Annotated in this window: 46 protein-coding genes (1 of these 46 running past the window's edge); 30 read left to right on the top strand and 16 right to left on the bottom strand. The window is 39.6% G+C overall.

What is annotated here, in order from left to right; all coding sequences use genetic code 11:
• The 5 genes from ADS77_RS03475 to ADS77_RS03455 form a co-directional block, all read left to right on the top strand.
• Positions 1–1,620: the 3' portion of a beta-ketoacyl synthase gene (locus tag ADS77_RS03475; protein WP_054453010.1), read on the top strand. It extends 279 nt beyond the left edge of the window; only the last 1,620 of its 1,899 coding nucleotides appear in the window; the start codon falls outside the window, past its left edge; the stop codon is at positions 1,618–1,620.
• A gap of 184 nt (positions 1,621–1,804) precedes the next feature.
• Positions 1,805–3,610 (top strand): M14 family metallopeptidase, encoded by a 1,806-nt coding sequence (locus ADS77_RS03470; RefSeq protein ID WP_054453009.1) that lies wholly within the window; start codon positions 1,805–1,807, stop codon positions 3,608–3,610.
• A gap of 3 nt (positions 3,611–3,613) precedes the next feature.
• Complete coding sequence (locus tag ADS77_RS03465; RefSeq protein WP_054453007.1) at positions 3,614–4,255, top strand: MBL fold metallo-hydrolase; 642 nt, start codon at positions 3,614–3,616, stop codon at positions 4,253–4,255.
• An 88-nt stretch (positions 4,256–4,343) separates the two neighbouring features.
• Positions 4,344–4,802: an Lrp/AsnC family transcriptional regulator gene (locus ADS77_RS03460; protein WP_016707271.1), complete on the top strand. Its 459-nt coding sequence runs from the start codon at positions 4,344–4,346 to the stop codon at positions 4,800–4,802.
• Positions 4,803–5,107: 305 nt separating this feature from the next.
• Positions 5,108–6,664, top strand: a complete 1,557-nt coding sequence (locus ADS77_RS03455) for a SulP family inorganic anion transporter (RefSeq protein ID WP_054453005.1) — start codon at positions 5,108–5,110, stop codon at positions 6,662–6,664.
• Positions 6,665–6,736: 72 nt separating this feature from the next.
• Here ADS77_RS03455 and ADS77_RS03450 read toward each other — a convergent pair whose 3' ends face one another.
• The gene (locus tag ADS77_RS03450; protein WP_054453002.1) at positions 6,737–7,666 is read right to left on the bottom strand and encodes a substrate-binding domain-containing protein; all 930 of its coding nucleotides are present in this window, start codon (positions 7,664–7,666) and stop codon (positions 6,737–6,739) included.
• Positions 7,667–7,781: 115 nt separating this feature from the next.
• A complete protein-coding gene (gene asnS / locus ADS77_RS03445) occupies positions 7,782–9,179 on the bottom strand; it encodes an asparagine--tRNA ligase (protein ID WP_054453000.1) in 1,398 nt (465 codons plus the stop codon).
• A 288-nt stretch (positions 9,180–9,467) separates the two neighbouring features.
• On the opposite strand from asnS, the gene ADS77_RS03440 reads away from it, so the two are divergent.
• Complete coding sequence (locus ADS77_RS03440; protein ID WP_054204622.1) at positions 9,468–9,902, top strand: AAA family ATPase; 435 nt, start codon at positions 9,468–9,470, stop codon at positions 9,900–9,902.
• Between the two features lie 76 nt (positions 9,903–9,978).
• Here the strand turns inward: ADS77_RS03440 and bioA are convergent, their stop codons facing one another.
• A complete protein-coding gene (bioA, locus tag ADS77_RS03435) occupies positions 9,979–11,268 on the bottom strand; it encodes an adenosylmethionine--8-amino-7-oxononanoate transaminase (RefSeq protein WP_054452997.1) in 1,290 nt (429 codons plus the stop codon).
• Positions 11,269–11,363: 95 nt separating this feature from the next.
• On the opposite strand from bioA, the gene bioB reads away from it, so the two are divergent.
• The 5 genes from bioB to htpX all read left to right on the top strand — a co-directional run bounded on the left by bioB (position 11,364) and on the right by htpX (position 16,335).
• Positions 11,364–12,404 carry a biotin synthase BioB gene (bioB, locus tag ADS77_RS03430; protein ID WP_054204620.1) on the top strand — a complete coding sequence of 347 codons (1,041 nt, stop codon included), beginning with the start codon at positions 11,364–11,366 and terminating at the stop codon, positions 12,402–12,404.
• Complete coding sequence (locus ADS77_RS03425) at positions 12,404–13,546, top strand: 8-amino-7-oxononanoate synthase (protein WP_054452995.1); 1,143 nt, start codon at positions 12,404–12,406, stop codon at positions 13,544–13,546. The genes bioB and ADS77_RS03425 overlap by 1 nt, the downstream gene beginning before the upstream one ends.
• Positions 13,543–14,346 carry a methyltransferase domain-containing protein gene (locus ADS77_RS03420; RefSeq protein WP_235575699.1) on the top strand — a complete coding sequence of 268 codons (804 nt, stop codon included), beginning with the start codon at positions 13,543–13,545 and terminating at the stop codon, positions 14,344–14,346. Before ADS77_RS03425 ends, ADS77_RS03420 begins: the two co-directional genes overlap by 4 nt.
• Positions 14,343–15,026 carry a dethiobiotin synthase gene (bioD, locus tag ADS77_RS03415; protein ID WP_054452993.1) on the top strand — a complete coding sequence of 228 codons (684 nt, stop codon included), beginning with the start codon at positions 14,343–14,345 and terminating at the stop codon, positions 15,024–15,026. Before ADS77_RS03420 ends, bioD begins: the two co-directional genes overlap by 4 nt.
• Before the next feature lie 445 nt (positions 15,027–15,471).
• A complete protein-coding gene (htpX, locus tag ADS77_RS03410; protein WP_054204617.1) occupies positions 15,472–16,335 on the top strand; it encodes a protease HtpX in 864 nt (287 codons plus the stop codon).
• A gap of 84 nt (positions 16,336–16,419) precedes the next feature.
• Here htpX and ADS77_RS03405 read toward each other — a convergent pair whose 3' ends face one another.
• Together ADS77_RS03405 and ADS77_RS03400 are read right to left on the bottom strand one after the other, a co-directional pair.
• Entirely contained in the window at positions 16,420–17,937 is a 1,518-nt protein-coding gene (locus tag ADS77_RS03405; protein ID WP_054204616.1) for a hemolysin, read from the bottom strand.
• Positions 17,938–18,233: 296 nt separating this feature from the next.
• Positions 18,234–18,428: a hypothetical protein gene (locus ADS77_RS03400; protein WP_054204615.1), complete on the bottom strand. Its 195-nt coding sequence runs from the start codon at positions 18,426–18,428 to the stop codon at positions 18,234–18,236.
• A 117-nt stretch (positions 18,429–18,545) separates the two neighbouring features.
• On the opposite strand from ADS77_RS03400, the gene ADS77_RS03395 reads away from it, so the two are divergent.
• Complete coding sequence (locus ADS77_RS03395) at positions 18,546–19,013, top strand: GNAT family N-acetyltransferase (protein WP_161803871.1); 468 nt, start codon at positions 18,546–18,548, stop codon at positions 19,011–19,013.
• A gap of 1,235 nt (positions 19,014–20,248) precedes the next feature.
• Complete coding sequence (locus tag ADS77_RS03385) at positions 20,249–21,613, top strand: S41 family peptidase (protein WP_054452989.1); 1,365 nt, start codon at positions 20,249–20,251, stop codon at positions 21,611–21,613.
• A 167-nt stretch (positions 21,614–21,780) separates the two neighbouring features.
• On the opposite strand, the gene ADS77_RS03380 is transcribed toward ADS77_RS03385, so the two are convergent.
• Positions 21,781–22,302: a TetR/AcrR family transcriptional regulator gene (locus ADS77_RS03380; RefSeq protein WP_054452988.1), complete on the bottom strand. Its 522-nt coding sequence runs from the start codon at positions 22,300–22,302 to the stop codon at positions 21,781–21,783.
• Between the two features lie 106 nt (positions 22,303–22,408).
• Between ADS77_RS03380 and ADS77_RS03375 the strand changes: the two genes are divergently transcribed.
• A complete protein-coding gene (locus ADS77_RS03375; protein WP_054452986.1) occupies positions 22,409–22,591 on the top strand; it encodes a hypothetical protein in 183 nt (60 codons plus the stop codon).
• A 128-nt stretch (positions 22,592–22,719) separates the two neighbouring features.
• Positions 22,720–23,577, top strand: coding sequence for an alpha/beta hydrolase (locus ADS77_RS03370; RefSeq protein WP_054452984.1), 858 nt, complete (start codon positions 22,720–22,722; stop codon positions 23,575–23,577).
• 257 nt (positions 23,578–23,834) lie between these two features.
• Here ADS77_RS03370 and ADS77_RS03360 read toward each other — a convergent pair whose 3' ends face one another.
• Positions 23,835–25,043: a porin gene (locus tag ADS77_RS03360; RefSeq protein WP_054452980.1), complete on the bottom strand. Its 1,209-nt coding sequence runs from the start codon at positions 25,041–25,043 to the stop codon at positions 23,835–23,837.
• A gap of 311 nt (positions 25,044–25,354) precedes the next feature.
• Here ADS77_RS03360 and ADS77_RS03355 point away from each other — a divergent pair, with 311 nt between their 5' ends.
• The 7 genes from ADS77_RS03355 to ADS77_RS03325 all read left to right on the top strand — a co-directional run bounded on the left by ADS77_RS03355 (position 25,355) and on the right by ADS77_RS03325 (position 33,953).
• On the top strand, positions 25,355–26,941 hold the full coding sequence (locus tag ADS77_RS03355) for an ABC-F family ATPase (protein WP_082355598.1): 1,587 nt from the start codon (positions 25,355–25,357) through the stop codon (positions 26,939–26,941).
• A 396-nt stretch (positions 26,942–27,337) separates the two neighbouring features.
• Positions 27,338–27,823 carry a 5-(carboxyamino)imidazole ribonucleotide mutase gene (gene purE, locus ADS77_RS03350; protein ID WP_054204607.1) on the top strand — a complete coding sequence of 162 codons (486 nt, stop codon included), beginning with the start codon at positions 27,338–27,340 and terminating at the stop codon, positions 27,821–27,823.
• 1 nt (position 27,824) lies between these two features.
• Entirely contained in the window at positions 27,825–28,973 is a 1,149-nt protein-coding gene (locus ADS77_RS03345) for a 5-(carboxyamino)imidazole ribonucleotide synthase (protein ID WP_054452978.1), read from the top strand.
• 56 nt (positions 28,974–29,029) lie between these two features.
• Positions 29,030–29,254 (top strand): DUF2798 domain-containing protein, encoded by a 225-nt coding sequence (locus ADS77_RS03340; RefSeq protein WP_054452976.1) that lies wholly within the window; start codon positions 29,030–29,032, stop codon positions 29,252–29,254.
• Between the two features lie 7 nt (positions 29,255–29,261).
• Positions 29,262–30,194, top strand: coding sequence for a YeiH family protein (locus ADS77_RS03335; RefSeq protein WP_099458965.1), 933 nt, complete (start codon positions 29,262–29,264; stop codon positions 30,192–30,194).
• Positions 30,194–31,366 (top strand): endonuclease/exonuclease/phosphatase family protein, encoded by a 1,173-nt coding sequence (locus ADS77_RS03330; RefSeq protein ID WP_054452974.1) that lies wholly within the window; start codon positions 30,194–30,196, stop codon positions 31,364–31,366. Before ADS77_RS03335 ends, ADS77_RS03330 begins: the two co-directional genes overlap by 1 nt.
• A gap of 97 nt (positions 31,367–31,463) precedes the next feature.
• Positions 31,464–33,953, top strand: a complete 2,490-nt coding sequence (locus tag ADS77_RS03325; RefSeq protein ID WP_054452972.1) for a S9 family peptidase — start codon at positions 31,464–31,466, stop codon at positions 33,951–33,953.
• Between the two features lie 32 nt (positions 33,954–33,985).
• Here the strand turns inward: ADS77_RS03325 and rrtA are convergent, their stop codons facing one another.
• A complete protein-coding gene (rrtA, locus tag ADS77_RS03320; RefSeq protein WP_054204603.1) occupies positions 33,986–34,573 on the bottom strand; it encodes a rhombosortase in 588 nt (195 codons plus the stop codon).
• A gap of 87 nt (positions 34,574–34,660) precedes the next feature.
• On the opposite strand from rrtA, the gene ggt reads away from it, so the two are divergent.
• The 3 genes from ggt (at position 34,661) to ADS77_RS03305 (ending at position 39,126) form a co-directional block, all read left to right on the top strand.
• On the top strand, positions 34,661–36,451 hold the full coding sequence (gene ggt / locus ADS77_RS03315; RefSeq protein WP_235575696.1) for a gamma-glutamyltransferase: 1,791 nt from the start codon (positions 34,661–34,663) through the stop codon (positions 36,449–36,451).
• A gap of 160 nt (positions 36,452–36,611) precedes the next feature.
• Complete coding sequence (locus ADS77_RS03310; RefSeq protein ID WP_054204602.1) at positions 36,612–38,306, top strand: NAD-dependent malic enzyme; 1,695 nt, start codon at positions 36,612–36,614, stop codon at positions 38,304–38,306.
• A gap of 106 nt (positions 38,307–38,412) precedes the next feature.
• Positions 38,413–39,126, top strand: coding sequence for an SIMPL domain-containing protein (locus ADS77_RS03305; RefSeq protein WP_054452968.1), 714 nt, complete (start codon positions 38,413–38,415; stop codon positions 39,124–39,126).
• A 10-nt stretch (positions 39,127–39,136) separates the two neighbouring features.
• Here ADS77_RS03305 and ADS77_RS03300 read toward each other — a convergent pair whose 3' ends face one another.
• Complete coding sequence (locus ADS77_RS03300; RefSeq protein WP_054452965.1) at positions 39,137–40,489, bottom strand: DUF2254 domain-containing protein; 1,353 nt, start codon at positions 40,487–40,489, stop codon at positions 39,137–39,139.
• A 115-nt stretch (positions 40,490–40,604) separates the two neighbouring features.
• Between ADS77_RS03300 and ADS77_RS03295 the strand changes: the two genes are divergently transcribed.
• The 5 genes from ADS77_RS03295 to ADS77_RS03275 all read left to right on the top strand — a co-directional run bounded on the left by ADS77_RS03295 (position 40,605) and on the right by ADS77_RS03275 (position 44,022).
• Entirely contained in the window at positions 40,605–40,979 is a 375-nt protein-coding gene (locus ADS77_RS03295) for an MAPEG family protein (protein WP_054204599.1), read from the top strand.
• Positions 40,980–40,981: 2 nt separating this feature from the next.
• On the top strand, positions 40,982–41,872 hold the full coding sequence (locus ADS77_RS03290; protein WP_054452963.1) for a hypothetical protein: 891 nt from the start codon (positions 40,982–40,984) through the stop codon (positions 41,870–41,872).
• Positions 41,873–41,875: 3 nt separating this feature from the next.
• Positions 41,876–42,520: a sulfotransferase gene (locus ADS77_RS03285; protein ID WP_054452961.1), complete on the top strand. Its 645-nt coding sequence runs from the start codon at positions 41,876–41,878 to the stop codon at positions 42,518–42,520.
• 101 nt (positions 42,521–42,621) lie between these two features.
• The gene (locus tag ADS77_RS03280) at positions 42,622–43,194 is read left to right on the top strand and encodes a tRNA-(ms[2]io[6]A)-hydroxylase (RefSeq protein WP_054204596.1); all 573 of its coding nucleotides are present in this window, start codon (positions 42,622–42,624) and stop codon (positions 43,192–43,194) included.
• Positions 43,195–43,713: 519 nt separating this feature from the next.
• Positions 43,714–44,022, top strand: coding sequence for a hypothetical protein (locus ADS77_RS03275; RefSeq protein ID WP_054452960.1), 309 nt, complete (start codon positions 43,714–43,716; stop codon positions 44,020–44,022).
• Positions 44,023–44,599: 577 nt separating this feature from the next.
• Here ADS77_RS03275 and ADS77_RS03270 read toward each other — a convergent pair.
• The 7 genes from ADS77_RS03270 to ADS77_RS22325 all read right to left on the bottom strand — a co-directional run.
• Positions 44,600–45,235, bottom strand: a complete 636-nt coding sequence (locus tag ADS77_RS03270) for a hypothetical protein (RefSeq protein WP_054452958.1) — start codon at positions 45,233–45,235, stop codon at positions 44,600–44,602.
• Positions 45,225–48,164: a hypothetical protein gene (locus ADS77_RS03265; RefSeq protein WP_054452956.1), complete on the bottom strand. Its 2,940-nt coding sequence runs from the start codon at positions 48,162–48,164 to the stop codon at positions 45,225–45,227. Before ADS77_RS03265 ends, ADS77_RS03270 begins: the two co-directional genes overlap by 11 nt.
• Before the next feature lie 3 nt (positions 48,165–48,167).
• Positions 48,168–55,712 (bottom strand): phage tail protein, encoded by a 7,545-nt coding sequence (locus tag ADS77_RS03260; RefSeq protein ID WP_054452954.1) that lies wholly within the window; start codon positions 55,710–55,712, stop codon positions 48,168–48,170.
• Entirely contained in the window at positions 55,705–56,115 is a 411-nt protein-coding gene (locus ADS77_RS03255) for a DUF6950 family protein (RefSeq protein ID WP_054452952.1), read from the bottom strand. Before ADS77_RS03255 ends, ADS77_RS03260 begins: the two co-directional genes overlap by 8 nt.
• Positions 56,099–56,689: a hypothetical protein gene (locus ADS77_RS03250; protein WP_054452950.1), complete on the bottom strand. Its 591-nt coding sequence runs from the start codon at positions 56,687–56,689 to the stop codon at positions 56,099–56,101. Before ADS77_RS03250 ends, ADS77_RS03255 begins: the two co-directional genes overlap by 17 nt.
• Positions 56,689–57,294, bottom strand: coding sequence for a hypothetical protein (locus ADS77_RS03245; RefSeq protein ID WP_054452948.1), 606 nt, complete (start codon positions 57,292–57,294; stop codon positions 56,689–56,691). The genes ADS77_RS03250 and ADS77_RS03245 overlap by 1 nt, the downstream gene beginning before the upstream one ends.
• An 83-nt stretch (positions 57,295–57,377) precedes the next feature.
• Positions 57,378–57,671, bottom strand: a 294-nt coding sequence (locus ADS77_RS22325; protein WP_161803870.1) for a hypothetical protein, incomplete at its 5' end; no start/stop codon positions are given.

The following is a 57,671-nucleotide window of genomic DNA, read 5'->3' as shown; positions in this document are numbered from 1 at the left end:
TTTGATGTTGATGCCACACCGTGGCAGCAAAAAATGACCTTCACAGCCAGTGATGAACAAAACATTGTATTTGAAACGCGCCGTCGCGATTTACCGCAGCCTATACCTGCTAGCTGGCTTATTGAAGATTTAGAAGATAAAAAAGTAAAAATAACGATCAGTGCAGAAGTTGCGATTAAACATGACAGCACCCGTGATAATCCAATAAAAGCAGCGGGTCAGTTACCTACCGGTTTTGATCCATCTACTATGTACAATAGTCGTTACCAACCGCGCGGGCTGCAAGCGACAATTTTTGCTGCAACCGATGCAATTAAGTCAACGGGTTTAGATTGGCAATCTATTATGAACAGTGTTGAACCCGATCAAATCGGCACATATTCAGCGTCAATTGCTGGGCAAGTTAATGATGAAGGTTTTGGTGGTTTAATTCGTTCTCGCCAGCAGGGCGAGAGAGTAAGCACTAAGCAGCTTGCACTTGGTTTAAATACTATGTCTACGGACTTTATTAATGCTTATGTAACTGGAAATGTAGGCACTACATTTACTACATCAGGTGCATGCGCTACATTTTTGTACAATTTACGTGCGGCAGTAAATGATATTCAAGCGGGGCGTACTCGTGTTGCAGTCGTTGCCAGCGTTGAGTGTGCAATTACACCTGAGATGATCGAAGGCTTTGGTAATATGGGGGCGCTCGCTAACGAAGAGGGCTTAAAACGTTTAGATGGAACTGATACGGTGGATCATCGTCGTACAAGTCGGCCTTTTGGCGAAAACTGTGGTTTTACAATTGGTGAAGGCGCGCAAGTTGTTATATTGATGGATGATGCACTTGCATTAGAGCTTGGCGCTCAGATCATGGGATCTGTTGCCGATGTATTTGTTAATGCGGATGGTGTTAAAAAATCAATTACAGCCCCAGGTCCAGGTAATTATATTACGATGGCTAAATCGGTTGCATTGGCTGCTAATATTTTAGGTATTGACGCTGTTCAACAGCGAAGCTTTATTTTAGCGCATGGCTCAAGTACACCTCAAAACCGCGTAACAGAGTCACTTATTTATCACCGAGTGGCACAAACATTTGCAATAGATAATTGGAAAGTGTCAGCGCCTAAAGCGTTCGTTGGTCATACATTAGCCCCCGCGAGTGGCGATCAGTTAGCAATGGCGCTAGGTGTATTTACACACAATATTATGCCGGGTATTACCACGATAGATAAAGTAGCTGATGACGTCCATAGCCAACACTTAGATATCCGTACAGCGCATTATCAATGTGATGATATGGATATTGCCTTTATTAACTCAAAAGGTTTTGGCGGAAATAATGCAACTGCCACGGTACTTTCACCTAAAGTAACAATAAATATGCTTGCTAAGCGCCATGGCAGTGCAGTTATGAATAAATACGCACAAAGTAATAAAGCAGTTAAAGCAGCTCAAGCTGATTACCAGCAACAAGCTGATTTAGGTCAGTATGCGCTTATTTATCGCTTTGGAGATGGCATGATTGAAGAAAATGACATTGTCATTTCTGATACGCAAATGAATATTCCAGGCTTTGAAAAAGCCATTAAATTTAGTAAGACGAATCCTTATCAAGATATGTTTTAAGCACATAACTCTTGAATGGCAAGGCGCTTTTATAGCGCCTTTTTTATTGTTTAAAATAGGAGCGTGTTAAAAGCTGTAATTGTCATTGGCTGTATTTTTTTGTTGAACTACCGCAGTTTACGCGACCTGCTCTGTATCCTTGTTATAATTTCAAGCACTTAAAAGGCTAAAGTTAGAGAGACCTATGATTGCCAGTTTATTATTATTAAGTGCCAGTATTACATTAGATAGCCATTTGCCACCGTTACTACCATGGCAAGGGCAAAGTTTGGCACTACTGCAACAAAAAGGTCCTTTAACAACCGACTTTGAGCTGAGCGAAGGTTTAGAATCACCAAATTATCAGTTAACGATGAAATTTGTAGATCGTCTTGTCGCAGCTAATCCAACTCAGTTTAAAGTGCAAACCATTGCTCACAGTGCAAGTGGCCGCGCTATCAAAATGATCATAGCAAGTGAAACCGGCGAGTTTTCTGCCTCGCAATTATCGCATACCAATAAACCGACCATCTTTATTCAAGCTGGTATTCATGCGGGTGAAATTGACGGTAAAGACGCAACATTTATGTTATTACGCGATATAGCGACTGGTAAACGTCGTGATATTTTAAGCCAAGTGAATATACTCTTTATTCCGATTTTAAATGTGGATGGCCACGAGCGCAGTAGCCAGTTTAATCGTATTAATCAACGTGGGCCTGTAAAAATGGGCTTTAGAACCAATGCAAACAACCTTAATTTAAATCGAGATTATACAAAACTAGATACCCCGGAAGTAAGAGGGGTTTTGAATATGATTAATCAATTTTCTCCTGACTTATACATTGACGTTCATGTCACTGATGGGGCGGATTACCAGTACGATGTAACCTACGGTTACAATCCTGTTTTTGCAAGTGAGTCCCCGAGCGTTTCAGATGCACTTAACCAATACTTCAAGCCTGTAATTGATACTAAATTACAAGAGTCGGGTCATATACCGGGCCCACTTGTATTTGTAATGGATAAACGCGAGTTTAAAAAAGGGTTAGCAGGATGGGTAGCAACACCACGCTATTCAAATGGGTGGGGAGATTTAAGATCGTTACCGACGATACTTGTTGAAAATCATTCGCTGAAACCTTACAAACAACGCGTACTTGGTACATATGTGTTTTTAGATGGTGCAATATCTGCGTTAGCACAGCATCATCAGCAATTAGCAGCTGCTGTGCAAAAAGAGCACGAATTTGTTCCTAGTCAGCTTATAGTGCAACGCGGGTATGCAAAAAAAGCCAATTCGATTGAATTCAAAGGCATAAAATACGCTCGCAGCAAAAGTACCCTCAGTGGTCAAATGGAAGTTAAATATTTAGGTGAAAAGCAAGCATACACAGATTTACCTATCTATTGGCAAAAAGAAGTTACTAAGACAATTACAGTGCCTGCTGCATTTTATATACCTGCGGCATACCCAAATATAATTGAAAAATTGAAATTGCAGGGTGTTTTAGTTGAAAAAATAACGACAGCTTCACAAGGTGTAGATGACTTAAAGGTTGCAGTAGTCACTGAACATGAATTTGATAAAGCACCATTTGAAGGACGCTTTAGAGTCAATGCGAAGTTTGACATTCAAACAGCTGCTCCCCAAAACTTAACGGGTTGGTTTAAGGTTGTTACAGCGCAACCCCTCGGTGAATTAGTTGCACATTTGCTTCACCCAGCAGCACCAGACTCATTTTTAGCATGGGGGGAGTTTAATACGATTTTTCAACGTACTGAATACATGGAAAATTACGCATTAGCCCCCTATGCACGCCAAATGTTAAAAGACAAACCTGCGTTGGCACTTGAATTCGATAAAAAAATTAGGGAAGATTCAAATTTTGCAAACAATGCTCAAGCTCGATTGAATTGGTTATATGAAAAAACCCCATTTTATGATCAAGCATATTTGAAATACCCAATCTTAATGGCATTTAATGCTCAACCAGAAGTAAAGAATTAAGTCATGGAAATTATTACGTTACCAGTAACAGCGTTTGCACAAAATTGCCGTATTGTTATTTGCAAAAAAACACGTAAAGCAACGGTTGTAGACCCTGGTGGAGATGCAGATAAAATCATTACTGAGCTTGCTAAATATGATTTAACCCCAGATTGTATTTTGTTAACTCATGGTCATCTTGATCATGTTGGCGCAGCAAAAATACTGGCCGATCATTTTAGTATTGATATTGTAGGGCCGCACAAGGATGAGTTATTTTGGTTTGACGCATTACCAATGCAAGCTCAGATGTTTGGCTTTAAACCGGTAACACCATTTACGCCAACACATTGGTTATCAGGTGGTGATATATTTTCTGTCGGTGAGCTGCGTTTTGAAATACGCCACTGCCCAGGTCATACTCCTGGACATATAGTGTTTTACGAACCGACGCATGGCGTTGTATTTGTGGGGGATGTTATTTTTAAAGGCTCAGTAGGGCGCACTGACTTTCCTAAAGGGGATGCGCAGCAACTACTCGAGTCGATTAAAAAACATATTTTAACCTTGCCAGAGGAAACACGTATTTTATCTGGGCATGGACCGGACACTAAAGTAGTGACGGAGCGCATATCAAATCCATTTATAAGCGGTAAATTTGGTTAATAACGCATAAAAAATGCATAAAAATACAAGACGGATTAAATAAAGCAATGTATAATTTAACCAATTAGTAATATAAAAAAGAATTATTATGTCTTTAAATCATGTTGATCGCCAAATTTTGGCACTATTACAGCAAGATGCTAGTCTTTCTACAGCTGACATTGCTGATAAAGTAGGTTTGTCTCAATCGCCTTGTTGGCGCCGTATTGCTAAACTTGAGCAAGATGGTTATATCAAAGGAAAAGTTGCCTTACTCGACGAGAAAAAACTTGGCTTTGACATGCTAGTTTACGCTCATGTACGCTTATCAAATCATGGCCGTACAAATTTAGCTGAATTTGAAAGATTAATTTTGAGCTATGATGAAGTAACTGAGTGTTACAGTATGGCAGGTACAATGGACTTTATGTTGCGCATTATTTCAAAAGGAATTGAAGGGTATGAGCAGTTTGTACGTGATAATTTATTAAATCTAGAATTTGTTCAAGAAGTTCACTCTAATGTGACTATGACATGCGTTAAACGCAGCACGTCACTGCCTCTTTAATACCATGTTTAACAGGTTAAATAGATTATCATTACTCTTTTTTAACCTGTTTCTACAATTTATACTACTATACTAAAGCAGCGTAACGATTCAAACTTTAGCTGTATCATCGTTGTTTATTATCTTTAAATTACTTTGCATTAATGCTATTCCCTTTTAAAAAAGGAACAATGTGCAGTGTAAGCCTCTATTAAACCCATAACAGAAACGCGCACCGGATGTTGTTTGGGTATACATTGTTAACCTGTACTTAATTTGTTAGAATTCAGCGCTTTTTTTGATCCCACACACCCAAGAGGAATTCAATGTTTAACTTACTCAGCAAGGCGCCAAGCTCTGCTAAAAACGACATACTGTCAGGTATCACGGTTGCGCTTGCACTCGTCCCTGAAGCTGTTGCGTTTGCTTTTGTTGCAAATGTAGAACCTTTAGTTGGTTTGTACGCAGCATTTATAGTTGGTTTGATAACTGCTATTTTTGGTGGACGTCCGGGAATGATCTCAGGTGCAACCGGTGCACTTGCCGTAGTAATGGTAAGTTTAGTGATGGATCATGGTGTTGAATATCTCTTTGCCACTGTTCTGCTCATGGGGATACTGCAAATATTAGCCGGGGTCTTTAAGCTTGGTAAGTTTATTCGCATGGTACCGCACCCTGTTATGCTCGGCTTTGTGAACGGACTTGCAATTGTAATTTTCCTCGCTCAACTTGGTCAGTTTAAAGTGCCAGATGGTCAAGGTGGTATGCAATGGATGACAGGCTCGCCGATGATGATCATGTTAGGGTTAGTTGCTTTAACAATGGCTATTATTCACTTTCTACCAAAATTAACGACGGCGGTACCGTCTACGCTTGTGGCAATTGTGACGGTAACAGTATTGGTAATGGGCTTAGATTTAGAAGCACGCACTGTACTTGATTTCCTCAAAGATATGACGGGTGATAGCGCAGCAACAATTGCTGGTGGCTTACCTGAGTTTCATATTCCAATGGTTCCATTTACGTTTGAAACCCTTAAAATCATTTTACCTTATGCATTAATTTTAGCTGCAATTGGTTTGATTGAATCATTACTAACGCTTAGCCTAATTGATGAAATTACAGAAACGCGCGGGCACAGTAATAAAGAGTGTATTGGTCAAGGCGCTGCAAATGTAACGTGTGGTTTCTTTGGTGCAATGGGCGGGTGTGCAATGATTGGCCAATCAATGATCAATATTAATTCAGGTGGCCGTTCGCGTTTATCAGGTATTACCGCTGCATTAATGTTGCTAGGTTTCATTATTTTTGCTGCAGGCTTAATTGAGATGGTCCCACTCGCTGCTCTTGTGGGTGTAATGTTTATGGTTGTATTAGGCACGTTTGAATGGGCGAGTTTCAAAATGATGAAACGCGTACCAAAGTCAGATGCCTTTGTGATTGTTTTAGTATCGGGTGTGACAGTTATTACAGATTTAGCGATTGCAGTATGCGTAGGTGTGATTGTATCGGCCTTAGTATTTGCATGGCAACATGCTAAACATATCTTTACTACAAACTATATAGATGAAGAGGGTGCTAAAGTATATGAATTACACGGACCTTTATTCTTCGGATCAGTGAAACAGTTTTCTGAATTATTCGATATTAAAAACGATCCTAAAGACGTTATTATAGAGTTTAAGTACAGCCGTGTTGCTGATCATAGTGCGATAGAAGCAATAGATGCTTTAGCTGATAAATACACTAAAGCAGGTAAGCAACTTCACTTACGTCATTTAAGCCCTGACTGTACACAGTTGCTTCATAAGGCACGTGATTTAGTTGAGGTTAATGTGATAGAAGATCCAACTTACAAAGTTGTGTCGGATAAACTTGCATAAGCACGTTTCTCATATGGATTAAAAAAGCGAAAGCATAAATGCTTTCGCTTTTTACTATCCGCATAAATAATATCAATCAACCATTATATAATGATGGCTAGTTAGTAATTCTCTGATATCTTTTGTCTTTAAAAAGTCAGATATTAATTTACCTTTTTTAACTGACTCAGCAGACTGCGTATTTACAATTAAAACTAATGGTCTTACAAAGTTATAATGGCTAGTTTTAACGGTCTCTTGCGTTGGGCTGACATCATTAATACTTAGTATTCTAATCTTATCGATTAGCTTTGAGTTTTTAAGTTGTGATACTGCACCAAAGGAATCAAACGCGATTGCATTTGGTATGCGTTGTACAATTCCTAACGCCTGATTAAATTCATTGTATAAAGCCACGTCTTGTTTGGAAAAGAGCCCTCTATTTCCTGCTGATTTAAATTTAATGGCGTCCGGTTGTGCTGATTTCATGTAATCAAGGTTTAAAAATTCCAAAAACACATCAAATGTACCGTGTTGAATACCTTTGCTGAATAAGTGTATTTGGTTATCTTGCTCTGACTTTGCAGTGTTTTTACCACTCACCTGGCTCCAAAGGGTATATTTACCGCGATAAATATCACTGAGTTGTTCAGTGGATAGGTTTTTTATTGGATTTTCAATATTGGTAAAAAAAACTAAAGCGTCTTGGGCCAAAACAGTTTGTTTTAAATTAGGCCAACGTTCTTGCTCTGCTTTGGTCATATAGCGAGAAGATGCGCCTATATCTACTAAGTTCTCACCAATGGCTTGTATACCTTTATCACTGCCCATCCCTCGTAACTGCATTACACTCTGTTCAGTATTGTTAAAGTCAGCTTGAACAAGCTCTAACATTTGTACTACAGAGGTTGAACCTGCAACTAAAATTGTTTGAGGCTGTTGGGTATCAAGGTTTGAAAGTTGTGTTGATGAGGCGGCAACACAAAAGAATAAATTAGTGACAAGCAATAGGTGTTTAATCATATATATATCAGGTTATTGTTTTTTATAACTATAGTTGAAATTTAAAAAAAGTATTTTAAATTTACAAAAAAACCAACACAAAGGTTGGTTTTTATTAGTTACTTAGTTACTTAGTTTAGTAAGTTGCGCTGCCTTTTGTACGAGGGAAGGCGATTACATCACGTACGTTGCCCATACCTGTTACATAAGCCACTAAACGTTCGAAACCCAGACCAAAACCAGAGTGTGGCACTGAACCATATTTACGTAGGTCACGATACCAGCTGTAGTCTTCTTTGTTTAAGCCCATTTCTTCTAAGCGCGCATCGAGTACATCAAGGCGTTCTTCACGTTGTGAGCCACCAATGATTTCGCCAATACCTGGTGCAACTACGTCCATAGCTGCTACTGTTTTGCCGTCTTCATTTTGACGCATGTAGAACGCTTTAATATCACGTGGGTAGTTTTTGATTACCACTGGCGCTTTAAAGTGCTCTTCAGCTAAGTAACGCTCATGCTCAGATTGTAAATCTACACCCCATTCAACAGCGTATTCAAATTTCTTGCCACAGTTTTTAAGAATTTCGACTGCGTCGGTGTAATCAACTTGGGCAAAATCTTTTTCTACAAACTCTTCTAAACGAGATATAGCTGTTTTCTCAACACGTTGAGCAAAAAACTCCATGTCATCACGACGTTCATCAAGTACCGCTTTAAATACATATTTAAGCATGTTCTCAGCAAGTTTTGCGATATCTTCAAGATCAGCAAAGGCAACTTCAGGCTCTACCATCCAAAACTCAGCTAGGTGGCGTGAAGTATTTGAGTTCTCCGCACGGAACGTTGGGCCAAAAGTATAGATTTTTGACATAGCCGATGCGTAAGTCTCACCATTTAACTGACCTGATACAGTAAGAAATGCTTCTTTACCGAAGAAGTCTTCACTGTAATCAACATCGCCTTTATCAGTACGCGGTAAGTTTTGCATATCAAGCGTTGATACACGGAACATTTCGCCAGCGCCTTCACAGTCACTTGCTGTTATAATAGGAGTACTGATCCAATAAAAGCCTTGTTCATGGTAGAAGCGGTGAATAGCTTGTGCTAAACAGTTACGAACACGTGTTACTGCACCAATCATGTTAGTTCGTGGGCGAAGGTGAGCGTGCTCACGTAAGTATTCAATACTGTGGCGTTTTGCTGACATTGGGTATGAATCTGGGTTTTCTACCCAACCTAATACTTGTACGCTATTTGCTTGAATTTCAAATGATTGACCTTGGCCAGCCGATTGTACTAAAACACCTGTAACTGATACAGAGCAACCTGCTGTTAGGTTGGTAACTTCATCATAATTATTAAGTGAATTAGGTACTACCGCCTGAATAGGATCAAAACATGAACCGTCATGAACGGCTAAAAATGAAATTCCTGCTTTTGAATCGCGGCGTGTACGGATCCAGCCTTTAATTGTTACTTGGCTGTCTACCGCAACCTTGCCTTTTAATAGCTCTGAAATCGCTAAGTGGCTCATCTTCACTCCAATGATATAAGTTGCCTACATTATATGTGCTGCATCGCACTTGAACGGTGTATCTTACCTTTGAATGTAAAATAAAAAAACATGTGTGAGCAACTCTTTGCTTATTCTTTTCATTTTTTTATCGTTTTTTTATGCTTTATAGCCAAATGTGTGATTTTTAGTCATAAAAAGCAAACGTAATAGCAATAAAAAACAGAATTACACTGCGATCAATACGTCTTTTATGGCATTATATCCACTCAAGGTGTTTAAATTAACTTGCCAAATATTATAGGTATTATGAAACAAGTCTTTATTTTACGTGGATTACCAGGGTGTGGTAAGTCTTATTATGCTCAAAACCTCGCGGACGAATTAGTTGCTGGTGACCAAAGTCAGTACTTAATTTGTTCAACAGATGATTACTTTTATAATGAGCGAGGAGAGTACCAATTTGATAAATTCAAACAGTCGCAATTTCATAATTTAAATTTAGCGCGATTTATTAATGCATTAGCTCAGTCAATTCCGCTTGTGATCGTGGATAACACAAATATTAAGAAGTGGGAATTTATTGCATATAATCAAGCTGCAATCGCGTTAGGGTATCAAGTAAAAGAAGTGATTGTTGGTGAAGTGAAAGATAAGTCATTGCAGCATCTATATGCAAAACGTAATGGCCATAATGTACCTTTAAAAATGATCAGTAAAATGGCATATATGTTTGAATGGTAGGAACAGTCGGTCCTAATGTAAAGGAAGCTGACGTAATGTGAGCTTCCTTTACATGTAATTTCGCGTTTATGTTAGTTTAGTAATGGCCGTCGTTAATCGCGTTGTAAATGGCAGTTATTAATGTGCTAATATCATCATCGCTTGTTATATATGGCGGCATTAGGTAGATAAGCTTACCAAATGGTCTTATCCAAACACCTTGTTTAATAAAATACGCTTGTATTTTTGCTACATCAACACTTCTGTCTAACTCCACAACACCGATAGCGCCTAACGTTCTAACATTAACGACACCTTCAAGAGTAAGGCAGCACTTTAGTTGGTTCAGCGCGTTGTTTAATTGTGTTATGCGTTTTTTCCAATCTTGATTCATTAGCAGATCAATGCTGGCACATGCGACAGAACACGCAAGTGGGTTACCCATGAATGTAGGGCCGTGCATTAGTACGCCAGCTTCACCATTGCTAATGCCAATGGCAATTTTATCTGTAGTTAACGTTGCCGAGAGAGTCATCATCCCGCCTGTTAGCGCTTTGCCAATACACATAATATCGGGTTCAATATCCGCATGTTCTGCAGCAAAGAGTTTGCCCGTACGGCCAAATCCAGTGGCTATTTCATCGCAAATCAGCAATACATCGTATTGATTACATAGCTGGCGCACCGTTTTTAAATAGTGTGGATGATAGAAATTCATGCCGCCGGCATTTTGTACAATAGGTTCAATAATAAAAGCGGCTACTTGGTGATGATGATTTTTAAAATACTCAGTAAGTAGTGTGGCTTCAGATTCATCAAAAGGCTGGTCAAATTTACTTTGCGGAGCAGGCACAAATATATGCTCAGGTAAAAAGCCGCTGTATAGGGAATGCATTGAGTTCACCGGGTCACACACGCTCATTGCTGCAAAAGTATCTCCATGGTAACCCTTATAAGGCGTCATGAGTTTTTGCTTTGTTGTAATGCCTTGACTTAACCAGTACTGCAGCGCCATTTTTATTGCTACTTCAACACACACAGATCCGCTGTCTGCTAAAAATACTTTTTGTAAATTAGAAGGGGTGATGGCAACGAGTTTTTTACATAACTCAACGGCTGGCTGGTGTGTAATACCGCCAAACATGACATGACTCATAGTGTTCACTTGATTTACGACTGCCTTGGTGAGGTTGGGATGCCCATAACCATGGATAGCACTCCACCATGAAGCCATCCCATCAATAAGAGCTTCACCTGTCTGTAGGTGAATTTTATTCCCGAGTGTATGACTAACAGGGTAGACGGGGAGTGGGTTAACCATGGACGTATAAGGATGCCATATATGCTGGCGATCAAAATCTAGATCGATCGGTTGTTTATTGCTCATTTGTAAACTTCTACTTGCTGGGGTTCGTTGACAATGTTACGTCAAGAAGTAGACTAAGCCAATATCACCGTCATTAAAAATAAAAAGAGAGAGTTATGGAGCTTGCACCAGTTCGCCACGATTGGACACATAAAGAAGTAAAAGCCTTATTCGAAATGCCGTTTAATGATTTATTATTTAAAGCCGCATCAGTTCATCGTGCAAACTTTAATCCAAATGAAGTGCAAATTTCGACTTTGTTATCTATTAAAACGGGTGCGTGTCCAGAAGATTGTAAGTACTGTCCTCAATCAGGTCATTATAAAACTGACTTAGAACGAGAACGCCTTATTGAAGTTGAAAAGGTAGTAGAGCAAGCTCGCTTAGCAAAAGAAAAAGGCGCAACGCGCTTTTGCATGGGGGCTGCATGGTCAGATCCAAAAGACAGAGACATGCCATATATCTCTCAAATGGTAAAAGAAGTAAAAGAGTTGGGTCTTGAGACCTGTATGACATTAGGTATGCTTGATAATGATAAAGCCCATGCGTTGCGTGACGCAGGACTTGATTATTATAACCATAACTTAGACACCTCTCCTGAATATTATGAGCAAATCATTACTACACGTACATTCCAAGACCGCCTAGATACCATAGGTAATGTGCGAGATGCGGGTATGAAAGTATGTTCTGGTGGTATCGTTGGTATGGGTGAGCAAGCTGCTGATCGATTTGGTTTACTTATGCAACTAGCTAATCTACCGCAACAACCAGAAAGTGTCCCTATTAATATGCTTGTTAAAGTAAAAGGCACACCGCTTGAAAATGTAGACGATTTAGATCATTTCGAATTTATTCGTACTATCGCAACGGCGCGTATCATGATGCCACTGAGTTATGTACGTTTATCTGCTGGGCGAAACGCAATGAATGAGCAAATGCAATCAATGTGTTTCTTTGCTGGCGCAAATTCAATTTTTTATGGCGATAAATTACTTACCACAGAAAACCCTGAGGCGGATGCCGATATGAACTTAATTAGAAAATTAGGTATGAATCCTGAAAAGCGCCATGACTATTCAGATGAAGCGTATGAAGCATCGTTGTCATCGGCTGTTGCTGATAAAGCAACCTCTGAGATGTTTTACGAAGCCTAATGCCTTTTTCATACATAAAAACGCATCTTCAGCAACGCGCTGACAATGCGCTATTACGCCAGCGCCAATTAATAAGCCATTCCACAGGCAGAGAAATCACTGTTAATACACAGCAATACTTAAACTTTGCCAGTAATGACTACCTAGGGTTTGCCGCTGATGTTATCCAGCATGACACAGGTATTGCCTTAGGGAGTAATAGTTCTCCGCTTGTTACAGGTTACGGTATTGAGCAGCACCAACTTGAAACGTATTTGTGTGAGCTAATGGGTTTTGAAGCGGCTATGTTATTCAATAGTGGCTTTAGCGCAAACAATAGTGTGTTAAAAGCGTTATTTCACGATAAGAAAACAGCACAAGAAAGTGCGACCTTCCACGATAAACTCAATCATGCCAGTTTAATTGATGGCGGATTACATAGCCAAGCGGCGATGATCCGTTTTAATCATAATGACATGCAGCACCTGCAATCGCGATTAGAAAAATCATCAGCTAAGCATAAGCTCATTATTAGTGAAGGTGTGTTCTCTATGGATGGCGATCAGGCGCCATTAGCTAAATTAAAGGAATTAGCTAAGCAACATAATGCATGGCTTATGATTGATGATGCGCATGGTTTTGGTGTATTTGGTAATCAAGGATTAGGGACCTGTGAAACAATAAAACCTGATTTGCTCGTTATTACATTTGGCAAAGCACTGGCCAGCAGCGGGGCGTGTGTTTTAGCAAGTAAAGAGCTTGTTGATTATATGCAGCAGTTTAATCGCGATTACATTTACTCTACGGGACTATCGCCATTAATTACTAATTTAACACGCCAACGTATTAAGCAGATTGTAGGTGACGTTGGTGCTCTAAGACGCAATCGACTAGCTGATAATATAGACCATTTTAAGAAACAAGCATTGGCACATAAAATAGCCGTTATGCCATCAATGTCTGCGATTCAACCGATAGTGCTAGGGTGTGCAGAGCAAACCTTAGAAGCTGCCAATAAATTAAAAGAAAAGGGCATTTGGCTGACTGCAATTCGCCCACCAACCGTTCCTTTTAACACTGCGCGTTTGCGAATAACTTTAAGTGCTGCACATACTCATGATGATATTAACCGATTAGTGAGTGAACTTAAGGCTATTTTATGATGGCTGTAGAGCAACTATGTAACACAGAGACTGATAATGATGTTAGCGCTCGGCATATAAAGCAGATAACTGCGACTAAATTCTCCCGTGCTGTTGCAGGTTATGCTGAGCACGCCAATGTGCAAAAACGCAGCGCAGATGATTTATTTGCTAAGGTTAAATCACACGCTACAGGGATATGTTTAGACTTAGGTGCAGGACCCGGTGTGAATACTGCGCGTTTACAGGTTCTATTTGGCACTACAATCGCGTTTGATTTAAGCTTTGATATGTTAAAACATAGTCAGGCTAGGACGGCTATTTGTGCCGATATGGATGCACTTCCTTTATTAGATAAAAGTGTTGACTGTATATTTAGTAATTTTGCCGTGCAATGGTCGCAAAATTTACCACATTTATTAAAAGAGTTGTATCGGGTTTTAAAGCCAGGTGGGGTAATATACCTAAGTTGTGTTGTCGATGGGTCACTGGCTGAGATCAAAACAGCTTTTAATAAAGTTGACTCGCAAAGTCATGTAAATAAATTTCATACACTTGTTCAATTACAGCAGTATATTAGCGCTGCTAAGCTTGATATCAGCAGTTTAAACCAAACCTGCTACCAAGATAGTTATGAATCTCCCATGGCAGCACTGCGCTCTTTAAAAGCTATTGGGGCAACTAACCAACTTAGCCAACAAAAACGTAAAGGTTTGATGACTAAGCACCGCTTACAGCAAGTGTGTGCCGCTTTCCCATTAGTAAATGAGCGCGCAATTGTTAGTTATCAAGTAGCGATTATGGAACTTAAAAAAATATGAAACAATTTTTTATCACAGGTACCGATACAGATGCCGGTAAAACGCATGTTAGTTGTTTATTATTAAAGTTATTAGCTCAACATAAAAAGCGTGCATTGGGTTTTAAGCCGCTCGCAGCTGGTGCTGAAATAGCCTTTGATGAATTGGTTAATGATGACGCGCTTGCCTTAATGGAAAGTGCCACTGTCAGTGCCAAGTATGATCTAATAAACCCTTTTACTTTTGCACCGCCCATAGCGCCACATATTGCCGCTGCTAAAGTGGATGCAACTATTACTGTTGAGGGTATTAGCCAAGCTTACGCAAAGTTAAGTGAGTTAGAATGTGATTATATTCTAACCGAAGGCGCTGGTGGCTGGGCATTACCAATAAATGATACTGATTATTTATATGATTGGGTTTGCAAAGAGCAGTTGCCGGTGATTCTTGTTGTGGGGATGAAATTAGGTTGCTTAAATCATGCATTATTAACAGCGGCACATTTTAAAATGTTGGGTATAAATTGTGTTGGTTGGATAGCTAATCAGATTGATCCTGCTATGAATGAATACCAAGCTAATATAGATTCGTTGAAACTGCGTTTGCCATTTCCACTACTTGCTATAAGCCCTTATGCTGACAACCCGCCTAAATTACAAATTTATAAATCTCTCCTTGAAGTTTTATCAATTAAACCATAGGTATACCAAGTCACATCAAACTGTGGCTTTCAGCTGGAGTTAACAGCTATTTAGGCAAGGGATTGATTACAGACAATAGTTATTCCCTTATTAAAATCAGTCTTTTATAAAAGTAACTTAGTTTAAATCGCTTTCTAACCAACCAGCAGGGCGTTTCACAGGCACTTACTCTATACGTTATTATTCCTAAAAGGGACTGCCATTATCGCGAAGTATAGCCTTGATCTTAAGCTCCTATGAAACGTTGAATCCTGTACCTTGATATGACTTGAGTAAATCACTTGCTTTTATGACATAGTTTGTCACACAATAGCGACCATATCCTATAGTGTCCTTACGATAGTCTGTTCAGTGATATGTAATTTTATTAAGTAGCGGTTTCAAATTTATCTCTAAAAGAGATACAACCGTTACTTAATACAATTGTTGTTACACTGAGGATATTATGAAACGTGTTTTTTTGTTTTTACTAACTAATTTAGCAATCATGCTGGTTTTAGGCATTGTATTGTCTATTTTAATGAGTGTGTTTGGCATTAGTAACCGAAGTTTAGGCGGTATACTAATGATTGCTGCTGTGTTTGGTTTTGGTGGATCGTTTATTTCATTGCTTATGTCCAAATGGATGGCGAAAAGATCGACCGGCGCGTATGTTATTGAACAACCGCGTAATGAAACTGAGCATTGGCTAATGCAAACAGTTGCTGAACAAGCACACAAAGCAGGTATTAAAATGCCTGAGGTAGCGATCTACGACAGTCCTGAAATGAATGCATTTGCAACGGGCCCGAGTAAAAATAATTCATTGGTTGCTGTGAGTTCTGGTTTATTGCAGCACATGAGCCAAGATCAAGCTGAAGCTGTACTAGCCCATGAGGTATCACACATAGCAAATGGTGATATGGTTACGTTGACGCTGATACAAGGCGTGGTAAATACCTTTGTCATTTTTATTGCTAAAGTACTCGCAGGTATTGTTGATAACTTTATAAATAGCGATAAAGAAGAGAGCGGCAGTAGCTGGACTTACTTCTTATTCGACATAATTTTCCAAATGATATTTGGTGTGCTGGCGAGTATTGTTGTGGCTTATTACAGTCGTAGGCGTGAGTTTGCTGCAGACACGGGAGCTGCTAAGTTAGTCGGTGCCGATAAAATGCGCTCTGCGCTTGAGCGTTTAAAACAGAATCACCCATCACAATTAGAAGGATCAATGATGGCATTCGGTATTGCCAGTGGTAAAGGTGTTGCAGAATTATTCTCATCACATCCACCATTGGATGAGCGAATAGATGCTTTACGTAAATAACTAAATGTTATTAAAAACAAATAAGCCAGCAATGCTGGCTTTTTTGTGGGGTAATTTATTACTTTAAGCGAAGGCTTTAAGTGTTTAATTACACCCTTTTTGAATTGGCTGTGTAGTAACGTTGACGACAAAGTCGTTAAAGTCATTATCGTTTTGGTCTTCCCAGTACTGCTTAGTGCCATGCGTTTTATAAGCTGTTTTTAGTTTACTTGCATTACCATTGACTGCAAGTACATACGTAATTGAGGCGCTTGCTGCAACATCGTAGTAACCAGCTGCACCACGTTCGTCAAGTAGTTTTATGTACTGATTATTAACTTTTACACCCCAATCATTATCGTATCCTGCACTTTCAGACACAAAACTATAATTGATGCGAGTAAAGTTTTCAGGAACACATTGTTCATCATTATTCAATATTGAAGCTGTTACTGAGCTAGAGCCGGTCGCATTTTGTTCTGCTACGGCATTAACGGTAAATGTTTTTGTCTCACTAAAATCATCGTTCTCAGATGTAGGAATACTGATAGTGACACGCGTTTCACCAGCTGGAACCGTAATTAATTGATCAGGATAATTATAATCTGATGATGTCGCTGTATCAGGCGTGGTAGAGATATAAATTTCTATATCTTCTTCATAACTGTTACTTAGCTCTAATTGATAAGATAACGTGTTACCTTCATCAACAGTGTCTGCTATTGCGACTAATGTAAAAGTTGGAATATCTGAAACAGTACAAATAGGCGCTTCATAACACGCAACCGACTCATTAAGGTTCGTTGCTAAATCATTAATACGAACAGGGAAATCTGCAACATGGCAAGTGTTACCAGTATTCTCATTAACTTTATATATTTGTGATTTATTAGAGTGGCCTAAGTCCGTTAACAACGTACGGCTTAAAAGGATATCACCTTGCTGATTTAAACTAGCACCGGTTACAGTTGTTAGCTTGTGATCTGACAATTTAGTTGCTGAAAGTGACTCAACATCAACTTTATATAGGCTACTACTAGTAACTAGAATTAACTCGCCATTTTTGTAAACCATATCACCACGCCAAATGCCTTTCGCATTTTCAAGGCCTGAGATTTCACCTAGCTCAGTGGTCTCGGCTGTATCAGGAGAGATCGCATAAAGTTTATTTTTATATGAACCAATTAGTCGGTTATTTTGTTGATCATACGTTAAGCGATACATGTTGTTAGTTTTACCCACTTCAACATGTTCATTGGTATTTAAATCAACATAAGCAAGTTTTACATATTTAAACTTGCTACCACTGATAGGTAAAGACTTTAATTCTGTTGAGTTAAAGTCAAGATGGTCTACTTCAACTTTATAGCCTGTAGGGCGAGGTGCTGAAATATAGTACAAACGATTAGAATCTGTGACATGTGCTAAAGCTGAAGAGCTATACTTTGCACGAGAGTGGGCTTGAGCTTGCTGTGTAAACTCATCTAGTTTAAATACAATTGCCGTGTCACCACGACCTGCATTAATCCCATAAAGTTGACCTGAACATTGATTTGCATGCGCAACTTGCAAAGAAGATAAAATAGCAATTGATAAAGAAGCAATTTTTAACGATGATTTCATAATAATAGACCTTAAACTTTATTCCATAAACACAGCTACAGTAAATTTGAGGTAATTACAATTTGGTTTATAGCTGTCTTTCCCTAATACCAAATGTGTATTGCTTGTTTCCTATAAGCCTAGCGCATCCATTATTAACCTCAAAAACTAACTTTAGTATCCTAGTCAATGACTACTAAATCAACAAAAATGAGCTTTTAGAAATAATTTATACACAAAATGCTGGTAAGTAGGGATAAATAAATTAGAATAAAGTATTGTTTTTGGTTCTATTAATGGTCCTTGGTTGGTAATTGTTAAGATTCTCTAGCTTGTTGGTTAGGTAACAAACTCTCAATTATTTCACGGGCGGGGAGTGTGTGTCTAACACCATTAAACATCACAGATGTGAATTCTTCAATACTCGTGATCCCCGTTAACGTCCAGCCTTCGCCTCTCGTTGGGCAGTAAACGGTAGTAGTTGGTTGGATCACTTCAAAATCTTTACTCATAATACGTTATACCTTTAAACTTGTTAGCTAAGTATCTTAAGGTAATAATAGGCAGCTATAAAGCCATAAGTAACACTTTTAATTATGTTTAGTACATTACAACTGCCTAGAGTTTCATTGAGATTACTAAATCACAAAGATGGTCATTCGCTTTGGTCAATATTATCAGATAGACGGGTTGGAGAATTCAACGACTATGATTTGCGATTAAGCCGAAGTGACGTAAAACAAATGATCCAAGATGACATCAGCGGCTTTTACGAACAAAAAGTAGTAAGGCTTGCCATTATTGAAAGTACAACAAATGCATTTATAGGCAGTGTGGGTATTTATGATATTAATGGTGACTCTGCGTGGCTGGGTTTTGAATTAGCCCCGCACTATTGGCAGTGTGGCTATATGTTTGAAATACTTGAACTGCTGATTACTAAAAGAATGTTGGAAACGGGCTTCCCAGATTTTACTCATCAAATACAGACCTTTCAAGCTAATGTATCACCGCACAATATAGCGTGTATAAAACTACTCTCAAAGCTTGGTTTTGAACTTAAAGAAAATACCGTGTGGATGCGCACCATTATTTAATGCTCCATTTGATTAACAGTACCGTTGAATCAGTTAATATACACGGCACTGTTTTTATATACAGTGTTCGTTTTTATTGTAAGCGGATAGCTTGGTTAGCTTGAGAACACATCATACTGCTGGTGGCTCAATAAAAATGCTTGCTGTCAGAATAGGGCACTTTAGTTGGGCATGCTGACATGGCTATAATTTTGTGACGCATTTATCTAACTTATTAAATTATAAATATAAAAAATTAAAACTGAGCTTCTCAAGAGTAATAAGGTGCGCTTTGTATAAAGTTTTCTAATATATAAAGTAAATAGGCCTTCAAAACTTTGGTTAAGTATTAAACATGCTTGTCTTTACGATTTATTTGATTATGCATAACCAACTTTAAGCTGTATGTAAAGGCACTGAATTAAAACGACTTCGACAGCATGTAGAGGAGATGATTTTTCGAATAATGTTGGCAATTGTGCATGATGAAGCTGAATGCGCCCATTGTGGTAGTCACGAATTCACAAAATACGGAACAACAGCGCGAGGTCTAAAGCGATACAAATACAAAGCCTGCACTCGGACGTTTAATTCACTTTCAGGTACGCCACTATTTAGCATGAAGAACAAGATAAAAGGCATTTGGTTTACGGTCAAGAATGGCATCAATATTCAGTCAAAGAAGCTGCAAGTGAACTAGGGCGATTGACTCTTTGTTGCTCGGTTTTTACTTAGCCCGCTAGGTTACAAACCTCGCGCCGCGATTAAATCGCCCCTAGATTGAACAAATTTCAATCCACAAAGGTCAACACGCCCTAGGTATTAATGTAAAAACTGCTTGGCGTTGGCGGCATCAGTTATTATCTAAACCAAGGCAAGCCTTCAGAGTTTCATGGGATTATTGAAGCCGATGAAACCTTTATAAATGAGTCGGTCAAGGGTAAACGCCAATTGGATAGACCAGCTCGCAAACGTGGGGTTTATAAGCCATGACATAACCAAAGTGCCCGTTTTTCTTGCATTAGATCGCAACGGTGCAGTTACGCATTGCGTATTAAAAGAAACTCAAGAGAAGAGTTAGAGAAATTTCTAGCGCAGGCATTAACACTTGAGAGTGCATTGAGTACAGATGGCAACCTGCCTTTCGCGCTTGACCATTAACGACTTATAGCGGTATAGATGGTATATACCATATTCAAACACTAAACAACTGGATGGTGCGCTGTGTTTTAGCACTGTAAATATGAGAGATTGATATGGATTATTTAGTTAAACAACTGCTCATTGGTTTGTTATTTTTAATGACTACAATTATGAGTAGTTTTCATTCTTCGGCAACTGCCATTTGGAAAACTGAAGGGTATGGATATGTGTTTGATTTAACGAATCATGTGAAACCACTTGTCTACGATATCAGTGATAATTATTGTCTTTTGAATCATTTTTTAACTGATGAAGCTCAAAGAGATGGTGTAACCATTGATGAAAAAACTAAACAATTAGACTTTGATAAGTTATTCCCTCTATCTGTCACAAAGCTCGGTGTATTACCAAAAACTTGTACTTCTAATGAGCTAAATGGCTTTCAAAGCAATAGCTATGTATTCAATAGTCGTCAGGTATTAAGAGTTGTATTAGACAGCTTTTCTTATCATTACGCATTTACTGAAGAAAAAGAGCTAAACTGGAAGGCATTGAAGTCACGGTGGCTCCAACGCGCAGATAACAATACAACCCCTGATGAACTACAACAAATCATTGACGAATTTCTTGAATATATCAGAGATGGTCATGCGATATTGATTGATGGCTCTTTAAATAGGCTAAGCCATTACTCACCGAGAAAGTCTGCTTCAGAAATAAGACTGAAAGAATATCTAGTTGAAAACTCTGAGTTTTCGGATATTTCACAAGTTTACAGGTATATCTATCGGCAATGGATAAAAAATGTAGAATCCTATTTTTCTACCAACAAACCTGCACAATATCTAGCGGATAATTTCCTTATTGCAAAACTCAAAGGTGGTGGTTCGTACTTTAGAGTCGAAAGTTTCGATGCACATGAAACACAGGAAGTAATGCAAAAGATAACGCCACACTTTAATCGCTCTAAAGGAGTGATTATAGACCTTAGGGATAGTTCTGGCGGAAGTGATTTAGTCGCTTTACAAATAATGTCCTATCTTATAGATAAACCACTTCGAATTGGCACTAAAAGCTTCAAAGTTCCAACTGGCATGAGTGAAAAGAAAGGCATACTTGTTTCCCCCGCATACATTAAACCTTTCGTTGGTAAAATTGTTGTGATTACCAGTCACCTCACGCCAAGTGCTGCAGAGGTGTTTTTAATAGCATTAAAGGCGAGGCATAATGTGATATTCATCGGTGAAAATAGTTATGGAGCCTTAAGTGATGCGTTGATAAAAGCACTACCAAATGGTTGGGGGATTACGTTATCTAATGAGTTTTATGCCGACAGTGAAGGGCAAAGCTATGAATTTGTCGGAGTTCCTGTGGAGCATGCATTTGAGTTTCCTAACATCAAAGATATTAAGGAGAGTAAAGATTCTGCGTTGGAATATGCAATAAAACTTTTAGATGAACAACCCGATAGAAATTAATTTAAGTTGAGCTGCACTTAACAATTGATAAATTGCGTAATATTCAATTACCAACATAGAAAAGGTTCAGCGCCATATAAAAGCTGTGGTTGGAAATGGTAGCCTAATAATATTAGGCTTTAATTACATATTGTGAATTAAGTAGCTTAAAACTACAGTTATATAAGCTAGATAATTGCTATTTTATTCATTAACATGCGTAACATTTTTTTTGGATCGGGGGTTGTTTGATTCAAACCTGAAATAATTGTCATAAAATAACAATCCATCATTATAGACGCTTTAATGTCATCAAATTGAGGTTGTTCACTAAATAGTAGTGCTTTAAAGTCATTTATTTGCAGCTCAAAAAACTCAGTTTGCCAAATCATATCGCTAATTAGTATTTTACTAAATTCAATATTACTACAATAAAATTCAAATAACGGTTGGGCGTAATGATGTAATTTCAATCGAGGTGAATGTTGAACATCGGTCTCTTTTGACTGCATGATTATTGTGCCTATCTGCTGATGCATACCAGCTTTAAGTAGGTCAATTTTGTTTTCAAAATGACTAAATACCGTGCCGGTTGCAACACCTGCATTATTAGCTATTTGCCGTGTAGATGTTTGCTCATAGCCTTGATTTAAAAATAAGAGCCAAGCAGAATCTAAAATTTTATGCCGTGTTATATTTTTTTTATTCATTTATTTCATTACTTTATTTGTTTTTTAGAGTGACTTAAATTACATAGCTTGATTTATTGAGCGTGCTCAATTATATTTGTGAGCACGCTCAATAAAAGGAAGCAAAATGAATTTTTTCAAACGTGTAATCGGTTATGTTTTATTTTTACCATTCATCGGTTTTTATTCTTACATGTTAGGCTCGTTACTTAAAGGTATATTGATCCCTGGTGGTTTGATCATGCTGTGGCTTATTTTAGGCCCAAAAGAGGGGTATCTTGCCTTAAAAAAAGCGTTTATAACAAAATGATTATTTAGCCCTTCATCTTGTTCGCCTGTTTTAAGTGTAGTCACTGTGCTTACTTATAATAAAGATGTGACTTGTTATCTATTTTTTGATACGTTTTGTGAACTCTAAAATCTCATTACAAAGAACGAATGAAAATAAATAAAAGTCATATAATTACTTTTTGTTTAGTCATTGCATTGGTGGGAGTGATTACACTTACTGCGCGTTATAATGATCATTATGTATCCTCCTTTATGGATATTACAATAGAATCTAATGTATTGAATGAGTCAAGAAAGGTATTTATTCGATTACCTGAGAATTTTGATTCAAATAAAGCTTACCCGTTAATTATCAGGACTGATGGTAATTTTAACTTAACAAAATGGGATGCTGTGCTTAACGAACACACTAAAAATGGAGTTATATTAGTGTCAATTCCAAATCAATTTTGGGAATTCACACGTAATAGAGATTTAGTGCCGCCATATGCTCGACAAGATGTAAATACTGATGCTAGACCTGAGCCGAATTTTGAAGCGCGAGGTGAGGCTGATAAATTTTTACAATTTATTGAAATTGAATTACTCCCTTACCTGTCTTCAAATTATAAGCTAACAGATGATCGTATCTTAAGTGGTTTTTCAGCAGGCGGTAGTTTTGTACTTTACACATTGCATACAAAACCAGAGCTTTTTAATGGTTATTTCGCGTTTAGCCCTGCTGCGTGGTATGACGATATGACTGTTGTAAAACACTTTACTGATTTTTTACAAACATCGTTACACGAGTTACATCGGCCAACTTATTTGTACATTTCAGTTGGTGGGGCTGAGCATCCACTAATGCTTAATGCGTTTAATGAGCTTGAAGATACATTAACAGTAAATAGAAATGACCGCCTTGAGTGGCACAGCACCATAAATGCACATGCAGAGCATTCTGAGAACCCAGCATTAAGCGTCGAAAGTGCGCTAACTCGCTATAATAAATTTATAGAAAAATGACGCGTATATGCAAAGTATTGAACAGAAAACTCCTTATTAGTATCACACACGAAAAAGAACACATCATACATTTTTTGATAATCGTAATCTCAACAAAGGTGCAAGGCTCATTAGTAATTACCAAAGGAAAGTTTACTTCAGGAGTATGTTTATTTTCATTATTTCTATGGCTACAACGATTAAAAGAACTAAAGAAAAGAGTGTGGATCAGTAAAGTCAGAAATAAGCAGAACATGTAAGCTCTGCTTATTTAAATTTTATAAAGTATAGTTAAACCCAAATGCTATACCATCATCTTCAGATTGCTCCATTGAAGCTTGTTGTTGTTTATTGCTACTTGTAAAATCGCTAAAGTCTTTACGCGCTTCAATATATACAATTGTGTCTTCATCGAAAAGGTAGTGCAAACCAGCCACCGCAAACTGACGCTTAAATACATCGTTTGGGTCGGCATTGAAGTTTGGTTGAATTACGTAGTCAGTACCTGCATTAAATACGTTGTAGGCTACAAATGGTCTAAAGTCGTTATCAAACCTGTAAGAGACAAAAGTCTCAACACCAATAGCATCTTTGATTAACCGGCCTAAATTATCAGTGTCGTGATTTTTATTTTTATTTATATTTGCTGCAACATAAAGGCCGCGAGAACTGATTTTACCAAAGGTAATACCTGCACCATATATTAAGTCAACGACTGACTTATTTTGACCATCTCCGTAGGCAATATTAAATTCACCACGGTTGACACCTGCGGTAAGTTTTATCTTATTTGTCATTGAGTAGGTCAGCGCAGCGCCGTAAGTTGAATTAAATTCTACCTTTTGGGCCGCTGTATTACCTGAATTCCACAGATCTTCACATGCTGATTGTGATATTGCGTCAATATCACAGGTATAAAAGTTATCATTTTTCAATTGTACTTGTGTGGCAATACTAAAATCACCAAATGTGTTTCGGTATTGCAGTAGCTTGTCACCTCGACCGGTGCCATTTACAGCGCCATCGTCTTTATTATATGTATATACACCGGCGGCATTTCCGTCCCAAACAAGGCTGTAGTTGGTACTATAAACAACGTCATACCAAGCTCCCCACTGTTTACCAAGAGTCAGCTGACCATATTTTTCATGTGCTAAGCCCACATAACCCAATCGGTTATATAAAAACTCATCTTGAATTGATTCAAAGCGGTTATTATAAATAATGTCGCTACTGCCAACAGGGTTTACTCCCCATTCAAGTAAGGCTAACGCCGTCCATTCATCGTTTAGTTCTCTACTGAAATCAAAATTAATTCGTGATGCACCATTTACAATTTCTGTTTGCCCTTGCGTATTAATAACGCGCGCATCGATAAACCCACCTATGGTAACGGTATTTCTATCATCCTTATAAATTTCGATAGCATAGAGATTTGGCGTAATTAAAATACTCGTGAGAGTAGCGGCAACTAATATTTTCTTCATGCGGTACTGCCTTGTTTAAATTATTTCATATTGTGTGTTTAGCGGCGAAGACTAACAAAGCTCTATTTGGGTCTAAAGTGAAAAAAAATCATTTAAAAAGCATGGAGGAAATTTAACTGTAAATTAATCGTAAACAGGGTTTTAAGTTCGCTAAAACTCATTAAAATAGCAGTTCTTTTGGGTTGGTTTTATTTAATAATAATGCTACCCAGGCTTTTGCTATTACACTAATAATTCATAGAAAAATTGCGTTATTTAGTTTAAACTCCAGCCAATTTTATTCCTTTGTTTTCCCCTTGGAGGGTAGCGCTATCATTAGTACAGCTAACATCACCATGCAATTTGGTGCTAAACCATTATTTGATAATATTTCAGCTAAATTTGGCGAAGGAAACCGTTATGGTTTAATCGGCGCTAATGGTTGTGGTAAATCAACATTTATGAAAATTTTAAGTGGTGAGCTTGAACCATCAGCTGGCAATGTAAGCACTGATCCAAACGAACGTGTCGCTAAACTTAATCAAGACCAGTTTGCTTATGAAGAATACTCAGTAATCGATACTGTGATCATGGGCCATAAGGAATTGTGGGAAATAAAACAAGAGCGTGACCGCATTTACGGCTTGCCAGAAATGAGCGAAGCCGATGGTATGAAAGTTGCCGATCTTGAAACAGAATTTGCTGAAATGGATGGTTATTCTGCTGAATCAAAAGCGGGTGAATTACTTTTAGGTGTTGGTATTGCAACTGAGCAACACTACGGTCCTATGTCTGAAATTGCGCCGGGCTTTAAGCTACGCGTGCTATTGGCTCAGGTATTATTTTCAGATCCAGATATTATGCTACTTGATGAGCCTACCAATAACTTGGATATTTACACTATCAAGTGGCTTGAAGACGTTTTAAACCAACGTGACTGTACAATGATCATCATCTCGCATGACCGTCATTTCTTAAACTCAGTGTGTACACACATGGCCGATATTGACTACGGTGAATTACGCATTTACCCGGGCAACTATGATGAGTACATGTTTGCAGCAACACAAGCCCGCGAACGTTTACTAAGTGAAAACGCTAAAAAGAAAAATCAAATTGCAGAACTTCAACAGTTTGTTTCTCGTTTCTCTGCGAATGCATCTAAAGCTAAGCAAGCAACTTCGCGTGCTAAGCGCATTGATAAAATTCAGTTAGATGAAGTTAAAGCATCATCGCGCCAAACCCCATTTATTCGTTTTGAGCAAGAAAAACAATTATTCCGTAATGCATTAGAAATGACAAATCTTGGCCAAGGTTTTGACGATATGCTTTTCACCGACCTTGAAGGCTTAGTTGAAGTTGGCGAACGAATTGCGATTATTGGTGAAAACGGTGTGGGTAAAACAACACTTTTAAATACGCTGGCAGGGCGCTTAGCACCTAAACAAGGTGAATTTAAGTGGTCTGAAAATCACAATATAGGGTATTACGCGCAAGATCATGCTGATGAGTTTGATACAGATCTCAATTTGTTTCAATGGATGGAGCAATGGCAACAAGAAGGTGACGATGAGCAAGTTGTTCGTAGTTTCTTAGGCCGTATGTTATTTTCACAAAATGACATAACTAAATCTGTTAAAGTTATCTCTGGTGGTGAGCAAGGTCGAATGCTGTTTGGCAAGATTATGATGCATAAGCCAAACATCCTATTAATGGATGAACCAACTAACCACATGGATATGGAATCAATTGAAGCGCTCAACCTTGCGCTTGAAGCATATGAAGGTACGTTACTATTCGTATCCCACGACCGTCAATTTGTATCATCTGTTGCTACACGTATCTGGGAAGTTAAAGACGGTAAAATAATTGATTTCAGAGGCACTTATTCTGAATACTTAGCGAGTAAAGAAAGCTAAATTTTAATTCGTTCAAAAAAAGCCATGCCTGTCATGGCTTTTTTGTTTTTTGATACTTGCAATTTAGCCATTAATACACAGGCCTGCAGAAAGATTACATTCCACGTTTCCCCATAGCTTAATAGTCAGCGTGACTTCGCAATAATGGCGATCCCTTTTAAGGAGTAATAACGCAGAAAGTAAGTGCCCGTGAAGCGCCCTCGAATTGGTTTAAAAGCTGTTTGTACTACGTTACCGATTTTAAAAGATCACAGTCATTATTTGCTTCAATGCCTTGCTTAAATCGCTTTTAATGCTAACGACACTCGCATCTTGATGTGGCTTGGGTATATAATACGTGCCATAAATGCGGACATAAGTCCGCTATTAGTACAAAACTATTACTGAGGAGTATTTATGAGTGTTGTTGGCATTATTATGGGTTCCAAATCAGATTGGCCAACTATGGAACACGCAGCGATTATGCTAGATAAGTTTGGCATTGCATACGAGACTAAAGTTGTTTCTGCGCATCGCACTCCTCAACTGCTTGCTGATTATGCAAGTTCTGCGGCAGAGCGCGGAATTAAAGTTATTATCGCTGGTGCTGGCGGTGCTGCGCATTTACCTGGTATGGCTGCGGCCTTTACCTCGTTACCAGTATTAGGTGTTCCTGTGAAATCAAAAACACTCAATGGGGTAGACTCATTATTATCTATTTGTCAGATGCCAAAAGGCGTTGCAGTGGGTACTTTAGCCATAGGTGATGCCGGTGCTGCAAATGCAGGTTTATTAGCCGCACAAATTTTAGGGTGTCATCAACCTGAGATGTTTGCAAAAATCGAAGCGTTTCGTAAAGAACAAACTGAAACAATTTTAGCTAATCCGAACCCAGCAGAGTAATATGACTATTTTAATTTTAGGTGCAGGTCAGTTAGCACGCATGATGTGTTTAGCGGGTGCACCACTTAATTTAAATGTGGTTGCTTACGATGTCGGTAGCCAAAAAGTTGTCCATCCATTAACGGGTGAAGTTTATACCACAACATTAACTCAAGCAATTGATCAAGCAGATGCAATTACTGCTGAGTTTGAACATATCCCTGATGACGTACTTACATTATGCTGTGCAAGCAATAAGTTTTACCCAGGTAAAGCCGCCATTAAAACAGGGGGCGATCGTGCTCTTGAAAAAGCATTGCTTAGTAAAACATCTGTAAAATGTGCGCCTTATCAGTTAATAACAGAAAAAGCTCATCTAGAACAAGCCGTTATTGCTTTAGGCAAACCGTTAGTGATTAAAACGTGTCAAGCTGGCTATGATGGGAAAGGTCAATGGCGATTAAAGTCAGATGAGCAAATCGAACAAATTTGGTCTGAAATGGCTGACTTTATAGCATCAGGGACCGATATAGCGCCGCATTCTATTATCGCTGAGCAAATGATCCCTTTTGATCGCGAAGTATCGATTATTGGTGCGCGAGACAAAAGCGGTAATACCGTTATTTATCCGTTAACTGAAAATCAGCACACCAATGGTGTACTAACATTATCAATTGCTGGGAAAGAGAAGACGACTATCCAACAGCAAGCTGAAGATGCCTTTAACAAATTAGCGACTGAGCTTGATTATGTTGGTGTATTAGCTATTGAGTTCTTTGATGTTGACGGGCAATTACTTGTGAATGAAATTGCCCCACGTGTTCATAATTCTGGTCATTGGACGCAACAAGGTACACACAGCAGTCAATTTGAAAATCATATGCGTGCCGTTGCAGGATTACCACTTGGTAATACGCAATTACAACGAGTCACTGCAATGATAAACGTATTAGGTCAAGCCGCTATACCTACGCAGGTACTCAGCGTACCCGATGTAACAAGCCACTGGTATGGAAAAACTGCGAAACCAGGTAGAAAAATGGGTCATATAAATGTCTCAGCAGCAACCCTCCATGAGCTAGGGGAGCGCTTAGCGGAGCTCTCAGAGCATCTTCCTGAGGAAGATTATCCCGGAGTGCTTGCCACCAGCACCGCGCTGATTTTAAATTAGTTATAAGCCGAGTTTATCTCGGCTTTTTTAATAGTACCTAAAAAAGGATGTTGCCAATGATAAGCGCTAGGTATCGAGCCATTGTATTTGCTTTTTTTATGGCATTGTTTATGTCTGGTTTTATGTCGTTAGTTATTTCAATTTTTAATGTTGGCATAATTGATACTATTATATCTGTGTGGCTAAAAGCGTGGATCTTTGCATTTTGTATCGCGTTTCCAACTGTTACATTTGTAGCCCCAATGGTTGATAAGCTTACCGCTAAGTTAGTACGTCCATAGGATTGAAATGTCTTTATCAAACACGATAACACAACCTTTGTACCTTATTTTACTTGCTCTGTGTATTACACCTTGGGTTGGTGCTGGCAGTGCTCTGATTATTGGCGCGGCTTTCGCCATATTTTTAGGAAACCCTTTCGCCGACTTATCTCAAAAAGCCAGTAAGTGGATGTTAAAAGCGGCGGTTGTTGGCCTGGGTTTTGCCGTTGATTTTAACCAAGTAATAGAAGTGGGGCGAAGCTCACTTGTATTAACAATAGTCAGTATCACCGCGATTATTGGATTAGGTGAAATTTTAACACAAGTTTTTAAACTTAATCGTAATACCGGCGTGCTAATATCCTTTGGCACGGCAATTTGCGGCGGTAGCGCCATTGCCGCTATGGCGCCAGTTATAAAAGCAAAAGATCATGAAGTTGCCGTTGCCCTTGGGGTGGTATTTTTGCTTAATGGCGTTGGGCTATTGTTATTTCCCAGTATCGGCCATTATTTTAACCTAAGCCAAGAACAATTTGGATTGTGGGCTGCTTTAGCTATTCATGATACCAGTAGCGTAGTGGGTGCATCGGCTACGTATGGTGCAGTTGCACTGAGCATTGCCACTACAGTCAAGCTTACTCGTGCAATGTGGATCATTCCGTATACCACATTAGCAGGGGTATTTTGGCGCTCAGAAGAAAAAGCCAGCATTCCTTTATTTATCATCGGCTTTTTAGCCGCTGCATTGATCAACACCTATTTACCGCAATTTTCAGAGGCCTGGCAACTTATCAATAGTGCGGCAAAACAAGTATTAGTGATGACTTTATTTTTAATTGGCAGTGGGTTATCGCTTGCAGTATTAAAGCAAGCAGGACTTAAGCCCTTTATAATGGCTACATTTTTGTGGATAGTGGTAAGCAGTGTCATTTTATTATTAATTTTAGATGGATTCATATAATGAATAGTAAGGTTTATATGGCTGCGATTAGTAGTGTGTTACTACTTGCCGGTACTTCTAGCGCAGCGTTTGCTGCAGACACATTACGCGTTGCAACGTTTAATGTGAGTATGGATGCGACAAATTATACCAAACAAGGTGAACAAGTTAACCCAAATGCATTAATTGAAGCGCTGCAAAATAACCACCCACAAATTAAAAATATTGCCGAAATTATCCAACGTGTTCGCCCTGATATTTTACTCCTCAATGAGTTTGATTATGTGGCTAAAGAGCAAGGCATTGAATACTTTAAGGCGCATTATTTAACTAAAAGCCAAAACAAACAACCTGCTATTAATTACCCTTATACCTACATAGCATCGGTTAACACCGGGTTAAAAACGCCGTTCGACCTTGATAATGATGGGCAGGTTACAGGTGTAAAAGGCGATGCGTATGGCTTTGGTTTGTTTGAAGGCCATTATGGTATGGCTGTGCTGTCACGTTATCCAATCGATTTTGATAACATTCGTACTCTTCAAAATTTCAAGAATAAAGATATGCCTGGTGCTCAAATGCCTGTAGATCCAGTAACAGGTGAGAATTGGTATAACAATGAAGAATGGCAAGCGCTACGTGTAAGCTCAAAGTCATTTTGGGATATTCCCGTTAAAATAAAAGGCAACACACTTCATGTTATTGCTTCACACCCAACACCACCGGTGTTTGATGGCGCTGAAGATCGAAACGGTAAACGCAATCACGATGAAATACGCTTAATAAAAGACTATGTTGCCAACGCAAACTATTTATACGATGACAAAGGCGTAAAAGGGGGATTAGCTGCGCAATCGCGCTTTGTTATTGTTGGTGACTTAAATGCCGCACCTGAGGGCGATAAAAAACGCCCAGATACGACAAATCAGTTACTAAAAAACCCGTTGATCAATAGCCAATTTGTACCTCACAGTAAAGGGGCTAAAACCAGTTACCCACAAAAGTACGGCGCTGCGTACACAGCTTATTGGCAAGCGCGGGTTGATTATGTATTACCATCTACCTATGGATTAGATGTAGTGGATGGCGGTGTCTTTTGGCCTGTAAAAAACAGCGAATTGTATCGGCTTATTAAAGACCGCAATGCATCATCAGATCATCGTATGGTCTGGCTAGATATTTCAATGAAGTAATTGAACAGCAAAGTTGTGTTGTTTATCTAAAAAAATTGCTATTACATAGGTGCTTCTGATTAAATTAGGTTAATTATAATAACCTTACAGAAGCACTATGACTTTTAAATCTTCTACTCAAAAAACCTTAGTTGCACTTGCCGTAGCATCTAGCTTTATGCTTTCAGGTTGTCAATCAACAGCATCACAAGCACCTATTACAAAAACAGTAGCCCCAAGTGTTGTCGTAACCCCACAAGATACTGGCTCAACAGCTATTACACTAGAGCAAGCAATGGCTCATCCTGATTGGTTAGGGCGTCAACCTGAGCGTGCATATTGGTCTGCAGATTCAAGCACTATTTTTTATGCGCGTAAGCAACAAGGTAATGAATTACGAGATGTATTTAGTCAAAGTGTGACATCGCAAACAGCAGAGCAAGTTGCCTTAAGTGCACATCATACACTTGGAACTAAAAATGCTGTTTATTCAAATGATAAGAAATTGCAAGCGTACACATTTGAAGGCAATGTATTTGTAAAAAATGTTCAAACGGGTGCTATAAAACAGGTTACTCACAGTAGTGCCAGAGAGTCTAATTTACAATTTTTGAATGACGGCGCACTTGTTTATCGACAAGGCACCACTTTTAATAAAGTTGATTTAGCTACAGGTATTACAAGTGAACTTGCGAATATTAAGCTAAGTGATAAACCCAAAGGTGTAGAAGCGCCTGCTACATATATAGCAAAAGAGCAGCATAAACTAATTGATTATGTCTCTTTGATGCATAAAAACAAGCAAGACAAGCAAACTCGTAAAAAGCAGTTAACAAAACAAAACACCTCTATTGCCAATGCCCAATTTTATTTAGGTAAAGGCAAAACGCTGGTAAATGCGCAGTTATCACCAAATGGTCAAGCCATCCTTGCGGTTATTAAAGATCAAAAATCATGGCGCGATGACGCTGATATAATGCCTAACTACATTGGTGACGATGGCACAATTAAAGCTGAGAAAGTACGCAGACGTGTAGCAGATGAAAAATCAGCAGGCTCTGAACTTATTTATATTGATTTAACCGACAATAGCCAAAAAACAATTTCAATGACGAGCCTTCCTGGGTTTGATGAAGACGTGCTAGCCTCTGTAAAAACAGAAAACTATGCCCGTGATGGTAAAACGTATAAATCAGAAAAAGCACCGCGCGATATAAACCTAATGATGGATTGGGGCTGGGATCAAGGCGCAATAGTATGGAATGATACAGGCGATCAAGTCGCTGTTATGCTTGAAGCATGGGATAACAAAGACCGTTGGCTAGCGACCGTTAATGTGGACGAAGCCAAACTTGTATCGCAGCATCGTCTTCATGATGATGCGTGGGTTAATTACACGTATAATGATTTTGGTTGGTTAAATAACTCAGACACCTTGTATTATTTATCTGAAGAGTCAGGCTATAGCCATATTTATAAAAAGCCGCTTACAGGTAAGGCTACTGAGCTTACAAAGGGTAACTTTGTTGTTTCAAATCTAACACTCACTGATGACAATAGCGCTATATATTATAAAGCGAATGTTGAACACCCAGGGTTATACGAGATTTACAAAGTAAATGTTGAATCAGGCCAATCAGAGCAAGTCACTAACCTTGATGGGATGACCGATTATCAATTAAGTCCAGATCAAACTAAACTGTTGCTAACACATTCAAAAATTATGCAACCGGCCGAGCTTTATGTAGCACCGGCAAAAGCTAACACTCAAGCTACACGTTTAACTAATACTGTATCTGAAGAGTTTTTAGCTAAAAAACTCATTGCACCTAAAATCATTGCAGTCCCATCGAGTCATACTCAACAACCTATTTATGCAAAAGTATATTACCCAGCGGATTACGTAGAGGGCGAAAGCGGCCAAAACCGTAAAGCCGTCATCTTCAACCATGGTGCTGGCTATTTACAAAATTCACACATGGGTTGGTCAGGTTACTTTCGTGAATTTATGTTCCACTCGCTACTCGCCTCTGAAGGGTATGTGGTAATGGACATGGATTACAGGGCGTCAAAAGGTTATGGCCGTGATTGGCGTACCGCTATTTATCGTCAGATGGGCACACCAGAAATTCAAGATTTAGCCGATGGTGTAAGCTGGATGGCTGACAATGCGAATGTTGATACAGCCGCTGTAGGTACTTATGGTGGGTCATATGGTGGTTTTATGACCTTTATGGCATTATTTACTCAGCCTGATTTATTTCAAGCGGGTGCAGCGCTTCGCCCTGTAACTGATTGGGCACATTATAACGGACCTTATACGTCAAATATCTTAAACCACCCAGATGTAGATCCAATCGCATATGAGCGCAGTTCACCAATTTATTTTGCTGAGGGCCTAAAAAACCGCTTATTGATCAATGCCCCAATGGTTGATGACAACGTGTTCTTTCAAGATGTGGTACGTGTTGTACAGCGTATGATAGAACTTGAAAAAGAAAACTTTGAAACAGCCATTTACCCAGTTGAGCCGCATGGTTTTAGACAACCATCAAGTTGGTTAGATGAGTATCGCCGTATTTACAAAATGTTTAAAGAGACTCTTTAATCACAGTCTGTAAATAAAAAATAACGCCAAGTTTATGCTTGGCGTTTTTTTATTAACTTAAAAATTAGCGGTATAGCTAATAACACGCCTCCAATTGCACCAATGAGATGTGCATCAATAGCCACATTAGAGGCAATAAGTTCACTTACTTGTGCACTAGGACCTTCAAGTTGTTCAAATAATATTTTTGCCCAAATACCAAAGAATAATAGCCATCCCGTCTTCATTCCAACGGTAATGTCTTTTATAGCACCCCACACAATAACCCCGTGCAGTAATGCACTTAACCCTGTATAGATTTCAATATCAGGGCAAAAATAGTAAATACAAATACCACACCATGTGGCGAGCACAATTGTATGTGCACCATATACAAGCGGTTTTGTGTGTTCAGCATGCAATGCCCAAATTAAAATGATACCGGCGCAATTTAATCCTAAATGTGCCCAATTAGTATGTACATATTGACTACTTATTAAACGCCACACTTGGCCTTGTTCAATTAATTGGCGATTAAACTCTAAGGAATCATTGAGGCTAAATAAAGCAAAAAGTGCACTCAGTACCATTAAACACAGAGGCGGTAATATATAGCGGGGTTGAATTGGCAAATTGACCATTTTATTCTTATTTTTTACATAATATTTTGCATATTGTGCCCGTTTAACTTTAAGATGCCAAATATCTCAATGCAATTAAGCTTTTTTATGTTTTCACACGCCCATACCAGTATCATTTTTAGTTTAACGTTATTAACACTGCCTGTTTTTGCAAGCCAATTACCCCCAGAAATACGTGAGCCAGAAGCTGCTACTGGACTTGAGCAAAAACAACACGTTGTTGGTGATGAATATATGATTGCAGCCGCAAATCCATATGCAACACAAGCGGGTCAAACAATATTAGCAAGCGGTGGGAGTGCGGTTGATGCCGCTATAGCAACACAATTGGTATTAACACTTGTTGAGCCACAATCGTCTGGTATTGGTGGTGGGGCATTTTTACTTCATTACGACAAACAAAAGAATGCGTTAACAACATTTGATGGTAGAGAAACAGCACCAAGCAATGCAGACGAATCGCTGTTTTTAGATAAAGATGGTAAAGCTGCATCATGGATTGATGCAGTCGTTGGAGGGCGTTCAGTAGGTGTGCCAGGTGTATTACATGCATTGGCTCAAGTCCACAAAGAACACGGCAACCTTGAATGGGCTGCACTTTTTAAGCCTGCCATTGAACTTGCAGAACACGGTTTTATTGTATCACCGCGGTTGCATGCGTTATTAGTGAAACAGATAAACCCTGGTGTGACCAAGCTTCCTGCGATCCGAGATTACTTTTTCCCAGATGGTAAGCCTTTGGCAGTAGGTGTGCTAAAAACCAACCAACCCTTAGCTGATCTATATAAAGAGATAGCCAGTAAGGGGATCGATGCTTTTTACAAAGGCGATAACGCGATAAAAATGGTGGATGCGGTACAGCATTCAGTCGTAGCACCCGGTACGCTCGCATTAACTGATTTAGCTAATTATAAAAGTAAACAACGTGATGCGGTTTGTACGCCATATCACGAATACAACGTCTGCTCTATGGCACCACCAAGCAGTGGTGGTGTTGCTGTATTACAAATACTTGCATTACTTGAAGACAAAAATATGCGCCAATACCAGCCTAATTCGGCCAAAGCGATTCATTACTTTAGCCAAGCATCTCGATTAGCCTTTGCTGATCGTAATGTATATATGGGGGATCCTGACTTTGCAGACATTCCCACTCGTGAGCTACTCGCTCATAGTTACGTGAGTCAACGAGCAACACTAATTACAGAACATGATAAAAAAGCAGAAGCAGGTCAGCCCCGTCCATTACTAAGTTACGCACAAGATGATGCTTACGAGTTACCTTCAACCACTCATGTATCAATTGTGGATGCAAAAGGTAATGCCGTTTCAATGACCAGTTCGATAGAAATGGCATTTGGTTCAACGGTCATGGTTAACGGGTTTATATTAAATAATCAGCTTACTGACTTTGCATTGTCACCCTACAAAAATGGCATGTTATTAGCAAATAGAGTTGAGGCAGGTAAACGACCTCGAAGCTCAATGTCGCCAGTGATGGTTTTTAATAAAGACGGCAGTTTACGTTTAGTTGTAGGCTCACCGGGGGGAAGTCGTATCATAAATTATGTAGCGCATGTTGTAATTGGCGTACTTGATTGGCAATTAACCGCGCAACAAGCAATTGACTTACCACGTATCACTAATCGTAATAACTATACCAGTGTAGAAAAAGGCACCGCTATTGAAAGTATCATTCCCGATCTAAAAAAGCGTGGGCATACAGTAAGACAAGTTGATTTAAACTCTGGATTACATGCAGTTGAGCTGCTCAACGGTAAATTATATGGTGCAGCTGATCCACGCAGAGAGGGTATCGCATTAAGCGAACAGAATTTTGTTCTTAAAGAACATAAAAACGCTGTGAATAAGCCTTAATCACAGTACTAACTTAATGTACAATAACACGCTACGCATATAATAAATGTGCGTATTTCTCGTATCGTCAATGGTCTGACAAGGTTGAATGTCATTGCTTTTTAATATTCAACGGTAATAATGGCAGATCAAAATTAAAGACTTCGTTAAGCTTGGAATTATGACTACAAATACCGATCCAAATTATCTTTATATTCATCACTCAGGCCCAGGCTTGATTGAAACTCCTCTATTAAATAAAGGCAGTGCATTTACTCAAAAAGAGCGCGAAAGTTTCAACCTTGCAGGATTACTGCCTCCTCGCTACGAAACAATCGAAGAACAAGTTGAACGTTGTTACCAACAGTATTCAAGCTTTAACGATAACCTTAATAAGCACATTTATTTGCGTGCGATTCAAGATAACAACGAAACACTTTATTATCGTTTAGTGCGTGACCATCTTGAAGAAATGCTGCCTATCATATACACCCCAACAGTGGGCGATGCCTGCGAAAAATTCTCTGATATTTATCGCAGTGCTCGTGGTTTATTTATATCTTATGAAGATCGCTTCCAAATCGACGATATACTGCGTAATGCGACCAAAGGTAAAGTAAAAGTCATCGTTGTAACCGACGGTGAGCGCATTCTTGGTTTAGGCGACCAAGGGATCGGTGGTATGGGTATTCCAATCGGTAAGTTGTCTCTTTATACCGCATGTGGTGGTATAAGCCCTGCGTACACATTACCAGTTATGCTTGATGTAGGGACTAATAACGAAAAACTATTAAACGACCCAATGTACATGGGGGCACGCCATAAACGTATTGCACAAGATGAATACGATGAATTTTTAGATCTCTTCATCAAAGCAGTTAAGCGTCGCTGGCCAAACGTGCTGTTGCAATTTGAAGATTTTGCACAGCCAAACGCTATGCCGTTATTAAAGCGCTACCGTGATGAGATCTGTAGTTTTAATGATGATATACAGGGCACTGCGGCTGTCACTGTTGGTTCATTGCTTGCTGCATGTCGTGTAAAAAACTCAAAGTTATCTGAGCAGAAAGTTGTGTTTGTTGGAGCAGGTTCTGCAGGCTGTGGTATTGCAGAACAAATCATCACACAAATGATATCGGAAGGTATTACAGACGAACAAGCGCGCAGCCAAGTGTTTATGGTTGATCGTTTTGGCTTAGTGACAGCTGGTATGCAAGGTTTACGTGACTTCCAACAATCACTTGCACAACCGACAGAAAAGTTAGCAGATTGGACATACAGTGGCGAATTTGCTTCGTTATTAGATGTGATGCATTGTGCCGCGCCTGATATTTTAATTGGCGTATCTGGTCAACCGGGTTTATTCACTGAGCAGGTCATCCGTGCTATGCACAGTGGCTGCGCGCAACCAGTTATCTTCCCGCTAAGTAACCCATCAAAGCAAGTCGAAGCACTTCCTGAAGATGTAATCAACTGGACCGAAGGTAACGCGATTGTTGCAACCGGCAGTCCATTTGCACCTGTTGTATTCAATGGTGAAACATTTACTATACCGCAGTGCAATAATAGCTATATTTTCCCTGGTATTGGTTTAGGTGTTATCGCGGCTAAAGCAACACGTATTACCGATGCAATGTTGATGGTCTCAAGTGAAATACTAGCTGAATCATCGCCACGAGCTAACACCGGGAAAGGCAGTTTGCTTCCTGCACTAACAGAGATCGAAACCTTAAGTAAACGTATTGCATTTGGCGTTGCTAAAAAAGCAATTGAAGAAGGCGTTGCACTTGAGATCAGTGATGATATGTTATGGGCTGCCATTGATAGAAACTATTGGTTACCAAAATATCGCAATTATAAACGTTGTAGTATTTAACCGTTAAAAAATAAAAACAGACTTCGGTCTGTTTTTTTATACTTGTTCATTTTCAATTAACCACTTAGGGTATCTAATAGCTACACTAAAACTATTAAGGATCTTTATGCGTTATTTATCATTGTTAGCTGCAGCTTTAAGTTTCAATACATTTGCAAGTACAACTCCTGATGCCCCACATATATATATTCAAGGCCAAGCACAAGTTACAACTGTAGCTGATAATGTCAAGCTGAGTGTAGGTATTGTTGAAATACATAAAGATTTAATGCTAGCAAAACAAAAAGCTGACACAATAATGGCAAAAGCCATTAAGCTAGCTAAACAAGCTGGTGTATTAGATAAAGACATTAATGCTGGCCAAATTAGTATCCACCGAGAAAACCAATACAACCGTGAGACAAACAAGCAAGAGTTTGTTGGTTTTAGGGTTTCACGTAGCTTGTCATTAACGTTAAAAGAAGTTGATAAATACCCATTATTATTGCAAAGCCTTGTAAGTGGCGGAATTAACGAAATTAATAATACGCAATTTATATCAAGCAGGTATGACGAATTACAGCAAAAAGCGCAAAAAATGGCGATACAAGATGCTAAAAGTGCCGCAAAAGAATTCGCATCCGATTACGACGTAGAAATTAAAGGTCTTTATAGCGCGTCTTTAAAGCCAATAGAAACAAGCTCTCAACCTTATATGAGAGCTAAAATGGCCAGCATGTCCGATGCCGAATCAGGTAGTTTTGTACCAGATGCTTACCATGCTGGTGAATTAGTTATTAGCGCTTCTAGCTATGCTATTTATTTAATTGATAATAAATAAAACGTGACAATCATTTTGCTGGCGCGTTAAAACGTGCCAGTAATTGCTCTCCTTGATCAGGGCTAATTCGAGTGATTGCATTTAGCATGTTGGTTACTTCCTTTCGATCATATTCATTATTTATCTGCTGATTAATATCATCAATTATCGCAGTTAAATAATTAAATAAACTACATGTTGCATCTTCATTGTCGTTGGCAACAAATAAAATATTTTTAAAAGCCTCCAAAACATTGGTCATTACATATGCATCACTTTTCGCGTAATTACGAATTGGTGTGAAATTATCGTGCAATAGTTCATCAAATGATGTTTCATGTAAATACAGCAAAGGAGAGCTGTCACTGTGCTTAAACGAATAGTTTGTGTCAGCTATTTTCAATCGTTCGATCAGTAATATGCTCAACATATCAATTGCTTTAACGGCTGTCCCAGGATCATTTATACCCGGGCTCATTGCTTTGACTGCAATCTCAGAAATCTGTGTTAAGCCGTAACGGTAATGATCGCTAATATACTCTTCAATATAGAAAATAAAACAGTTCAATAACTTTTCTACTAATTCAGGCTCTTCACTCAAATCTCGGCTGGACTTTAAAAACGGGTAACCCTTGACTGTAAAAAAACCTTGGTTCACCACAATATAAAGCTGTAAATTGTGTTCAGCTAACACAGCACATAATTTATCACTGTGCACGCCTTTGAAATAACCTTCAGTACTACTTTCTATAGAATACCATTGATTAAAATCTGGAAAACAATCTACTTTATGCTCATCTTGACGAGCAATGATATGCTTAATAACGTTTTTGGTATGTTTGAATAAATCATTTAGTACATTATCAACTTGAATTGCCTTGGATATCGAGTGAATAAAATACACAAAAAGAGCGAGTGATATTAGCCCAAATATCAACGAAAAAAGCACACCAAGAGCAGGGATCGCAACTGTATTGTCATCGAGTTTTTTTATGTTTATTAACATTATAATAGAATAAATAATACTACCGAGATAAAACCCTAGTACCATTTGATGTGATTTTCGAGTTATTAACCCCGGGATTACTCTTGGCGACAAGCTAGCACTTGCTGTATTAAGTACAATCATAACCATTGAAAAACTAAAAACAGTTAAAGATATTATACTTCCAGCTAGCGTACTTAAAATAGTTCGCGCATTTTCTTCACTATCAACTAATACGACTGATAGATATTTTTTAAGCGCTTTAACAAATTCTGCATACTCGATCGACATTGTAAAGACAGCAAATAATAAAAATACAACGGCTAACATTGATGGGTAAAAACCAATACTATTGATCAGCTCTCTATAATTATCAGCTATTTTTCTAGGTGCGAACATAACTTTCCTTTTTTCAGTATATATTTAGCACGTTAGCATATAAATCAGTGTAACTGCTGGCTATTTGTTGATTAATCTTGTGTTACTATATAAAAAAATAAAAGGGATTATTATTATGGTTATATCTTTCTATGCAGCGGTGCTGGCCTTTATCTATATCTATTTAAGTATGAATGTCGTTAAAGTAAGAAAAGCGAACAAAATATCATTAGGAACTGATAATAACCCACAATTATTAAGAGCAACGCGAGCTCATGGAAATTTTATCGAGTATGTGCCTTTTGCCTTAATCTTGATTTTTTTAGCTGAATATCAAGGATTAAGCAGCCACTATTGCCATGCTTTAGGGACATTGCTCGTATTTGGGAGAATTTGTCATTTTGTAGCCATTAACGACGATACACTAAAACTTCGTGTAATAGGTATGCTGTCAACATTTGCAACACTTGCATTGAGCGCATCTATCTTGTTGATGGGTCGGCTTTTCTAGTTATGGCAATTAGTAAGTTTACACTATTAAGTATATTATTTTTATATACATTGAATGTTCACGCTAACAATAAGCAAAACAGTGAACCATTACATGTTATTTATCCAAAGCCTGAACGCGAGAATGAACAGGATAATTGGTATCCACTTGTATTACTTAAACTTGCTTTAGAGCATAGTGAACAACCTCATACTCTCCAATCATCAGTAAAAATGGTGCAAAGTCGTTCTTTAAAAGAGCTAGAGCAGGGGGAGCTGATCAATGTTGGTTGGTCAATGACAAGTAAAGAGCGGGAGCGAATTTTTACTCCGATACGTATTCCCATTTATAAAGGTTTATATGGGTGGCGCTTATTGTTTACCACTAAAGATAAGCTTCCGTTATTTAAAGATATAAAAGATGAATTTCATTTTCATAATATTGATTTTATCCAAGGACATGACTGGCCTGATACCGATATCTTGAGAGATAACGGGTTACAGGTCTCAACATCGACAAGTTATGCCGCATTATTTAATATGCTTATTAGAAACAGAGGCGATGCATTTCCACGCTCAATTTTAGAAATTGAATGGGAAAAAAAACAGTTATCAGTCGAGGAAAATATTGTAACGGTGCCCAATATAGCTTTGTCCTATCCCGCAGCTATATATTATTTTGTTAACTCTAAGCGCCCAGATATACATCAAGCTATAAAAATCGGCCTTGAAAGAATGCAACAAAATGGGGAGTTCGATAGGTTATTTAATCAATATTTTGCCACTAGTATTGCAAATGCAAAGCTGCACGAAAAAATAATCATTAAATTAGATAACAAACATCTCTCTAAATTAACACCGCTTAACGACAGCGAACTATGGTTTACTCCAAAAAACCTACAATTAGATAAGTAAGTTATGAATGCAGCTACCAAAATTTTTATAATCGGTTTACCAAGAACTGGCACAACGAGTGTGTGTAATGCTTTTTTACAGCTGGACTTTAGCTGCGCACATACGGCTTATACTAAACGTTGTATGATTGACGCAAAAGTTATTGCGGATACGCCTATTTTTAATGATTACCAAAATTTAGATACTCTTTACCCAGATTCAAAATTTATTTATTTAGAGCGAGAGCTCGTTAAATGGATCCCATCCATTCGTCAGCTTTTAACGCGTATGTACAAAAATTTAATGAGAGAGGATGGGGGATTCAACCCACACATTAAACGTTGTTACCTCAATACATTTAAAGATTTGTCCCTTGATAAATTAGAATGTGACGCATATTTACAGCAATGTTATACAACACATTTAAATGGCGCAAAGCAATATTTTTCGAATCGCCCTGATGACTTTCTGTCGATTGATATTTCTGATATAAATAGTTTTAATAAGTTGTGTCAATTTTTAGATATAAAAAGCGAACTAACTAATTTTGAAAGAATGAACATTGGTGRCAAAGTAACAGCATGGAACGAAATAAAACACCCATTAAAGGTAGCTTCAACTGSTCATGGGAAAATTGACAAGTTGCTATATCCTAATGGAAATTTATAACTTTTTTATGCGTTAATGTAATTGTAAATTTATATCTAACAACAAGATTTTATAATCCATTTACGTTAAAATCTGACTATTAGATCTTAAGTAAAAATATTATGTTTGAATTAAAATATCACACCCCATTTTCATGGACCGAAGCAGTTATGGCTGACTTTGATACCTTTTTACAAGATCATGCTGCAGCAGAAAAAAAAGCGTCGGGCATGGCAATGTCTATGTTATCGCATTACCCAGATCGTCGTAAGCTTGTAAAAGCAATGACCGATCTCGCACTTGAAGAAATGATTCATTTCAAACAAGTTTTAAAGCTGTTGATTGACCGAGATGTAAATTTAGGAAATGATCAAAAAGATCCTTATGTAAAAAAAATTCGTGCTGTATTTAGAAATGGCCGTGACGAATTTTTTATGGATCGTTTGTTAGTTGGAGCTGTTATAGAGGCGAGGGGGCATGAGCGTTTTTCTCTAGTAGCGCAAGCACTACCTGATGGTAAAGAAAAAGAGTTTTATGCTGCGATCGCAAAATCTGAAGAAAAACATAAAAACTTATTTGTTGAACTCGCTTATGAATATTTTGATAAAAATGAAGTAGATATACGATTAGAAGAAATACTAATCGCAGAAGCTGAAATTTGTAAGAACATTCCATTTACAGCTGCGCTTCATTAATCATTATTTGGCACTGTTACCCAGTGCCAATAATTTAAAATTGAGCATACAATCTGACAATTCAAAAAAAGGTTGCAGGGAATTCGACGCTGCCTCATTTTAGAAATAAAAACTCTAATCTTCTTTAGTAAAATCGTAAATCCTCTACACCTTATTTATATATTATCTCTTCTAATTAATATCTTTAAATAATTTTGCAAAGAAGTAACTCTAAATAATGATTGACCGAAAAAATATCGGACTTTTGAGAGTCGGTTAAAAATAGTTAGTGACCATGGTTGATCATACAATGGTAAACGAGGCCGGCGATCGAAAGTCATTTTTAAAAATAATAAAACACCGCGCGAGCAGCAAAAAATAGATCACAAAAAACATTTGAAATCGCAGCCAATATATTAATTATATTTAATAACAGACATTCGTCGCGTTAGATCCAATCACAATAAGTGGGATTAGATTTTTACTGAATTGATTATCCGTAAAATACTTATAAGTGTTAGCAATTAATAAAGGTGAAAATTGCACGCATGGGTTTATCAGTTAAAAGTTAATACGCTAGGGCACTTGCCTGCAAATTTATTAAATGAATTGTCACGTAAAAACGCACCTATATATAGTAGCGCCGTTACAGTTGGCAGCACTCAAATTGAAAAGCTTTTAGCGGGTCAACTTAGTCTTGAACAAATACATGATCTAATGAACGCAGTTCAAAAACCAAATACGTTTGCTTATATAGGCAACCAAATAAAATTATCATATCAAGGCTACATGGTCACAATTGAAATAGGACCACAGTTTAATACGATTATATTTGCCGAAAAGGTTTAAATAACCACGTTTTGAAGATTTAAAGAGCGTTAAAATGGTGTTTAAACTCCGTTTTAAGCATGTTAACACTCAAAATATCTCGTTTAAAACGCCAAATAAGCAGGAATATATGGATTTATGGCATTTAAACTTGGTTTTAAGCACGTTAACAATCAAAAAACATCTAGTTTTAAACGTAAAATGAGCAGGAATAAGCGGGGTTTGGGTCATTTTGAACGGGTTTGTCTAAAAACAAGCGTAATTCAAAGTTAAGGATTTACACGCTAAAATCAGTACAAACCCAGCAAAGGCGCGGGTTTCCGCAAGGCAAGGGCGAAAATATCCATATCTTTATTATTCTACAAACGAACAACCCCTTACAATTAGTCTACAAACGAACAAGCCCTAACACTTACTGCAATGGGTGTAAGCCGCTGCTGAAATTTAGAAAAAAAGACGCTAGATTTTAGAACTTCATAAATTATGTTAAATAGAGTGTTATTTAGTTTTCTGTCGATGATTATATTAAGATTTAAACTTGGTTTAACAATATTTATAAAGAGTAGGGTTTAAACATTGTTTAAACCCTCTTTAAATCTTAACTAAAGAATGCTTTTCGAGCTAAGATGAATTGTAAGCCGAAAGATTTAAACTCAACTTCGTTAATTAACTCAACTATTTCTATTCCATTGCATGATTCAGCATTAAATCTGATAGGGAAAAACTGTTCCTCTGCTCCGAATTCGACTGCTAAATCAAAAGCTGTTTTTAGTGATGACAAACCGTTTTGATTTTTCTCAGTTAGTGAAACTTGAACGTTTTTAAATTCTATACCTCGCAATTTTTCAATTTTCTTAGCGTATGGCTCTAACACTTTTTCAATGGATTTAAGAGGTGATCGTTCAGGTGCGGTAGGGAGTGAACGTGGTTTAATTTCTGCCGTTGTGCTATCTTCGTTATCTATGATAACTGGTAAATTTGCGTTGTATTCTGTTACCTTATTCAGCTCAACTAAGTAATTAAAATAGTCATTCGCCCAGATCCATTGCTCGCCTTCTGCAAAGATTTTTGCAAACTTTTCAATGTGTTGAACTTTCCCCTTGGCTATAAGCTGTGCCAGGTCTTTTACTATTGGCCCTTGCTTAAGTGTGGGTAAACCCTGCTCGTTAATAGCAGGTGATTCGTTTTCGTCTAGAATGATAAAATCTAAAATAGCGTCTAATTTATTTGTCATTTTTAATCCATCCTAAAGGTTCTACACAACGAGCTGTGCCGACTAAAACAGTGTTGCCATTTTCATCAAGCATTGTTGATTGCCCGTCTACGATGTGAATTTTTCCGTCATCACCCCAATCGGTACCGTCGTGTTTAAGCTCGGTGTAAACGTAATTAATAAACCCTTGTTGGTTTTCAATTACGTTGTAGTTGAGGGATTTTAACGCGGGGCTATTATTTGTAGGTGCAACGATGTCGATTTGTTCGTGTTCGCTAATAAATGCATTTACCCCTATTAGTTCTTTTAACCCATCACCAAGCTGTAATCTTTTTAATTTCAGAATTTCGTGGTCCTTACCTGTTGATGATGAGTTTTGGCTTGTTAGCACCTTTGAAATAAGGGAATATCCTAAGCCTCTAGCTGTTTCTTCACGGCACCGTGAACTTACGAAAACATCTCCTAGACCTTTAGTAAAACCCAAAGGTTCACTATTTGATCCGTGATTAGTCATTTTAGCTTTAGTTTTATATTGATAAATTGTTACTTGATGAACAGGCATATTACTAAAAGTAGTTGTGTTATTTACTACATCAGAAATTGCTATTTTTGAGCTGGTCCACGTTACTCCGTTATTGACAGTATAAGTACGTGTAATATCAGCACCTGATCCTGAGTAAGGCCGTGTAAGCCCAAAGCTATCTTTAACACCATCGGGCAAGTTCGGATTGTAACTACCAAACCAACCATCTTTTAAATCTTCGCAGGCCGCTATTCTCGCCAGAGGTCCTTGCACTTCCGTATGTGTATACTCACCTCCAACTTTAGGTAATAAATCCGTCCTAGCTACAACGATGTGATAAGTTCCGTTGGTGAATTTATCAGCGACGTTACCTACAACATAACAAGAAGAGTTACTACTAAGTCGGATGGCTACGTGCTTGATCCCATGCGCCTCGCCATTCTTATCAATAATATAACAATCAGGTAGCGGTATTTCCGCCGCGGGTGAATTCAGACCGAAACCTTCCCAATCAGCAAATTCGGAGCTAAATCTTTGATTTGAGATGATTAGTTTAGTTAAGTTATCACTATAAACAGATCCTGACGTAGTTACAGTCCCTACCTTACTCATTGAAGATTCAACTTGACCTAAGTATTGCCCCGATTTAATTTTTAAATCGGCATCTCCAAAATCGTCAGGCTTCAATCCCCAAGCTGAATATCGCATGTCACGAGAAAAACCACCAAACCCTGACTTATATATAGCATCAACATACCGAGCATCAGGTCTTCCCGAAGCTCCGTGAGCTTTTAGGCCAAAATCTTTATTTGACCGTGCCCCCCCGTTTTCCTCTTTTTCAAAACAGTCATATTGAGTATTGTACTCTTGAGTTGTTACATACCAAAGATCGCCACCACTGGCGGGTGAACTAGCCCGTACAAATCTATCTGCACCATAGGGATTTAAACTAGGATGGTAAGCGCCACGATTTAATCTACTTAAAGTTCCGCAAATTAAGATATGGCACTGCCCATTAACACCAACAGACGTATATGTTGAACCGTCGGTATTTTTCGAGGAAAAGTGGCCGTATTCCTGATCGCCATTGGGGTGATTATTATTATAAAAGTAAGGAGCACTTGAAAAATCCAACCCTACATCTTGGATACCTTGTGGTGAAATACGTTTAACTGGAGATGAGACCGAAAAAGCCAATAACCCTCCCGATGATGATGAATCAATTACTTGCCAATCGCCATTCCCAGCACCAGCAAAAGAACGTCCTCGCAGACACCACTGATAAAACTTTCCGGTTGAATCATCAAAAAAGATGTTGTTTTCGGGGTCACTGGCAATCGTTTTACGCTGTTGTTCTGTAGCTGTCAGCCAATCAACCCCTCTTCCTCGGGTGCTTGTATCTCCCAAATACCAAGCATAGTAGCTGAGGGGGCGTGTATAATCTATAGTTGTAGTCACGCCGTTAATTGTGGCACCTAACCCTTGAATGATGCCACGCTTGTAAACCATAGGATCTGAGGGTGTTATTTCGCGTAAAAAAGCTTCGAAGCCCCATGCATCTTTACGGTTTAAAACCACCTTATTTGTAGTAGTCTCACTAGCAAAAGCGGTAGCTAAACTGGCATGCGTAACACTCACACCTATGGCGGTGTCATAGGTTCTTAACCCTTCTTCTGGGGGCGGGAGTTTTACACGAACATTTAATATACTATTATTTTCGGACAATAAAGTAATATTAAATAATACCCCACACATATTTAAAATAGGGGTCGCGCTCTTAGATTCTCCAATGCCTGAGCTTGAGTTGCAACCAAGAAAAAAATTATCCCGTTCATATCCAGAGTTTTCTTTATAAATCCAAAGCCCGGAATTCACATGTTCGACATTGGTATTTGCGTATTGTTTACCCTTATGCACAAAACCACTTGCCGCATACTTTTCATTGTTTGCAGCACGTCTAGCTTCAAATTCGACTTTTCTCATAGCCCACGGGTAGGGGTGATACGCATCCATTTGTGTGGCGTTGTCCGCTTCAATTTGCTTTAACGTTTTAACTGTTGTCGTGCTGCCGTCTTGATTAACGAACGTGACCGCCCCCATTTTAGTTTGCCAATTTTGCATTGCCACAAAGTTGTCATTGACGTTTTTGTTTGCGTTATTAATAGCATCAACCGCTGCTCTAAAATCGCCCGTGGTGGGGATTACCACTGCCTTTTGGTTTGACTGATTGCTATTGGCCCAGTTGTTAACCAGCTCTATGTATTGCTGACTAGCGCTGCCCAGGTAGCCGCGATTTATCTCGACTAAAAACCCAGCCAAAAATAAAAAATCACCTTGTCGCACATTTGCGATACTTTCGCCGCTGTTGATTGTTACTACTTTAGAGCCGTTGGTAACACTGGCTTGACTGGCTGTAAATGCTGCCATATTTTAATCCTCTTGAGACACTAATGTTAATTTTTGCGATGTGGTGAACGATGACGACACTCTAAAATCATCACGTACTGAAATTGCGAGTTTGTAGGTGCGATCCACGGTGCTTTGCTTGTTATCTGTATATGTGAACGAGCCTGAGCAGGCTTGGCTCATGCTCCATATATATTTGCGTGATTCATGGTCGTATGTACTATTGAGGTATGATGTGCCCGTGTATGATTGGGTTCTTCTTGTTACCCAATTGCTATTTACAAACTCATATAAAACGATGCTAAAGCGGGGGCTAAGTGGTTTTGTCGGCTCTACTTCACTTCTACCGCTGCGGTATGTGTTCGCTTGTAACGAGCAAATAAGATCTATAATCCCGCCATTTGACCCGAATGGGCCTATTGTTACATTTGCATTCGCCGCTAAGTCCGTCGTTGTTAAAGCGGTTCTAAATAAGCCCGCGGTAATTGACCCACCGAAATAAGCATTTCCTGAGGTATCTTTCCATTCAATCGCGTTTGATTTTCGAAGTGCATCAAGATTTGGTAATCCGTTGCTCATAATTTTGGGCCCGTACCAGTACCACAAGTTATCAGTGCCAAAACCACTCGCGAGCTCTATTTTCATAAATGCATCACCAATCAAGTCAATGCGCGGGGATTCAATACGTGTCCCCGCACGTAGAACCTTACCATCCAAAGTGTCTTCAATCATTGCGCTGCCGTGTACTCGCAACACATATGATTGCCAACTTGCTCCCGTGTAACGCTTGGTGTTTTCAATTTTCGGGTCGCTGGATTTATAAATGGTAACTATGTCATTAATTACGGGGAAACCACTCGGTACTGCACTGTTTGCGCTAGCGTCTGACCATGCACCGGTTGAAGTGGCAACAGTGTAACGGCCCGCGCCTCGGGAACCGTTAGCACCGTTGTTTCCATTACGGCCATCTGCGCCATCTTGACCATCCGCTCCTTTGAATAATGACCACGTATAATCAGCTGGGTTGGTTGATTCTGTCGCTGTGGACTTATTTACAGTAATACCTATGTATTTAGTGTTGCTGTTAGGGACTTGGTACAGGCCTGATCCATCAGCATTATTGCTGTAAGCAATCCATGTATAGGTTGTTTTGCCATCCGCACCTTTTGCACCAGGCACACCGTCTGTACCGTTAGTTCCATCCTTGCCTTTTATTTTTGACCATGTGTAATCTGCTGGGTTGGTTGACTCTGTAGCCGTGGTTTTATTGTAAGCAAAGCCAATATATTCTTTGTTAGCGGGTGAGTTACTAAGCCCAGCGCCGCTTACATTATCGGCATACTTTAACCATGTGTAAGTTGTTTTGCCATCTTGGCCGTCAGCACCATCTTGACCATCAGCCCCTTTAAATAATGACCACGTATAATCAGCTGGGTTTCCTGACTCCGTAGCCGAGGTTTTATTTACAGCAATGCCAATGTATTTAGTGTTACTACTAGGGACTTGGTACATGCCTGATCCATCAGCATTATTGCTGTAAGCAATCCATGTATAGGTTGTTTTGCCATCCGCACCTTTTGCACCAGGCACACCGTCTGTACCGTTAGTTCCATCCTTGCCTTTTATTTTTGACCATGTGTAATCTGCTGGGTTGGTTGACTCTGTAGCCGTGGTTTTATTATAAGCAAAGCCAATATATTCTTTGTTAGTGGGTGAGTTACTAAGGCCTGAACCGCTGGCACTATCAGCGTATTTTAGCCATGTATAGGTAGTTATGCCGTTATCACCTTTAGGCCCCTGAATACCTTGCGGGCCAGTGGCACCGTCAATGCCATCCTGACCATCAACACCGTCTCTACCATCTTGGGCTTTAATGTCATCTAATGAGCTAACAGTATGGCCATCACCAAGCACTAAGCGGCCACGTATTACATGCTGAGGGTTAAGTGGATCGGAGTTATCAACGTAAGAGGTGGGAACGAATGTACCATCAACCATCGCACCTTGGCGTATAATATCACCGACTAAATCAAGACTGGCTAATACTCCATCGTTATAACCCGCGATACCTGTAACACGGCCATTGTTATCGAGCGTCCAGCCACCGCGAGCAACAAGCTTGCCGTCTACTGTGGTAAATAACTGGCGTAGCTGTTTAATGCTCGCGCTGTTTTCACCATCGGTGATTTGCATATTGGCGATAAACTCAGCGAGGGGGCCATTAACCCATGAGCCGCCATCTGCCACGCATTGCACGGCGTCGTTTTCGCTGGTAATTTGCCCCTCAGCATTTACACAATAACCAACAGCGGTACGGGTGTACTCTTGCGCGGTAGCTATAGCGGTGTTTTTAGCTTCGGCGGTGTCAGTATTGATTTTGCTGGTGAGTGTTTGTTGTAACGTGCTGAACGCTTGGTTTTGGCTGGCGAATGTTTCGCTTACTTCGTCAAAGCTGGCGATTGTGTCGGCAACAAACGATTCAAACTCAATATCACGTAGGGTGTTGGCTTCATCAATGCTCGCAATAGCTGTGGTAACATCGCTAAAACGCGCCGTTACGTTATCAAATGTTGCTTGATAACGTTGGTCACGCACCACGCTTGATTGATATTGATTAGCTACCGCTTTGTTTAGCGAGGTAATAATAGCGTTGTTACTATTAAAAATGGCTGCTAACTCAAGCTGCTGCTGAGCCAAACTTTCAAGGTCTGTGCTTTGCGCTTGCAGCTTTTCGTTAGCGAGTGACGCTTTAACATTGAGCGTTGCTAAGTCCTGGTCTTGCTTAAATTGATTGTACGCTGCAATAACATCATTCAAGCCCTGGGCTTGTTGTCCAAGCTCCAAGCCCTGAATTTGTAAAATGTTGGTCGTTACCTCGCCCTCGGCGGCGTCTAAACGTTGCTGAACGTCAGTAAACTTAGCATCAACGCCGTCCTCTTTAGCGTTATAAGCCGTGATTCGGGTTTCAAAATAAGCGTCTTTACCGTTTAAAAACTGCTGAGCATTATTGGCTTTAGTCAGCGTGTCATTGTCATCAAACTGCTGCAGCGTGGCGCTTATTTGATAAGTGGCATTAAAGGTATCAAGCAGTTGGCTAACGTTACTTTGTGTTTGATAGCCCTGCAGTGTTACCCATGCGGCACCAATTTCAACGGCGCGCTGCACAGCTGGGCCGTCTATCCACGTGTGTCCGTCTAGTTCGCACTGCACGGCATCATCTTGATCAACACGCTCGCCGTTGGCATCAACACAATAGCCGGTTACTGCGCGGGTAAACTCGTTAGCAGTGGCAAGCATCGCTAAATCTTGCGTTTGAAACTCAATGCGTAATTGAGTGCCTAACGTTGCGCGGGCTTGTTGCTCTGTGATCACTAAATTATCAATGCGGTTTAAGTCAGCCTCGGCATCACCCATGCGCAAACTTAGTTGTTGCTGCGCGTTGGCAGTTACAGTTAGATCGTCGGTATTGGCTTGTATTAAATCGTACGCAAATGCAATGTTATCGTTTATGCCATTGGGTTTATTAACAAACTGAGTGATCAAGTTTGTAATGGTGCCATCAGCTGCATTTATCCACTGCTGAGCTTCTTTAGCGGCGGTGATTATGCCCTCGGCATTAATCTGCTGGATTGTTGCTGTAATGCTGTATTCACCGTCAAACGTGCTGATAAATTGCTGTACGTTAGTCGCGGTTTGGTAGCCTTGTGCTTCAACAAAAACGGCAGTGTAGTTATTGATTAGTTCAACCAATGGGCCTGCTATCCATTCATGGCCAGCGGCAATGCAAGCCATGGCGTTAACTTCATCAACTTTATTACCCTCGGCATCAATACAGTAACCAACAATGGCATCAACCCGTTCATTGGCTTGGGCAACAGAGCGCGTACCCTCGCGAATAATTTCGGCTCTTAACTCACGCTCAGTGCTTGAGCGCGCTGTACGTTCGTTCGCAAAGGCTTGGTTTAAACTGGTTAAGTAGGCCGCATTTTGGCCATATAAGCCCGCAAGTTCGAGCGTTTGCGTTGCGAGTGATTTTACATCGTCTGTAACAGCCGTGAGCTTTTGGTTAGCTACAGATAAGCTAAAGCTTTGTTCTGCTAGTTCCTGGTCTTGCTGCATTTTGTTATATGCTGCAATAACCTCATTTAAGCCTAAACCTTTAACATCAATTTCAAGGCCGCTAACCTGAGTTATGCTTTGGCTAATTTCACCGGCTATGGCATCCATGCTTTGCTCAGCAATACTAATGCGCTGGTTTACGCCGTCTTCGCTGTTTAAAATGCTGGTAACTTGGTCGCGTATTGTGGCTTCTGCGCCGTTGATCCACGTTTGAGCCGCGTTAGCTTTGACGATGATGTCTTGATCGTTAAACTCTTGCAGAGTAGTCGCAATACTGTATTGAGCATTAAACGAGTCAATCAGCGTCTGTACGTTACTTTGCGTTTGATAGCCCAGCGCATTAACCCAACTCGTTGTCGCATACTGAGCCATAACGCCTGTGGCTGCGTTAATATCTTGCTCAAGCTCTGTGGTACGCGCTGTAATATCAGTAAGAGCTAAATCGTTAGCGCCGCGTTTACCAACCTCAATAAAGTCGATATCACACGCGCCAAGGTCAAATTCTAAGCTAGTAATAGTGCCCGTGTAGCCTGCTGCGCCTGTTGCATCAAGCGTTAAGGTCTCAAAATCTGTGCTGGTTGGCTCAGGCAAATGCAGGGTAGTGGACCCACCATTAAATTTAATATCACCTTTCCATGTTGCGCCATTATGTATACGTAAACGCACACGAAACATGGGGTTATCATAGGCGTTATAGCTGATTGTTGGCGTGGTTACTGTGTTTGTGGCCACAATGTAGCCCTGTGCATGGTGGCTATCCGTGCCAATAAACCCTTCAACCCCAGTATTAAACTGCCAACTATACGCGGGCTGTAGTGCTGATAATGCACCAGCTATTTGCCCATCTACTTCGGCAAAACTCGCTTTCTGATTAATTTGTGCTGCTTGAACAATAAGCTGCGCCTCAGCCTGGCTTATGCGGTTTTGAGATTGCGCAATTTGTTGTGACGCAAGAGTAATTTTACTGTTCACACCTTCAATTAAGAGCGTAGCGCTATTAAAACTTTCTTCAGCAATGGCATACGCGCGGTTAACAATGGTGCCTGTGTCTGGATCAACATACACAGCTGCATCAATCAAACGTTCGTTATTAAACGAGCGGCGTTCGTACTCGGTACGCCAACTTGTATACGCGCTGGTCACGTTTAAAAGGCTTAAACCAATGCTTTGCTGTTCTAAACGTTGCTGCTCAATTGCAATGTTATTGAGTTTAATCAGTGCAGGTAGGCTGCTATCAACTGAGGCGTCTAACACCTCTGTTACGCGCTCTAAATCCGTTATTTTGCTATTTGAATCGGCAAGTTGCTGCTGTAAATTGTTTGGGTTCTCAGCATCGATAACCTGTACTTTTTCAGCAAGCCCGGTGATGGCATTAAGGTTTTTAGTAATTAAGCTGGGTAAGTTGTTTTCAGTTTCAGGGCGCAGGCGATCAACTTGCGCGTTTATGTCAGCAATAAGGGTTTGGGCCTCAGTGCTTAATTTTGTAAGGGGTAATTCATTAATGTACTCTGTTAAATCAACGGTGGTCGTAGTGGCCGTTACGTTAACCCAATCACTTGCGCCCAGGTGATTTACGCTGCGCACTCTAAATTTATACTCCGTTTCGCTTTTTAAACCAATGCGGTTATAAATCTGTGCAAGCACACGTTCGCCATTATGTGGCTGTGCTGCGGTGCCTAAAAACTCCCACTCAAACTGTGTACCAATGCCAGCTGCGGCAATCTCAGCAGTTAACGTAATTTGGTTATAATCAGCAGTAACATATACACTCGGCAAAGTAGGGGTTAGTACACTAAATTGCACCGCAACCAATAGTGAGCGCTGGCCAAATATGTTTTTAGCGCTAATACGTGCGGTGTATTCTCCCAGCTGCAAATTAGGGATTGTTACTTGTGTGTAGGTGACTGAGGTTTTAAATACTGGCCCGTTAGCAGCAGTATTAATAAACTCAACATCGTATTCATGCACAGCAAGCGGGGTCGGGTGGTTCCATTTAATTATGCCGTTTCCGTCACCGTCTATTGTTACCCGTACATCAAAAGTTGGTTGTGGTTTGCCAACCAAATAGTCACTGTTTGGGGTTAAATCCTGCGCACCAGGTATTATGTTATCAGCCCATAAATCAGGGCCGTCTTCAACACACATCAAGGTTACGCCACCGTCTAATCTAAAGCGGCGCTCTGTAACACGGTAAATTTTATTGCTAATGGATTCGCGTGGTAAATTTAAATACACCGTACGGCCCACAGCTGCAGCCAAACCTTTGTGTTTAAGCGGTAGCTCTATTTCGCCAAGGCGGGTTTGCTCCATATAAATAGTGGATAAGCGCTGCGCTGTAGTACTGCTGCGTACAAATGGCAGAGTAATGGTTTTTTCAAGCGTTTGGTTATCAATGGCTTGATAACCCTTAGACATAACGGGCGGGGCATCTGTACGGTCATAGTTTTGCTCAGGGTCGGTAAATGTGGCTCTAACAACATTGGCACGGTCGCGTAAATCAGCGTGCCATTTTATTTTAATATTACCGTGTACATCATCCTGATTAATTGTGTGCGTTGGATTGCCATACCAGGCACCTACGCGCACATACCATTGACCCATTTGTCTAAAGATTTTACCTGCAAAGCACGCTTCTAATTGGTTTAAAACTTCAATGGGTTTGGTGCTAAACGTAAAACTGCCATTGGTTGTATAACGTGGCTCTGTCGTTACAACGTCCTCAGCATCCGTAAACTCAGCGTCTTCATCACACACGTTAATGGCTGCAATCCACCACTGCAGTGGTAAACGCTCAAACGGCACTTCGTGAGCACCGTAAAAACGCACATAGTGCAGGGCGCATAACACGGCGTTTTGGCTCCAAAGCCAGGTGCTTTCGTCGTCAGGGTTTTGGCTTGTATCGCGCGGGTCCCACACACGGGAACCGCGTATTAAAAAGCCCATGTCGCTTATGCCGTCTTCAAACACTTCACGATTATTTTCAATTTCAATAAACACATAGCTTTGGCCAAAGCCCACGTGCTCACTGGTCCAGCCCGCCATTTTAGCCAACGCTTTCGCGTTAGCTGTGGTTTGGCGGCCATCACTGAGCGAATAATCCCAGCTTTCACTTGGGTATTCACTCAGTTTTTTATCCGCAATGTATATCTCTTCAAGGGCATCTATGGGCGCACCGTTAATGAGTACAATTAACTGCATCCATTTTTTATCGCCTTTTTCAACTTCTGCTTGGTGGGCAATAACACCGCCTACACGGTCGCGGCCAAAGGTTATGCGCCGAGGTTGGTCAATGCCTTTTTGTAAGCCTTGGCCAAGTGTCGCTAAATCGTTTACTGGTTCATCTGGCTCTAGCGACTCCCAAAGCGCCCCCATGGTTTTATCCCAAAATGTCGAGCTTATCCCTAAAAAGTCACCACTTAACTTTGCTGATACCTCAACTACCTTAGACATTACGCGGCTCCAACGGGTAAACCGCCTTTACGGCGTCCATGGGTAGCGTTACCAAGCCATTTTCACCCACGCACACCACTGCATTAACAGTCACGATGCCGCCCACATACTCACCTTTAAACTCAACCAAGGCGATATCACCGCGGCGGGCGTAACTAAGCGCAATTGCGGGGTTTAAACGCTCTTTAAACACGCTTTGAATATCGTTTAAACCACGTTTAAATAATTGTTTAAATGCACCACGTTCAGTGCGGTATTTACCTCTAAAGTCGGCGGCTACATCGTTACCCGTTGCAAATAGCACCCAATCAGCTACCAATAGGCAGCAATCATTTTTACCCCATTTAAACGGTTCACAGTTACGCTTTGTTATAAAAGCAGCAAGCTTAGCGGCGACGTTCATTGCGTGGCCCTCCTATGTAATTACCAGGTTGTGTATCAGGTAGGTTTTGTTTATTGGCGGTCGCTTGCTCACTAAAAAACACATCGCCCGGGTAAAGCGCTTTTTGGGTGGCGTCGTTCCAGCGTTGGTTTAAGCGGGCTTCTTTCCAGCGCTCACTTTCACCTGCTACGCTAAGTTGTATTTGTGATACATCGCCGCGCTCAACATCACAGGCCACAATGTAGCCGCTTTCAAGTAACTGGCTTTGGCTCACACGGTAATGCTCATCAACAGTCACTAGGTATATTTCGCAGCCCTGGCTAATGGGGTCGTTTTCGGCAACCTCAGCTAAAATAGCCTGGTCTTGGGTGTGTAGGGTTAAACGTATGCGAGCACTGTCGTTTTTATCGCTGGCCGGTATTTCACTCACGGTGCCAAGCATACCCACGCCATGCCAGGTTAAATTAGCAAAGCGGCGCTCACCCACACCGGTATGTAACAGCACATCACCACTTTTAAACGCCAGGCGCACAAAGTAACGAGCACGACCGCTTGTTGCTAAATCAGCGAGTAGGGCAGCGTTTAAGCTTTCCATTAAAACGCCTCCCGCCCTTTAATTTTCCAGCTGGTAACAATGCCGTTTTTATACTGCGCACTGGCAAGTCCTTGCTTGTTATCAGCAAGGCGGAACAAACCAACCGGTTGTTTAAACGTGATTAAGGTGTTGTCTGCAGGTATTTTGCGTAGGGGAGATTCAAATATAACGGTAGCGCGGCCTAGTGAGTCAGTCACTAAATCTTGGGTTAATACTTTAAGTTCGGTGTTTTGGCCAACGCCTACTTGCATACGTTCGCCAACAACCAACAGGGTTTGGTTAGCGGGTAGGCCATCAATGTTTAAAATATTGCCGTCTTGGTTATCACCGCGTACATAACCCACAAAATCTTTATCAAGCTGCTCACGGCGGTAATCTATTAAGGTAAACGTGCCCACTTGGCCGCGTAGGCTGGCAATAAAACCATCAAGCGCCAACGCATCACGCTCAGGCACATTGGCAAGTTCTATTTCAAACTCCCAATAAGCGCCCTCAAGGTCGTAAATCTCGGTCGCATTATTGGCTTTGTTTAAGTGTATTTGGCTATTGGGCACTAACGTAAAGTTAGATAGCTTAGGTCGTTTAGGTAGTGGGAGTGGTTGCATCGTTACCAGTTTTCATAATAAAACACTGGTAACGAGTATAAAGTTTAGAGGGTAAGCTTTCGGCTGGAAAGGGGTTTACATAGTTAAAGTAGCTTACGTTCTGTTAGCTCTACAAGTACTTGTTCAGATAATGAATCAAGCCAATAAACTTCTTTTAGCTGCCTACATGTTAAACCAGCAACTTCCATAAATACAAGTTCAGCAGTTTTTTTATCGTTGTCATCGGCTGTTCTGTACAAGTTATAAGCTATTTCAATAAATAAAAGCCAAGTGAAAATAGTGAGCTTCGAGAATAAAGTGATTTCTAAAATTTCTTTATATTCAGCACTTTTTATACTTCTCATAAATAAAGAAATAGTTTTTACTTTATCTATGTA

Source organism: Pseudoalteromonas porphyrae, from assembly GCF_001298125.1.
Taxonomy (GTDB): Bacteria; Pseudomonadota; Gammaproteobacteria; order Enterobacterales; family Alteromonadaceae; genus Pseudoalteromonas; species Pseudoalteromonas neustonica.
Note: the sequence above shows the minus strand (reverse complement) of the source record. Positions and strands in the feature narration are given on the sequence as shown.

Coding starts and splice junctions, on each gene's coding strand:
- ADS77_RS03470 (WP_054453009.1), top strand. CDS start 1,805: ATGATTGCCAGTTTATTATTATTAAGTGCCAGTATTACATTAGATAGC.
- ADS77_RS03465 (WP_054453007.1), top strand. CDS start 3,614: ATGGAAATTATTACGTTACCAGTAACAGCGTTTGCACAAAATTGCCGT.
- ADS77_RS03460 (WP_016707271.1), top strand. CDS start 4,344: ATGTCTTTAAATCATGTTGATCGCCAAATTTTGGCACTATTACAGCAA.
- ADS77_RS03455 (WP_054453005.1), top strand. CDS start 5,108: ATGTTTAACTTACTCAGCAAGGCGCCAAGCTCTGCTAAAAACGACATA.
- ADS77_RS03450 (WP_054453002.1), bottom strand. CDS start 7,666: ATGATTAAACACCTATTGCTTGTCACTAATTTATTCTTTTGTGTTGCC.
- asnS (WP_054453000.1), bottom strand. CDS start 9,179: ATGAGCCACTTAGCGATTTCAGAGCTATTAAAAGGCAAGGTTGCGGTA.
- ADS77_RS03440 (WP_054204622.1), top strand. CDS start 9,468: ATGAAACAAGTCTTTATTTTACGTGGATTACCAGGGTGTGGTAAGTCT.
- bioA (WP_054452997.1), bottom strand. CDS start 11,268: ATGAGCAATAAACAACCGATCGATCTAGATTTTGATCGCCAGCATATA.
- bioB (WP_054204620.1), top strand. CDS start 11,364: ATGGAGCTTGCACCAGTTCGCCACGATTGGACACATAAAGAAGTAAAA.
- ADS77_RS03425 (WP_054452995.1), top strand. CDS start 12,404: ATGCCTTTTTCATACATAAAAACGCATCTTCAGCAACGCGCTGACAAT.
- ADS77_RS03420 (WP_235575699.1), top strand. CDS start 13,543: ATGATGGCTGTAGAGCAACTATGTAACACAGAGACTGATAATGATGTT.
- bioD (WP_054452993.1), top strand. CDS start 14,343: ATGAAACAATTTTTTATCACAGGTACCGATACAGATGCCGGTAAAACG.
- htpX (WP_054204617.1), top strand. CDS start 15,472: ATGAAACGTGTTTTTTTGTTTTTACTAACTAATTTAGCAATCATGCTG.
- ADS77_RS03405 (WP_054204616.1), bottom strand. CDS start 17,937: ATGAAATCATCGTTAAAAATTGCTTCTTTATCAATTGCTATTTTATCT.
- ADS77_RS03400 (WP_054204615.1), bottom strand. CDS start 18,428: ATGAGTAAAGATTTTGAAGTGATCCAACCAACTACTACCGTTTACTGC.
- ADS77_RS03385 (WP_054452989.1), top strand. CDS start 20,249: ATGGATTATTTAGTTAAACAACTGCTCATTGGTTTGTTATTTTTAATG.
- ADS77_RS03380 (WP_054452988.1), bottom strand. CDS start 22,302: ATGAATAAAAAAAATATAACACGGCATAAAATTTTAGATTCTGCTTGG.
- ADS77_RS03375 (WP_054452986.1), top strand. CDS start 22,409: ATGAATTTTTTCAAACGTGTAATCGGTTATGTTTTATTTTTACCATTC.
- ADS77_RS03370 (WP_054452984.1), top strand. CDS start 22,720: ATGAAAATAAATAAAAGTCATATAATTACTTTTTGTTTAGTCATTGCA.
- ADS77_RS03360 (WP_054452980.1), bottom strand. CDS start 25,043: ATGAAGAAAATATTAGTTGCCGCTACTCTCACGAGTATTTTAATTACG.
- purE (WP_054204607.1), top strand. CDS start 27,338: ATGAGTGTTGTTGGCATTATTATGGGTTCCAAATCAGATTGGCCAACT.
- ADS77_RS03345 (WP_054452978.1), top strand. CDS start 27,825: ATGACTATTTTAATTTTAGGTGCAGGTCAGTTAGCACGCATGATGTGT.
- ADS77_RS03340 (WP_054452976.1), top strand. CDS start 29,030: ATGATAAGCGCTAGGTATCGAGCCATTGTATTTGCTTTTTTTATGGCA.
- ADS77_RS03335 (WP_099458965.1), top strand. CDS start 29,262: ATGTCTTTATCAAACACGATAACACAACCTTTGTACCTTATTTTACTT.
- ADS77_RS03330 (WP_054452974.1), top strand. CDS start 30,194: ATGAATAGTAAGGTTTATATGGCTGCGATTAGTAGTGTGTTACTACTT.
- ADS77_RS03325 (WP_054452972.1), top strand. CDS start 31,464: ATGACTTTTAAATCTTCTACTCAAAAAACCTTAGTTGCACTTGCCGTA.
- rrtA (WP_054204603.1), bottom strand. CDS start 34,573: ATGGTCAATTTGCCAATTCAACCCCGCTATATATTACCGCCTCTGTGT.
- ggt (WP_235575696.1), top strand. CDS start 34,661: ATGTTTTCACACGCCCATACCAGTATCATTTTTAGTTTAACGTTATTA.
- ADS77_RS03310 (WP_054204602.1), top strand. CDS start 36,612: ATGACTACAAATACCGATCCAAATTATCTTTATATTCATCACTCAGGC.
- ADS77_RS03305 (WP_054452968.1), top strand. CDS start 38,413: ATGCGTTATTTATCATTGTTAGCTGCAGCTTTAAGTTTCAATACATTT.
- ADS77_RS03300 (WP_054452965.1), bottom strand. CDS start 40,489: ATGTTCGCACCTAGAAAAATAGCTGATAATTATAGAGAGCTGATCAAT.
- ADS77_RS03295 (WP_054204599.1), top strand. CDS start 40,605: ATGGTTATATCTTTCTATGCAGCGGTGCTGGCCTTTATCTATATCTAT.
- ADS77_RS03290 (WP_054452963.1), top strand. CDS start 40,982: ATGGCAATTAGTAAGTTTACACTATTAAGTATATTATTTTTATATACA.
- ADS77_RS03280 (WP_054204596.1), top strand. CDS start 42,622: ATGTTTGAATTAAAATATCACACCCCATTTTCATGGACCGAAGCAGTT.
- ADS77_RS03270 (WP_054452958.1), bottom strand. CDS start 45,235: ATGACAAATAAATTAGACGCTATTTTAGATTTTATCATTCTAGACGAA.
- ADS77_RS03265 (WP_054452956.1), bottom strand. CDS start 48,164: ATGGCAGCATTTACAGCCAGTCAAGCCAGTGTTACCAACGGCTCTAAA.
- ADS77_RS03260 (WP_054452954.1), bottom strand. CDS start 55,712: ATGTCTAAGGTAGTTGAGGTATCAGCAAAGTTAAGTGGTGACTTTTTA.
- ADS77_RS03255 (WP_054452952.1), bottom strand. CDS start 56,115: ATGAACGTCGCCGCTAAGCTTGCTGCTTTTATAACAAAGCGTAACTGT.
- ADS77_RS03250 (WP_054452950.1), bottom strand. CDS start 56,689: ATGGAAAGCTTAAACGCTGCCCTACTCGCTGATTTAGCAACAAGCGGT.
- ADS77_RS03245 (WP_054452948.1), bottom strand. CDS start 57,294: ATGCAACCACTCCCACTACCTAAACGACCTAAGCTATCTAACTTTACG.